Origin of the sequence: Rheinheimera pacifica (assembly GCF_024809855.1) — a bacterium.
Classification (GTDB): Bacteria; Pseudomonadota; Gammaproteobacteria; order Enterobacterales; family Alteromonadaceae; genus Alishewanella; species Alishewanella pacifica_A.
On sequence record NZ_JANUEM010000007.1, the window covers coordinates 1 to 57,671 of the forward strand.

A 57,671-nucleotide genomic window follows, 5' to 3' on the forward strand; every position below is an offset into this window, starting at 1 on the left:
GATGTTTGGCGATTGATCTGATCACCGAACGCCATGAATGTTCCTTATGAGTTCATCTTTTTGTTTTAGTTAATAATTTTGTGGGGATACCTCAGCCTCAGCTCCCAGAAAACTGTTGAAAAAAGTTTAGATACCTACCAACAAGGAGGTTTAAATCTCCATAAACTGTCCTCATTCGTTATCGTCTGTTCTGGTTGGGCATTGTGCTGTTTGAGTTTCTTGTGGGTAATGGAGCCATATGGTAGATATCCAAATAAATGGGAATATCAGCAGTTTTATGGAGTTATTATTGCCTTTCCCTCTATCGTAATATTTTTGTTTGGTCTTGATCTTCTGCAAGGTCAAAAACGTAACAAAAGCAGGCAGCCGGACGCGTAAATACGCCGCTGCTACTGACGTTAAGGTTCTCTATGGCTCAGTATTTCATACACAATGGATATTGCGGTTGGTCCTACGGCACGCCAAGCGACCCCCAACTGGTGAGCGCAGAGGATGCAGCTGAGTTAATGCGTAGAGCTGGTCTTAGTGCTGATCAAGTCTCAACGGTTATACCTCCTGCACAATATGCGAACGAGGATGAACCTCTGTATGGTCTCACTGGAAATAATCGCTTCATTTTTTTCGGCGAGGCTGCGGAATGTGCGGACGTAGATCATGGAAAAATCAGTAGCCCTTTTAGAATACAGTGGCCACAACCTTAACAAGGCCAGGCACGGCGACGTCTTTTCCGTTACGGCTTCGCCTTCACTACAAAGCCGCGCGTGCTGGCGGCGTTATATAACAAGAGGCAGATTCAAGTGAGTAAAGCCCTAATCATCATTGGTTGTTTAGTTCTTTTATATGCTATCGCGGCCTTCGCGGTTGATCTTTTGCCTGTTAATGGATTTCAATCATCGTCTGATGATACGTACTTAAAAGTCGTTCCTACTGCTGAAAACTCATTTGATTGGACGCAATTTAGGTTACCAGCATTAGTTTTTGGGGCAGTATTAGTTGTCATCGGCATGTTTGTCGGTGGTAAGAACTAGCATGTTATATAACAATCGCCATCAAAAACGCGCCCGTTGGGCGCTCGACTCGCAACAAGTTGCTCGCGTTTGTGGCGGGCATTAGGCCTATAGAAATATGATGGATCGTCGCTATAAAAAAAGAATTGATCGTTACTGGTCTAAAATGGAAAAACTTTGTGAAAGGGCATTGTCGGATATAGATACCGATTCATGGTTTGACCTGTGGCACACGCACCCTGATTGGAATGGTAAAGGGAATGCGAGGCCAGAAAACAGACGCAAAAGCATTGAGTTAACGTATAAATATTTAAAGAAAGCCGAAACGTTAACTGAATATCGCGGCAAAGAGCTTCAGTGCTTTGCTATTTTAACAATCGATACTATGGATCATTCTGTTTACATACACAGTCAAAATCCGAACGGATCTGAATTTCCGTTCAAGTATGATGGTGTTCATTGGGGGTATTTCGATGCTGAAATTAATAGCATTGTAAATTCTGATACCCATGAAATTGGGATTATCTATGGTGAGGTTGATGAAACAGTTTTTATCCGTAAAAAGGCCTAACAATCGCCATCAAAAACGCGCCCTGTGGGCGCTCGACTCGCAACAAGTTGCTCGCGTTTGTGGCGGGCGTTATGCACAAAATACAGCCATCAACATATCATAGGAAGATCAAATGATTACTATTTCAATCGCCAACGTAAAATCCGGATACTCAATTAATATAGATAGTGTCGTAATCTTGCAAGAAATATCAGGGCCTAGTATCGGAGCAAAGCCATTTGAAGCAGAAATTGATTTCAACTCTACTGGTATTGAGATACTCGTATTTGGAGAAAAAAATATCGAGATGACTTTAAAGAATATTATAGATATTTGTAAAGAGCATCATATAGACCATCAAATAACGACAATTCAGACTACGAAAATATCCAATAGAAATCACAACTACTTTTTGCATACGCCATTAAGTGAAATAGGTATGCAAAAGCTCTATGAGATCGTAGAGAAATGTTGCGCATAACAAGTTGCTCAAGGTCGTTCACTGCGTTCACTGGACGGCTGTGCCATTACATGTTTGTGGTTTTACTGCACAAAACTTTACCACAAACATGCAACGGCCCATCCGCCCCTTAGCAAAGCGTTATGTGCCAACCTAGCTACGGCGTAGCCAAGGAGTTTAGAAAGTGCTAACCGCGTTCCTGTCGTTTCTGGGCGTTGTCATCGGGGCATCGCTCCAATATATTTTTACTCGGCATATTGAGAGCCAAAGGCATCTCCGCGATCTACGCTCAAAAGCCTATATGGACTATTTGAAATGTGTTTGTGAGCAGGCTCAGTTCCGGCCAAAACTTGGGACTCAAGAGCAGAAGGAGCTGTTTTCCCGCACAGGTGATGCAAAAGCAAGAATTTGCCTGTATGGCTCTAAACAATCCGTCACTGCATTCTCGCGCTTTGAAGAGCTTGGTGCGTCAATGGGTTCCAAAGAGCAACGTGAGGCTTTTACAAACATGGTCTCAATAATGCGTACTGATTCTGGTAGTGAGGTCTGCGCGAACAATAGCGAGCTCCAAAATGTTTTGCTTGGTATTCGTGAGTAAGCACATAACAAACAAATTTTATCGCCAGCAAACAACGCTGGCTGCGACGTCAACCCGCTGCGCGGCTTTCCGCGCTAAATTTGGGCGTTATACAACTTAAAGGGTTTAGCGGTGGGTTACTTTCCTTTTTTATTACTTGTTACGGTAATGCCGCTTATATTAGTGCCAGTGGTTTTGCTGCCGGCACTGTTGTTACTAAGAGCCCGTATGGTTAAGTCACTACAAATTTATGTTGCAGTTGGAGCGTCTGTCGGCGGTTTGTTTGGGTGTGTTTTTAGCTATTCGTTTTATGCACTCAGTGATGAGTTTAATTATTACTATGTGTTTTTAACTTTGGCTTCGGTACTAATTGGCTCAGCAGTTTCGTTCTTTGCATGGCGTTCAGTTCAGGGGCGCAAAGTTGTATAACAAGCGCCTTAAACATCGCGGCCTGCGGCCGCTGGACTCGCAACAAGTTGCTCGCCGTTTAGGCGTGCGTTATAAACCATAGGAAAGATCGGTGAAGAAATCGATAATAGGTAAACTTGATGTACTCAGCGTTTTTATTGCGTGGGCGCTTCTGATCGTATTTTTTCTAGCATTGGGTTACGGAAAGTTTTTCTCTGCACCCGAAGATAGTGCTACTCATTTGCTGTATATCTTTGGTGCTTTTGCTGGTGCTGTAGTTATTCATATTGTTTTAGCGTTTTTTAACCGTTGTCCACACTGCAATAAATGTTTGACGGTTCAAGGTTTTAAAGCTCCACACCCCGCATCGAGTGGGGATTGGTCTAAAGTCGTTTGGCGCTGGTTTTCTGGCTCAATAGTGTGCATTCATTGCGGCAATAGGGTCAATATAAATGGCTTATAACAAGGTGCGGCATTCAGGGCCTACGGCCCCTGCTATGCTCACCAGTTTGCGCTCATGCGCACGGCTTTATGTTTCAAAGGAGTTTTAATGCAGTTTACAGAATGGAAATCATTTAGACTGATATTGTTTCCCTGGTTTATGTTGCACTTATATGTCTACGTTAAATATTCGTTTTTTGTCGATACACCTGACGCATTACAATTTGTTAGAAGTTCTATTACGACACTAATGCTTATTGGGTGTGTCTTTTACTCTGCAGGCCTTAAATGTTTGACTAGAACAGTTTGGCAAATTCTGTTTGCTATCGCGGTCTTTGATGAGCTTTTTGGGTTTTATGAAGACGGAATTGAAATTGTCAGTTTCATGATTCTTTCTACCTACTACTTGGTGCTTGGGCTTTACGCGTTTCAAAACAAGACAATTTGGAGGCAGAGTCGAACAGATGAAACATAACAAACGCCATCAAAAACGCGCCCGCTGGGCGCTCGACTGACAACACGTTGCTCGCGTTTGTGGCGGGCGTTAGGCATTTAAGGAAGAAATATGCGTTCTGCTAGTAATAAGTATCTTCTGGCTGCGGCATTATGTTGCTTTGCTGCACTTGCTCACCTAGGTTGTATTGTTTTCGGCGGCGATTGGTATCGCTTTTTTGGTGCGGGTGAGCAGATGGCTCGGATGGCAGAGCAAGGGCTTTGGTATCCGACAATTGTAACCTCTGTCATTGTCATGGTGCTTTTGGTTTGGGCGCTTTATGGCCTGTCGGGCGCGGGCGCAATTAAACGTTTACCTCTGACAAAACTAGCGCTAATCCTCATTACTGGTATATTTTTACTTCGTGGAGTTTCCTTCGTCGGGTTAATGCCAATGTTCCCAGAAAACAGTTTAACGTTTTGGTTAATTAGTTCTGGTATCTGTTTGTTTATTGGCGGCTTGTTTGCTTTAGGTTCTTGGCAGCAGTGGCCAGTTTTAGGTGGTAAAAATGCCTAACAAATTGCTAAATGTCGTCCCGTCTACAAACGGCGCGGTTTCCACGGGACTGCCTACGCTGCGCTGTGGCAGCCCAGTAGCAAAGCGTTGTACCTACCCAGACTCGCAATTGAGGTGATTTCAGGGCTATGAAGAAAGCGTTGATTATTTTTGCATGGATTTCAATTATTGGAAGTATTGGTGATGGAGCAATTGCGGTTTATGGCGGTTACTTAGTTTTATTCAACTCAGTTGTTGAATCAGGAATCAGCGTAGAAGAACTGATCAAAGATCATATAAGCTTCCTATATTGGGTTAAGCAAGTTGCATACTATGTCATGCCGGAAGGCGTGGTAGTTTGGTTATTTAACCTCCCTGCTCTTATTTACTTTCCAGTTAGGGTTATAACAAGCGTTTTTATTGGGTGGTGGGTTTTGGGTATTGCAGCCAAAATGCCGCCAAAAGTGTAATATCAGAGTATAACAAGGCCAATCAGCAACGCTCACGTCGTGGACTGCACCTCAAACCCGCTACGCGGCCTTCGGCCGCTGTGCCGTCAAATCTGGGCGTTAGATTACTCGGGAGGTAATTTGAATTCTATGAAAGTCACAAACCCAGTAAAAGTCGTCGCGATTGTCGAATGCATTAAAGGCCTGGTTGTCGTTATTACCGGGTTTGGATTGCTTGCCTTGATTCACCAAAACATGCAAGTGTTTGCTGAGTCGGTTGTAGCGCACCTGCATCTAAATCCAGCCAAAGAGATACCTCGAATATTTCTTGAATATAGCGCCCAAACCGATAGTTCTAGCCTTAAGTACATGGCGATTTTTGCTTTTTTATACGCCGCAGGGCGGTTGATTGAAGCCTATGGACTTTGGTTTGAACGGGCTTGGGCTGAATGGTTGGCGATCATAACAGCGGCAATTTATGTTCCCTTCGAGGTTTTAAGTATTGTCCGTGGCGAATTTGCTGCTGGCTTAATTGCTCTCGCGGTCAATGCTGTAATTTTGACTATTATGATCCGCGCATTAAGGCACAGGGGGACCATATAGTGGCATTTTCTGAGCATGAAAAACAGGCATTGCTTCAGGTAAAGGGTGTAGGCCCTACAGTAATTAAGCGTTTTGAAGACGTAGGCATAGATTCTTTTGAAAAAATGGCCGTTCATGATGCAAAGGAAATTGTTGGTATGGTTGCCTCAATGCTCAGAACAACGTGCTGGAAAAATAGCCCTCAGGCGTTATCAGCCGTAGAGGCTGCTATCACCAGAGCACGGCAAGATGTTGAATAGCCCATGGTTACACCGGCGGTAAAACGCAAAAAAGTAATGAAGTAAGTAAATAATGCCGCTCTGCAGCGCAGCTAATCTGAACTATGATATAGATTTCAGGAACGGAGGCGCTATGCTTAATAGCCACTTAGTTGTTAATACTGCACGCACATTTTTTCGTTATCTATGGTTGGCTGTTTGGACATTAATACCCTTTGCCGTTACTGCAGATACCAGCCAGAAGCCGCTTAACAAACAGCCGTCTGTAACGGTACAACAGGCACAGTGGCAAACACAAAATACTCAGGCAAAACCTGTTGCCCGCCATGAAAATGGTTTTGTTGCCGTGGCTGGGCGTTTGTATTTACTGGGCGGGCGGGGTGAGCGGCCATTAGATATTTTTAACCCCGCTACCGGACAATGGCAGCAGGGAGCCACACCACCTTTTGAGCTGCACCATATGCAGGCCGTTGCCTATGATGACAAGTTATATGTGTTAGGCGCATTAACCGGTGGTTTCCCGGAAGAAAAAGCTGTTGCCAATATACTGATTTATAACCCCGCTACTGATACCTGGCAAACCGGGCCGGAGATCCCGGCACACCGGCAGCGCGGCGGCAGTGGCGTGGTAGTGCATAACGGGCTTATTTATCTTATTGGTGGTAATAACCGTGGCCATATGAGCGGTTTTGTCGCCTGGCTGGATGTGTTTAACCCGCTAACCGGACAGTGGACAGAGCTGGCTGATGCACCACATGCCCGCGATCATTTTCATGCCGTTGTAATTGATGATCAGATTTATGCTGCTGCCGGGCGTATGTCGTCACATGATACCGGCGAGACGATGTCACTGACTGTGTCTGCGGTAGATGTTTATGATATTAAAACTGGGCGCTGGCATACGCTGGATACGCCGTTACCCACGCCAAGGGCGGGCACTGCGGCCGTGGCAGTGAATGGGCAACTGGTTGTTATCGGCGGCGAAAGCCTGCGCCAGCTAAGTGCGCACAATGAAGTGGAAGCCTATAACCCGGCGACGAAGCAATGGCAGACATGGCCGGCTTTGCCATCTGGCCGGCATGGCACTCAGGCAACCTTACACAATGGTGTGCTGTATATTGCTGCCGGTAGTGGCAACCGCGGTGGCGGGCCGGAATTAAATGATTTGCTGCTATTGCCTCTGGCTGCTTTTTAGCTTGTTAACATTGCAAAAAAGCGACTTTCTGTTTAGATTGAATAGCAATGAAAGTGGAATAACAGGAAGTCATAATGAAAAAATGGGTAAGCGCCGCTATTGTTGCGGTGGCAATGTCAACAACTGCTACCGCGAATGCACAAGATTATAAACTGATAACCGTGGCCGGTTATTTAAACTTTTATCTGCTGAATCTGAATGCTTGTCAGGATTTTCATCCGTCGGTGCGCCAGAGTGCTTATGATGCCGAAAAGACATTGTATCCTTATCTGGATAAACTGTACGGTAAAATGGGTGGCGCTGAAGGGGCTAACCAGAAAATGATTGCTGATATTGTTATGAAACGCCGGGCTATGCTAAACGGCCAGATTGCAGAAGGTGATTTTACGGTAGATCACTGCCAGGCCATTGTTAAAATTCTGACAGAAGATGGGTTGGACAAAACCCTGCTCAGCGCACTGGAATAATATTTACCACCGCCAGCCTGATGCTGGCGGTTTCATTTTGATTGCCCCTCTTTAAATCTGCTACACTGCGCCTGCTTTGGTGCGGGATAATTCCCGCTGAAAAGGGAAGCGGGTGTAAAACCCGCACTGTACCCGCAACTGTAATAAGCGCTGCAATCACATGCCACTGGTAATGTTCCGGGAAGGCGATTGTGGGTTACCGCTTTAAGTCAGGAGACCTGCCATAGCTTAACGTCTTTTTATCTGCGTGCGGGAATTCACAGCAGTGGCAACTTACTGTATTAAGCAAGTTGGCTGCTGCTATTGTCAGGAGTCAGTGTTGCTTGAACTTTCAGCCGTGTGTTTGCGTTTCGGTGCAAAACAGGTTCTGCATAACATCAGTTTCTCACTGCAAAAAGGTGAGTTTATTGGCATTATCGGCCCTAACGGTGCCGGTAAAAGCTCGTTACTGCGCCTGATCCAGGGGGCTCTTAGTGCCCAAAGCGGGCAAATTTTGCTAAAGCAGCGGGATATCTCCTGCTTTGGCACGGCAGAGCTCGCCAGAACTCTGGCCGTAGTCAGCCAGACTACTGCTCCGTTATTTGCGCTGACAGTAGAGCAGGTTGCCAGCATGGGTTTATTACCGCATAAAAGCTGGTTTGAACTAAACAGCAGTTACGACAGGGCGCAGGTTAAGCTGGCACTGCAAAAAACAGGCCTTAGCCATAAAAGCTCAGATGTGGTTGATACCCTATCCGGCGGTGAATTACAGCGGCTGTATATTGCCAGGGCGCTGGTGCAGCAACCTGCATTACTACTGCTGGACGAGCCGACAAATCACCTTGATATACAGTACCAACACCAGATCCTGCAACTGGTTAAAGCCCTTGGTATTCCGTTGCTGGCGTGCCTGCATGATTTAAACCTGGCGGCGATGTATTGCGACAAGCTGTTGTTATTACATCAGGGCAGGCAGGTGGCCTTTGGTTCAGTTGCCGAAGTATTGCAGCCCGAGCTTATGGCGCAGGTATTCGGCTTGCCGTGTGAAATAGCACTGCACCCGCGCTTAGATAAACTGCAAGTTACCTTTATGCCTGCTTGTGCGGAGCGCTTATGTTAAAGCGCCATTATTCGCTGGCAATGTCTGTTGCCCTGCTATTGCTGTTGTTGAGCATGCTGCTGAGTTTAACACTGGGCAGTGCCAGCTTAACACTGGCAGATATTGTCAGTGTATTGTCTGGCCAGCCGGGTGTTTCGCCACTGGCCGACACTATTATCTGGCAAATCCGCTTGCCGCGTTTAGTCTGTGCGGTGCTGGTAGGCGCCGGGCTTGCTGTGTGCGGTGCTGTGCTCCAAAATGCCAGCCGTAACCCGCTGGCAGATCCTTACTTATTTGGTTTAATGGCAGGCGCCGGTTTGGGCGCTACGCTGGTTAGCGTAGTGTTGCCGCCACAGCTGATCAGCCTGGCACTTGGGGCCTTTGCCGGTGCATTATTTGCGGTTGCCCTGGTATTTACCGTGTGTGCCGGGCAACGCTGGCATAAAGTCGAGATGACTCTGCTGGCAGGGGTGGCGGTGTCTTTTATGTTAAGTGCAATCAGCAGTTTCATTTTGTACTTTGCTGAGCCTTTTGCTGCTAACCGGGTAATATTCTGGCTAATGGGCAGTTTAAGCCGCACCGACTGGCATAGTGTAATGTTGCTGGCGCCGGTGGTGGTGGCAGTACTACTGCTGGCACTGGCACTGCGCCGCCAACTGGATGCGCTGCTGCTTAGTGATGAAAGTGCCCGTACGCTGGGGGTGAATACCACGCGGTTGCGGTTGATATTACTGCTGGCTACAGCATTACTGACAGCCTGTATTGTGGCGCAGTGTGGCGGTATTGCTTTTGTTGGTTTAATGATCCCGCATATAGTGCGGCATTTTTTTGGTGTAACCTCGGCCAGGTTATTACTGGGCTGCGCGGTAGTAGGGGCTTTGTTTATGATCTGGGTAGATAACCTGGCCCGTACCGTGCTGCCGCAACAGGAAATTCCGCTTGGGGTTATTACCTCTTTAGTGGGTAGCGTATTTTTCTTACTTATTATGCGCCGGCAACGGCTATAGCGATGTGTAATGACAACAGATGAATTAAAACAACAGCGCCACCGCGAGCGTCAGCAGCGGCTCAAATCCCAGGTTGACAGCGCAGTGGCAGCGGCAACTGAAGAAAAAGGCTTACTGCTGGTGATCACCGGCAACGGCAAAGGTAAATCTACCTCCGGCTTTGGTACTGTGGCCCGTGCTGTCGGGCATGGTTACACTGCTGCAGTGGTGCAATTTATAAAGGGCAGCTGGGACTGCGGTGAGCGTAACTTATTGCAGCAACATGGTGTGCAGTTTGCGGTAATGGCTACCGGCTTTACCTGGGACACTCAAGATAAAGCCTCAGATATTGCCGCTGCAGAGCAAGTGTGGCAGCAGGCCGAGCAGTTTCTGGCAGACCCTGCCATAGACGTGGTGCTGCTGGACGAGCTAACCTATATGTTAACTTATCATTATCTGCCGCTGCAGCGTATCGAGCAGGCTTTGCTACAACGCCCGGCCACGCAGCATGTGGTAATTACCGGCCGTGCCTGCCACCGGCGTTTAGTTGAACTTGCCGATACCGTTAGCGAAGTACAGAACGTAAAACATGCGTTTGACAATGGCATTAAGGCGCAGCGGGGGATTGACTGGTGAACACTGGGTTGCGGCCATTAGTTTTATTACTCACTGTGTTGCTGGTAGTGCTGCTTATTGTACCGGCACAGGCTAAACCACAGCGCATTATTGCACTGGCACCGCATATTACCGAGCTGCTGTTCGCCGTAGGTGCCGGTGAGCAGGTAGTGGCAGTGAGTGACTACAGTGATTACCCCTTAGCAGCACAGGCACTGCCACGTATTTCCAGTTACGCCAGTATTAATTTTGAAGCGGTACTGGCACTACAACCTGATTTAGTTATTGCCTGGCGCAGCGGAAACCCGGCGGCCGATATCGCCCGCTTGCAGCAGCTGGGTGTTACCGTGGCATTTTCTGATCCGTTAACACTGGATGATATTGGCGCAGAGCTGCGTTTAATCGGTCAGCTTAGCGGTTATCCACAGCAGGGCGAACAACAAGCACTGCAATTTGAGCAACAGCTGGAGCAACTGCGCCGGCAATATCAGCATAAAAAACCGGTAACCGCTTTTTTTGCTATGGGCACCGCACCGCTAAGCACTATAGCTAACCGGGCCTGGCCACAGCAAATACTGCAGTTATGCGCTGTTCATAATCCGTTTGCCAATAGCAAAGGCGATTATCCGCAGGTGGGTATTGAACAGGTGATCCAGGCTCAGCCTGAGGTGATTATTCAGCCGGTGGCAGAAAAAGTGCTTGCCGATTTCTCGTACTGGCGACCATTCAGCGCTCTGCCAGCAGTGAAGAAAAACCAGTATTTAACTGTTAATGCCGATTATATTTACCGCACCACGCCCCGCACTTTGCTGGGTATTACACAGTTGTGTCAGGGAATAGATGCCTATCGCTAGCTGTTAAGGCTGCTCATTAATTCATTTGCGCGGCGCATCAGCCGCTCAGCATTGCGTACCTGATTGGTTTTTAACAGCTCGCCGGACAACGCCAGATATTTATCGGCCAGCTTACGGCGCATCGTTTTATGTAATGAAAAATCTGCCGGAACTTCGGCATCATATTGCTGCAGTTTGGTATAAACCGCATCTATCTGCTCTGCCGCTTCGCTGGCAGCCAGTTCGTTTTCCAGCAGGGAAAAGCTATGCTGATAAAAAATTTCTGCTGCCTGATAAGGAAAAACAGCGGCTTCGCCACTGCTTTGTGCCAACCGGTATGCTGCCATTGCATCTACCGCTACCGCCAGTTGTTGTCCTTGTTCTATTAAACCTGCGGTATCACTGTGGTTTGAAAATAGTAACTCACCGACACTAATCAGGTGCTGCAGAGCTATGGCATCATTAGTGGCGACGGCTTGTTCAAATGCCGCTATATACACACCGGCTTCGGCGCTGTCGGGGGTGGCCTGATAACGGCTGTCGATGCGTTTTAGCTCAGCAACAATTTTATATGGGTCCTGCGCATCGCTTTGTTGCTGATATTGCTGGTTTAGCAATAGCTGGTTTAACTGGGAACGCAATACATCAATAGCGGTTTGCTTACTGCGTTGCATATTGTTGCTAAGGCCTGCCAGATAGTGAGAGTCCGGATACAGTTCGCGTGCCTGTGCCAGAATACGCTCGATCTCCGGATAATTCGGATAATTAAAGCTGCGATCACTGATAAGAGTATCAATTTGCTGTTCAAAATGCTGCAACACCTCATTTTGCTGTAATCTCAAAATACCTTCAGTTTCTAAAGTTGTGCCGTTACTGGCATTGAGCGCTGCCAGCAGCTCTGCTGCGGGTAACTGGTTCAGTTGTTGGTACTGCTGCTGTTTTTGCTGTAAAGCGCTGCTTTGATTACTAAGTTCAGCTATGGTTGCCTGCTGTTGCTGGTGATATTGCCAGCCGCCCCAGCTAATCAACAGTACTGCAGCAGCAGTTACTGCAGGCTTTAACACAGGCTGTTTAAACTGTTTAATAATACCGCGGATACTGACATTGCGTCTGGCACTGTCAAACTGCAGCGCCCGCTTTAACGTGTGCCATTGCAGCAGGTTTAAATGGGCTGGCTTTGTTGCCTGCTTATTCTGTTGCTGTGCTTTATCTGCCGGTAAGCGCTCAAAAGGGTGTTTGCTGGTCAGTAACTCATAGCTTAAACAGGCAAATGAAAATACGTCGTCTGCTACGCAGGGGGTATTACCCGCCAGCAGCTGTGGGCTGGCATAAGCCGGGGTATAACCGCTTAGGGGAGCTGTCTGGCTTTGCTGTTCTGCGGCATAGATATCGTGATTCAGCTGTAACTTTTGTGCTACGCCAAAATCCAGTACTTTAACGTCGCCGGAGCGGTTAACCATAATATTGGCAGGTTTTAAATCGGCATGCACAATGCCTGTTTTATGGGCAAAATCCAGCGCGTCAGCAATCTGGCACAACAGGTTCATAGCAGATTTAAGTGGCAACCCTTTCGGCTTATAGCGTTTAATAACCTGATCCAGGCTTTCGCCATCAAGGTGCTCCATAACAATAAAGTAATGGTGCTGATCTGAGTCAACATCAAATACCCGCACTATGTTTGGATGAGACAGCTGCTGGGTTTTATGCGCCTCCTGCAGCAGTAATTGTAAAGCATCGGGCTGATCAACAAATTGCTGCTGCAACACCTTTATAGCAACGGTACTGTTGCTTACTCCGGCTTGCTGCAAAAACAGATCAGTAGCCCGGTAGATGTCGCTCATGCCGCCAGAGCCAATTTTACTCTCCAGCAGATAACGCTCTTTTATCAGCATACCACTTTGCAAAGCAGTTGCCGGCGTAGCGTCTGACGGCGCACTTTTTTTTACCGCATAGCGTGTTTTATCTGCATCTGACGCTTGTTCGGTTGCAAAGTTATCGACACCTGTAGGGTTCTGATCCGTCATCGTTTACTCCTTGTTCAGCTGGCTACTGCGAAAAGCATCGCGCTATTTTGTTACGGGTATTTGTACTAAATAGCGCAATTATTCCACAAAAAACTGGTCAGGTCACCAGCATATTTTGACTAATTGTTAATTTTACAGGTGTTGACGCAACAATAAATTTAACTTAATCTATTTTGCCGATTTATGGTAAATAAATTGTGTTTTTATGGTGGCGCTGCAGGAGGTGGTATGGAACAAAAGGACAGGTTGCTTGAATTGTCAGTGTTAAGTTATCACCGGTTATCACCCAGGCAGGTAGCAGTAAAACGCTTTGATACCACAGGTGGCACACTGGGACGCTCAGAGCGTGCAGACTGGTATCTGCCTGATCCTGAACGGGTAGTGTCGGGGGTGCATGCCAGCATAAGCTGCAATAAGGGCTTATTCTGCATCACTGATCAGTCAACCAATGGTTTATTTGTTAACAGATCAGTTGAAGCACTGGGGCAGGGCAACATCTATCAGTTAAAGCATGGTGATGTACTGTGCATGGGTGACTATGAAATTCAGGTTGCGCTTATTGATGCCTTGCCTGGCAGCACTCTGTCAGCAGCAGGAGCAACACAAAAAACAGCGGCTACTTGTTCTGTGCCGGCTGCTAATCAATCCGGCGGTTACGAAACAAGCGAAAACGCCAGCGGCGGTTTTTCGGTTGCAGAGCTTGCCGGCCCGGCTTTCGGCTTAGCCGGCGCGCATACAGCTACTGGCGGCAGAGGTCATAGTCATGAAATGACAATGGATGAGCATTTTCTGGCCCCGTCTGCATTAATTCCCGATGACTGGGAAGCCCCCTGGCAGCAAAAAATACCGGAACAAGCAATACAGGAAACTACCGGCGCGGCAGTTAGCCCAGGCATCGCACCCGGCAGTGTAGTTAAAGATAAACGTAAAAGTGCTACACCTGCTATGGCCGGTGACAGTGCTGCTTATCTGCAGGCTTTTCTTAACGGCCTTGGTGTATCGCAGGCTAATATCCAGTCGGCTGACTCCAGCCAGTGGTGGGAGCAATTGGGGCAGGCGTTACAGCAGTCTCTTTTGGGCGTGATGGAGGTCATGCGTGCACGTTCTGAAGTTAAAAACAGTTTTCGTGTTAACCAAACTACCTTTCAACAGCGTGAGAACAATCCGCTTAAGTTTTCTGCCAGCATTGATGATGCATTTCACAATTTATTTAACCGCCCGGGTGCCAGTTTTATGCCCGCCAGACAAGCTATTGCAGAAGCTTTTGCAGATATAAGCCAGCATGAGGCCGCTATTATTGCCGGCGCCAGAGGTGCTATGGCTGGCATGTTAACGCAATTGGCGCCAGAAAAAATTGAAGCCGCAGATTTTGGTGGCAGCTTTGTTGACAAATTAAATCCGGCACAGCGCCAGGCTAGATCCTGGGCCCGTTATAAAGCACTGCATACAGAGTTGGCAGCTGAGCTTGGCAAGAAAAACCAACAGGGTGTAAATGACGACTTTATCAGTGCTTATGAAGCCTGTTTACGCCCGAAATAACAGAAAGTTACACACAAGCATATTATTAAGCAGGAGCTGTAGTAATGAAAACAATCAAGATATTGGTACTGGTTTGGTTAAGCCTGACGGTGCTGGCCGGATGCCAGGCTGTTTATGCCACTTTTCCACCTTCAACAAAATTGCATTTTCGTGTTGCTGCCGACATCAATCCTGATGCTGATGGCCGCCCGTCGCCGGTCATTATTAAAGTGTATGAGCTGGCATCAAAAACGGTATTTGAAAACCAGGACTTTTTCGCACTGTATGACAGCCCTGAAGTCGTTTTACGCACCGATTTACTGAAAAAAGATGAACTGGTGTTTGAGCCAGGCCAGCGTACGGAATATCGGATGGCGCTGTTACCTGCTACGAAAGCCGTAGCGGTGGTAGCGGCATATCGCGATATTGAAGGGGCAAGATGGCGTGCAGTGGTTGATGTAAAGCCTACCGGTTATGACAGCTTCTATGTGTATGTCGACAAACTGGCGGTGTATATCCGTGAGCATGATCTTGAACGTAAACGCTAAGTTTCGGTTTTAAGGAATTCAATATGAGCGATTACAGCCGGATTTCCTGGTCTGAAGGGTTGTTTTTACGGCCACAACATTTTCAGCAACAAGAGCGCTATTTTGACTACGCCCGCCAGCAACAACTGGCTATGCAGTTACCTTATGGCTGGGGTGTGCGTCGCTGTGACATTGATCAGCAAAGCCTGAAATTTGCTCAGTTTGGGCTGGCAGAGCTCGAAGCTGTGTTGCCTGATGGAACTGTATTGCAATTACCTGCAGTTGAAGCGCTGCCATCAGCTATTCAGATCCCGAAAAACTGCCGCGATCAGCAGGTATATCTGTGTTTAGCGATGGATAAAGCTAACGGGCAGAATATCAGCTCTGACGGCAGCTCTCATATCAGCCGCTACAGTTATGCCGAACACAGTGTGGTAGATAACAGCTTGTCTGAAGATGCTACCGAGGTATTACAACTTGCCAGGCTGAGGTTGTTACTGAAACTGGAATCAGAAGATCGCGGTGGCTTTATCTGTATACCACTGGCCCGTATCCGCGAGGTATCGGAGCAGGGCGAAGTAAAATTACTGAAAAAGTACATTCCGCCGCTGCTGGATATTCAGCAAGATCCTGAACTGGTGGCCTTTTTAACTGAAGCCTTGGGTATGCTGTGTCAGCGTGCTGATGCTTTAGCCGATCGATTGGGTAAAGGCCAGGGAACCGCCAATTCAATTGCCGATTTCTTAATGCTGCAGGTACTTAACCGCTATGAGCCACTATTACGGCATTTGAAAAGCGGAGTACTTGAGCACCCGCTAAGCCTTTACCGGTTAATGATAAGTATGCTGGGCGAACTGGCTACTTTTACGGCCCGGCAGAAAAGACCGCCACAGTTTCCGCAGTATCAGCACGACGATCTGACGGCAGTATTTGGTAACTTAAGTGTAATTATGAACCAGACGCTAAGTGTGGTACTGGAACAAACTGCACAGGCACTGCCGCTGGAGCAAGCCAAGTTTGGCATTCTGGTATCACCACTGACAGACAAAACCTTATTGGAATATGCCCAGTTTGTGCTTGCTGTCAGCGCAGATTTACCGGCAGAAGATATTCGTAAACATTTGCCGTCAAGGTTAAAAATTGGCCCGGTAGAGCATATCCGTGAATTGGTGAATAACCAACTGCCCGGCATCGCGGTAACCGGTTTACCTGTGGCTCCGCGCCAGGTGCCGTATCACGCTGGTTACCATTATTTTCAGTTAGATAAAGGCAGTATCTATTGGGAGCGGCTGGCAAACAGCGGTGGTTTGGCTTTGCATTTGTCTGGTAATTACCCCGGCTTGAAAATTGAACTTTGGGCGATTAAAGCCTGACGCCTGCAAAGGCTGTTATGACTAACATGGATGGAAAAAATGTCTGATAAAACCGTGATGAAACCCCGTCCGGGTGGCCGGGCTACTGCTAAAAGCAATGCTCCGGCACCGGTGCCGGAACATACCGGAGATCCGGATAAAACCCGTATGGCAGCTCATGTTAAAGCGCCGGACAATATGCAGCGTATGCAGGTGCTGTCTATCAGTGACAATATTCTGATTGATGAAGCCGGTGCGCTGTTTTCACTCATACCACCCATACGTAATACTGTTAGCCATGCTGATGTAGCCAGCCTTAAAACACAGTGTATTCAGTTAATTAATCAGTACGAACAACAGCTCAGACATAAAGCCGTTAGTAGCGGGCTGATTGAAAATGCGCGTTACTGCATGTGTTCTTTTATTGATGAAGCGGTATTGAACACCAGTTGGGGTGGTAACAGCGACTGGGCAACAGAGAGCCTGTTGTCAACATTTCATAATGAAACCTTCGGTGGAGAGTACTTTTTTACTTTGCTGGACAGTGCTATCGCCGCACCGCGCGAAAACCTGCTGTTGCTGGAGCTGCAATACCTTTGTCTGTCATTTGGCTTTGTCGGCAAAATGCGGGTTGAAGAGCGCGGTTATGAAAAGCTTGAAGGTTATCGCGAGCGTGCATACAAAGCTATCCGCTCACAACGTGGTGAGCCGGATCGGGAGTTGTCACCCGGCTGGCGTAGCCAGGTTGTTGCGGCAAGTAAGCTGGAAGCGGAGTTTCCATTATGGGTATTTTGCTCGGTAGTGGGGGCCGCGTTGCTTGGCAGCTATATGTACCTTAATTATCAGATAAACAGTTACTCTGATCAGGTGCACCGGCAGTTAAACAATCTGGTTAGCTGGCAGCAGGATGCACCGCAAGTGGTAACGGCAAAAGCCCGCCAGGACGCAATAAAACTGCAGCAGTTATTACAAACGGAGATCCGTCGTGAACTGCTGGAGGTCATCGAACTGCCGGACAGGGTTAGGATCCGCATCGGGCTTGATCAACTGTTCAGCCCCGGCGGTACCGGCATAAATGAAGGTTTTGCACCGATAGCGGTGAAAATTGCCCGTTCACTTGAAAGTACCGAAGGCCGTATCCTCGTTAGCGGCTATACCGATAGCTTACCCATTTTTACCAGTAAATATCCGTCTAACTGGCATTTATCGTTGGCCCGGGCGAATGCCATGTCTGATGCGCTGGCCTCCGGTGCCGATCTGCGAGGCCGGCTTTGGCCAGAAGGGCATGGCGATGCCAATCCTATAGCGCCAAACGACAGTGCAGCTAATCGCGCTTTAAACCGGCGGGTAGAAATAGACCTGTTACAGTAACGCCTTAAGCAAGGGAAGTGTTATGAAAGTTAAATCAGCACTGCAACCGGTTATGCGGTTGTTTAAATCCAGCGTCTTTATTACCGTGCTGGGTCTTACGGCCTTAGCACTGCTTATATGGTTTGGTGGCCCGTTACTGGCCATAGCCGGGTATGAACCGCTGGCAAGTGCAACGGCACGTTTGCTGACGTTATTGATTATTGCTCTGATATGGGGCGGCAGCCATTACATTAAAGGATTGCGCGAAAGCCGTTCACATAAGCAGGCGGTAGATACGCTGCTAAATGGTGAAGAGCATCAACAGCATGACGAGCTGGCCCAGCGTGATATTGAGGTGCTGCGTGAGCGGATGCAAAAAGCGTTGGATATATTAAAGCATGCCCGTTTTAGTAAAGCGCGGGATATATACCAGTTGCCCTGGTACATGCTGATTGGCCCGCCGGGTTCCGGCAAAACCACTGCGCTACACAATTCAGGGTTAGAGTTTCCGTTAAAAGAACATATGGGTATGGATGCAATTGAAGGCATCGGAGGCACCCGCCAGTGTGACTGGTGGTTTACCAATCAGGCGGTACTGATAGACACTGCAGGACGCTACACCACACAAGACAGCCACGCTGCACAGGATTCCACTGCCTGGCAGGGTTTTCTTGGTTTGTTACGTAAGCACCGGCCACGTCGTCCAATAAACGGCGTAATTGTATTTGTGAGTCTGGCCGATTTACTTAACCAAACCCGTACTGAACGTAATTTACATGCCCGGGCTATTAAACAACGGGTGCAGGAGCTGCAAAACCAACTGGGTATGACTTTTCCGGTTTATGTGATGTTTACCAAGGCCGATCTGATTGCCGGCTTTACGGAATTTTTTGATCACCTTACCCCGGAAGAACGTGAGCAGGTATGGGGCATGACTTTTGATGTTGCTCAGGCAGATAGTGAAAAAGGTGTTGTGGCACAGTTTAACAAAGAATTCCACGCCATTATTAACCGCTTGACCCAACGCCTGTTCAGCCGGTTACAGTACGAACATGATCAGGATAACCGCGCCGCTATTTACGAGTTTCCTCGCCAGCTAAGATTATTGCAAAGTGCTGCGGATGATTTTCTGAAAGAAATTTTCGCACCAAACCCATTTGAAAAAGCCACTATGCTGCGCGGTGTTTATATTGCCAGTGCCACGCAGGAAGGCGTGCCGATTGATCGCATAATGTCGCAGCTTGGTAGCAATTTTGGTTTAGCAGAACCGCCACTGCGCCGCCAGACCGGCGAGGGTAAAGGTTATTTTATCAAGCGTTTTTTTGAAGAAATTGTTATTCCTGAACGGGAGCTGGCGTCGGTTAATCTGCATCATAAAAATAAGCACCGCTGGATCCGTCGTGGCGTGCTGGCCGGTACAGCAGTAACCGCGTGTTGGTTACTGGTTGCCTGGACAGGCAGTTACAACTGGAACAGCCGTTTGGTTGATCAGGTTACCGCTTCGGTTAATGATTACCAGAAACTGGCGGATTCAGCCAGAACGCAGCAGGATGTAGTAGCGCTTAACGAACAACTTAACCTGTTGCGTGATTTACCTGCCGGTTACTCAGGTGTGATCCCGGTTGATGGCCCGAAAAACCTTGGCTTATATCAGGGTGACAAGCTTGGGCAGGCAGGTAGAACCGCCTATCAACATGGCTTATATCATAGTTTTGTGCCTTATTTTACCCAGGTATTAACTGAAGAAATGCAGCGCAATGCTGAGCACCGCGACTACCTGTATGAAACCTTAAAAACCTATCTGATGGTATTCCGGCCGGAGCATTTTAACGCAGAGCAGCTCAGCTCCTGGTTTGCCCTTTATACTGAACGCCAGTATCCCGGTGATGTTAGCCAGCCACTGCGGTTGTCGTTGCAAAACCACCTGCAGGCTTTATTAGAAAGTGGCATTAAAGGCGCTACCTATCAGCAGGATGTTGTTGTTGCCGCCCGCGAATTATTGCTGACAATACCGCTGGCTGAGAGGGCTTATCAGCGGGTGCGCACCGAACTGATGAAAAGCCATATTCCGGATTTCCGGCTGGTTGATGTATTGGGGACTGACGGCGTAAAAGTGGTTAAACGTAAAAGCGGCCAGCCATTGCAGCAGGGTATCTCCGGGCTTTATACCTATAAGGGGTTTCATGGCCTGTTTAACATTGAAAAGCGTCGTATCATCAGAAGCCTGATGCAGGACAGTTGGGTATATGGTGAAGCCGCAGAGGGTGATGAAGGTGCGGCTGATACTACGCTGTCTGATCAGGTTACTGAAAAGTACCTGCGTGATTATGTGTATGTATGGCAGGAGTTACTGGACGATATCAGTATCAGTGCAGTCAGTGACGTTGAACAAGGGGTGTTTGTTACCCGTGTGCTGGCAGGGCCAGAGCAGCCAATACAGAATATTATCCGCGCAGTGCAGCAAAATGTGCGGCTAACCAGTTTACCTGAATCAGCAGAAGCGAATATGGCAAAAGAAGTAGCCGGTAAGGTTGCTGATACTCAATTCTCCAGCCAGAAAGCCCGCTTAAACCGGCTGTTACCCGACAACATGTCGGCGTTGCAGCAACAGTTACCAGGCATTGAGGTTGAACGTGCCTTCAGTGAAGTACTGAGCATTCAGGATGCACAACTGGAGCAAATTGCTCAAACCAGCCGCATGTATCACGATTATCTGGAGCGGTTATATGTACCGGGCGGCATGGCCCGCCAGGCCTATGCTAACCAGTTAAGCGGCGAGGGCGGTAATGAGCTTAGCGTGGCACTGCGCCGATTGAAAACCGATATTCCATCACCTTTTTCTGACTGGCTTGGCAGTTTATCTACCGACACAACCAAGCTGTTTGCCAAAGGCAGCCGGCAGCATATCAACGAAGCATGGCAAGGTACTGTACTGGCGGAATACAGAAGGGCTATTGCTGACCGTTACCCGCTGAACCGGCGCTCAAAAGAAGATATTAAGCTTAGAGACTTCGAGCGCTTCTTTGGTTACGGCGGCACGCTGGATGCATTCTTCAAAGATTATTTACAACCGTTTGTTAATACCAGTAGCGCAGCCTGGACCTTTAAACGTGATATCGGCCTGGACCAGAGTGTTCTGAAAACTTTTCAGTCAGCCCAGCAGATCCGGGCCGCGTTTTTTGACGGTGGCAGTCAAAAGCTAAAAGTGGGCTTTAGTTTAAGGCCGGTGTATCTGGATCGGCATATCACCCATTTACTGCTTGAGCTTGACGGACAGGAGTTGTCATACCGGCATGGCCCAACCCGTTCCCGACAGTTTTTCTGGCCGGGTGATCGCAATAAGTTACAAACCCGTCTTGTGTTTACACCGGCAAACTCGGGTTTACCATCGAATATTAGTCAGGAAGGTGAATGGTCCTGGTTCCGTTTTCTGGATGAGTTAACCCAGGCCCGGCCGCAAACCCGGACTGATAAAGTCCTGCATCTGGCAGTGCAGGGGAATAACGCGAGGGTAGAGCTGGTGCCTGATACCGTTAACAATCCATTTTGGAGCAGTGCATTGGAGACCTTCAGTTGTCCGGCAAGTTTATAACCGAAATAGGCATATGCGGCAAAATTCCCAGTCGTGGTGATTTTATTACTCAGGGGCTGACAGCAGACTTTGTCGATGCCTGGAATGAGTGGCTACAGGCTGTTTTAGCTGTCAGCAGGGAGCAATTAGGAGCGGACTGGCTGGCAACTTATCTGACCAGCCCAATCTGGCATTTTGCTATATCGCCTGGTGTATGTGGTACCGAAGGGAAAATGGGCTGCCTGATGCCAAGTGTTGATCAGGTCGGGCGGCATTACCCCTTTACTATTAGCCGGGCTCTGCCGTGCACACCAGTGCAAGCCAGAATGCAATCTGGCTGGGCTGAAGTGTTAGAGCAGCAGGTACTGCATACACTGGACGATGATTTTTCATTGGAATCCTGGCTTGCAGCATTAAAGACGGCAGAGTTTAACTGGCCACAAGCATCACAGATCAGCTGCCCTGTGATGTCTGCCAGCCAGGGGCGGCCAGCTTGGGTGCTGCGCTCAGCAGAAGAACCTGATGCAGCCAGCTTATTGCATCATAGCTACCGGCAACAGTTTGGCCGCTATTGCTTGTGGTGGACAGAAGGCTCAGAGCAGGTAGAGCCCTGTACATTGGTAACCAGCGGTTTACCTCAGGTCGGGCAGTTTGCGGCCATGTTAAATGGCGACTGGCAGCGTTGGCAGTGGCAGCTGGCTGACATCAATTCAAACGGATCTTAATTATGAAACAGGTTGTTTCTCATGCCCAGACACATAAAGGATTAGTCAGAAAGCTCAATGAAGATGCCTGTCTGGATCTTGCCGATTGCGGTGTATGGGTGGTTGCTGACGGTATGGGAGGGCATGCTGCCGGCGATATCGCCAGCCAGTTAGTGGTAGACACCATACGGTTAGCTATGCAGCGGGGCGAAACGGCCAGCGTAAACCTGATAACTCAGGCCTTGCATCAGGCAAATGCGGAGCTTTGCCGGTACAGCCTGCAACACTTAGATGGCCATACAGCAGGCTCTACCGTTGTAGTGCTGTTATTGGACAAAGTGCATTACCACTTTCTCTGGGCAGGTGACAGCCGTGGCTATTTACTGCGCCATCAGCAGCTGCGGCAACTAACCCGCGATCATAGCCAGGTCAATGACATGGTAGAGCAAGGCTTACTTAGCAGCAGTGAGGCTGAGCAGCATGAGCTGGCAAATGTGATCACCCGTGCTGTTGGGGTAGACCCGCATGTCAGCATTGATATTGTCAGTGGTGTCTGGCAACCCGGAGATCTGTTTTTACTATGTAGTGATGGCCTGAACAAAGAGCTGACAGATGGCGAGATATGCCAGTATCTGGCGCACAATAACATTGCGGAAGCAAACCGGGCGTTGCTGCATTCATCTCTGGTTGCCGGTGCAAGGGACAATGTTACCTGTATCCTGGTAAAGGTAAACGGAGATATGCAAAATGTTAACGATAAGGATGTAACAATTCCTTTATTTATAAATAATTAGAAATTATTGATTAACTGTTGTCATCATTAAAACAATAAAGTAACATATTTGCCTAAATAACGTCTCGTTTGGGTTGTTGTGATGGATTACAGTGAATTAATTGACTTTAAAATATTAATTGAGGGCGTCGATATTGCTGCGCCTGCAGGCATAGATCCGCGTACTGATATTTCACCAACTTCACAGTACTACCAGTTAAAAGATACGCGCGGCCATGCCCGGGCTAATGAACGTGCCTTGCTGGCTGAGGATGAAGATTTTCAGGCCTTAGCTTCAGACTGGCGGCCGCTGGCAGAAAAAATTCCGGTTATTTTATGTAGCCAGGTTAAAGATCTTGAATATGCAGCCTGGCTGATTGAGGCGTTGTGCCGTACAGATGGTTTTGCAGGCCTGAGTGCCGGTTTTAAAACGACCCGCTTGTTAATAGAGCATTTCTGGCCAAGCCTGTACCCGCAATCTGATGAAGAAGGTATGGAGGTTCGCATTGCACCTCTTATTGGCCTCAATGGTTACGAGGGCGATGGCGCCCTTATCACGCCTATTCTGAGTATTCCGCTAACTGATATGACGGCACATGGCCAGTTTGCCTGCTGGCAGTATGAGCGCGCTTCTGATATTTCCCGTAAAGACGAAAAGCGCCAGAAGCAAAAAGCGGATGCCGGTATCGCCACGCTGGAACAAATTAAAGACGCTGTAGCAGAAACACCCGCTGCTTTTTACCAGCAACTAAAACTACAAATTGAAACGGCAATAACCGAGTTTGCACTGCTGTCGCAGGCAATGGATGCCGCCATGAACGGCGAGCCGCAACCAACCAGTGCTATTAGCAAAGCCCTGCACAAATGCCTTGATGCCGTTAATTATCTGGCGGCTGACAAGCTGGCGCAGTTCGCCACGAGCGCTGAGCAAACAATAACAACTGATGCAGACGGGCAGATGAGCAGCCATGCAGATCCGCTACAGCAGCAGGTGCAAACTCGCGAACAGGTATTGTTAAGCCTGAAACAGTCAGCCGAATTTTTTCGTAAAACCGAGCCACACTCGCCCATTTCATATGCATTGGAGCAGGTTGTGCACTGGAGCACTCTGAGTTTACCGGAGCTGTTGCAGGAGCTTATTGATGATAACAACAGCCGTAACCATTACTTCCGGCTGGCGGGAATACCGCAACAAAAGTAATGCTCTTTGTGTGGGCATGAACTGAAATTAACAACAGCTGAGTAACAGGAGAAAGTCAATGGAAAGTATTCACAGCAAATTATCCCGGGTGCGTAAGCCCCGTGTGCATATTACTTATGACGTTGAAACAGAAGGAGCTGCGGTTAAAAAAGAACTGCCTTTTGTGGTTGGTGTAATGGGCGATTTTGCCGGCCATAACACTGAAGCGTTAAAACCTTTAAAAGATCGCCGTTTTGTACAGATTGACCGGGATAACTTTGACGAAGTGTTAAAGCGGATGAATCCGAAACTGAATTTCAAAGTAGATAACAAACTGGCCGGAGATGACAGTCAGTTTAGTGTTGAGCTGGAATTTAAATCGATGCAGGACTTTGAACCGGCCGCTATCGTCAAGCAGGTTGAACCACTGGATAAACTTATGGCAACGCGTAACAAACTGCGTGATCTGATGACAAAAATCGATCGCTCAGAAGAGTTAGAAAATATTCTGGAGCGTGTGCTTAACAACAACGAAGATCTGCAAAAGCTGGCGCAGGATCTCAGCATAGAGGATAAATAACATGAGTACGGAAGCTTTACTGGAACAGCATGATAATGCTCAGGGCGCAACCAGTTCTTTGTTAGAGCAGGCAATTGGTGCCACCAAACAAACCGACGCATCCCGTGCTGAAGAATTGTTACGCACGCTGACCGAAGAAGCTCTTAGCGGCACGGTCAGTTGGAATAAAAACTTAACGGTAACCTTTAACGAGGCAATTAACCGTTTAGACGAACTTATTTCAAGTCAGCTTGCCGCCATTATGCATACCCCGTCTTTTCAGAAACTGGAAGGTAGCTGGCGCGGCCTGAACCATCTGGTAATGAATTCTGAAACCAGTGCTTCACTTAAAATCCGTATGATCAGCATGAGTAAAAAAGAGCTGTACAAGGATTTAAGCAAAGCTGTTGAATTTGACCAGAGCCAAACCTTTAAAAAGGTATATGAGTCAGAATTCGGCACTCCGGGTGGTGAGCCTTATGGTGCCATTATCGGTGACTACGAATTTACTAATCATCCGGAAGACATTGAAACATTAACCTATATGTCAAATGTGGCGGCAGCGGGCTTTTGTCCGTTTTTATCTGCAGCATCACCGGCGTTATTTGGCTTTGATGAGTGGACTGAACTGTCAAAACCACGCGATCTGGAGAAAATTTTCGAATCTCTGGAATACACCAAATGGCGTTCTTTCCGTGACAGCGATGACTCGCGCTTTGTGACATTAACCATGCCCCGTGTATTGGCCCGTTTACCTTATGGTAGCGCGACAGCACCAATTGAAGAATTTGGTTTTGAAGAGTTTGAACTGGACGCACAAAAGGGCGTGGCGAAAACAACCAATCATTCAGAATATTGCTGGATGAACGCAGCCTATGTTATGGGTTCAAAACTGACTAACGCTTTTGCCCAATATGGTTTCTGCACGGCTATTCGTGGTGCTGAAGGCGGCGGTAAAGTTGAAGGTTTACCCAGCCATATCTTTATGAGTGATGATGGTGATCCGGATCTGAAATGCCCAACAGAAATTGGTATTACTGACCGGCGTGAGGCTGAGCTTGGCAAAATGGGTTTTCTGCCGTTGTGTCATTACAAAAATACCGATTATGCCGTGTTCTTCGGTGCCCAAACGGCACAAAAGCCGAAAAAATACGATACGCCAGAAGCTACTGCTAATGCGGCTATTTCTGCCCGCCTGCCGTACCTGATGGCCACGTCGCGTTTTGCACATTACCTAAAAGTACTAGCGCGCGACAAGATCGGCAGCTTTATGGAAGCAGAAGATGTTGAAGTCTGGCTAAACCGCTGGATTTTAACTTACGTCAACGCTTCAGAAGGCAGTGGTCAGGAAGTTCGTGCCCGCTATCCGTTGGCAGATGCCAAGGTTCAAGTGCGTGAAATTCCCGGCCGCCCTGGCTCTTACAATGCAGTTGCCTGGTTACGGCCATGGCTGCAACTGGAAGAGTTGTCTACGTCGCTACGTCTGGTAGCGAAAATCCCTGAGATGGGTGGTTAGCGCTGTTAACAACACCAGTTGCCACTGGCTAAGCTTAGCGGTTTAGCCAGTGATCTGTTGGTGTTAGCCAAAGCAGGTAAGCAGATGAGGATGTCATGGCCGACGCGGTAAAGTTTGTGTCTGAGGATGTATTTACAGCATCCTTTGCCGATGCGCAGCAGGCAGAATTTAATCAGCCTGCCTATACCCGGCTGGAGCGTAGTGGTGTGCTGACGCGCTTTCTGCGTGAACCCGAACCTTTAGCTGCTATTTTGTACTGGCTGCAACATGTCGCCTGTACTCAGGTGCAGAGTACTAATCTGGTTAGCGCTATGTTATGCCGTGCTATTGCTGATATCGACCGCCTAATAAACCTGCAACTGAATGACATTATTCACCACAGCCAGCTACAGCAACTGGAAGCCAGCTGGCGGGGTTTGCTGTACCTGACTGAACAAACTGAGCGCCATGATCGGGAGCAAAAAGTTAAAGTAAAACTATTGTCGCTGTCGTGGCCTGAACTTAGCAAAGATATTAATCGTGCCATCGATTTCGACCAGAGTGACTTTTTCAAACTTATATACGATAACGAATTTGATATGCCTGGCGGTGAACCTTTTGGTGTGCTGGTTGGCGACTATCAGATTAGCCATAAAATACGACCCGGCCAGTTAACTAACGATCTGGATACATTAAAGGAAGTTGCCCGTACTGCCGCCGCCGCTTTTGCGCCTTTTATTTGCGCAGCACACCCATCGCTGTTTGGTGTTGATCATTTCTCTGAGCTTGGCTTGGTATCGGATATCGGTAGCCAGTTTAAGCAACCGGAGTATGTAAAGTGGCGGGCACTGCGTGCTATGGAAGATGCACGCTTTTTAGGCGTGGTATTGCCACAGGTATTGATGCGCAGCCCATACAAAGATGATGGCTCCCGTACAGAAAGCTTTGTGTTTCGAGAAGCTTTGGCACATCCGGAGCGCGACTATTTGTGGGGCAACGCCGCTTTTGCTTTTGCCTCGGTGCTGGTAAGGGCCTATAGCGAGTCGGGTTGGTTTGCACAAATTCGGGGTATGAAGGCCGGGCAGCATAATTTTGGTCTGGTTAGCAATTTGCCGGTTAGCCGCTATGAAACTGAGAAGTACCAGCAGAGCAACAAACCGTCGGTTAATTTGCTGGTAGGGCACAGGTTTGAAGCTGAGTTATCAGATAACGGTTTTGTGCCGTTATCTGTGGTGCCTTACAGCGATTATTTTGCATTTTATAACAATGCCTCAGTGCAGCTGGCTAAGAGTTACGACGACAAACTGTCTACTGTTAACGCCCGGCTGTCGGCCATGCTGCAATACATTTTGTGTGTAGCCCGTTTTGCGCATTATATAAAGGTGATTGGCCGCGATAAGGTTGGTGGTTATCACTCTGCCGAGCAATGCGAGCAAGAGTTGCAGCGCTGGCTGCACAACTACACTACTGCATCAACAGATGCGTCTAACGATGTCCGGGCCCGGCATCCTTTGCGTGAAGCACGTATTCAGGTTAAAGAAAAACGCGGTGAACCAGGGCGTTACTATTCAATTATTCAGCTGCAACCACATTTTCAGTTAGATCAAATGATTACAACAGTAAAGTTGGTTGCTGAGCTATCACCTAAACAAGCCGTTACGGCGTGAGGTTAACAGTGAAACAATTACAGACATTAATAAAACAGGGTGAATTAATTGCTGCCACCGAGCGTGCAATGCAGCTGTTACGGGACGATCCGGCTAACGCCGATGTGCGCGCTGTTTATATTGAGCTGTTATGTATTCAGGGGGCGCTGGAAAAAGCCGATCAGCAGTTGGATATGATGGTGCGCCAGCATCCTGACTTTCTGGTGGGGGCTGTTAATTTACGCCAGTTGATCCGTGCAGCTTCGGCAAGGCATGACTTTTATAACGGCGGTATGACAGCAACGCTGTTTGGCGAACCTGATGCGATGTTTGAAGCATTGTTATCGTTGCGTCTGGCGCTAAAAGAGCAGGATATTGATGCTGCAGTTAAGGCTGCAAACGCACTGGAAAATCTGCGTGGTGCAGTTGCACTGGATATCAATGGTGAAACAGCGACAGATGTGCGCGATCTGGACGACAGCCTGGCTGGTTATCTGGAGCTGTTTGGCACAGATGGCCAATACTATCTGGCTAAATTCAGTGAAATCGACAGCTTGCAGCTGAAAAAGCCGGAGTCCTTGCTGGATACTGTTTGGCGTCGTGCAGAAATTGCGATTAAAGACGGCCCGCAAGGTGAGGTTTTTGTGCCGGTAACTTATGTTGACAGCCTAAAGGTATCAGAGCGGCTGGGTAAGGATACGAACTGGCAGCAGCATCATGAGCAACTGGTTACCGGCACAGGCCAGAAGATGTTGCTGGTTGGTGACGAAGCATTGATGCTAACTGAGATCCGTCAGTTGTCACTGTTTGACTCTGCAGTTACGGCCTGAGCGGGTTCGGAGCTAATCTGGTGAAAGTGCACCACAAGCAACCGTTGCAGCAATCACTACTCGATCGTTTGATTGACGACACGCCGGGGCAGAAAGACAGTGGCCGCAGTAGGCGCGGTTTTGATTTAAAAGCCTTGCGCCAGAGTGTACGGCGCGATCTTGAGAATTTGCTCAACAGCAGAGTGCAGTGGCATACCTGGCCTGACAGTTATACCGAGCTGCCGCAAAGCTTGCTGAATTATGGCCTGCCGGATTTTTCTGTAATGGTTGTTGATTCAGATGAAGGCCGTTTGCAGTTGTGCCGTGCGGTAGAGCAAACCATTCGCCGGTTTGAGCCACGCTTTGTTGACGTTGAAGTCTCAGTGCCAGAACAGGAACACGGCATGGAGCGCGTACTTAAACTGCGTATTCAGGCGCTGTTATATGCAGATCCTGAGCCGGAACACATTATGTTTGATTCAGAAGTAGAACCGGTACATCTGGGGCTGACAATCAGGGATTATCAGGCATGAATGATGAATTATTAAAGTATTACAATCGTGAACTGACTTTTATCCGCCGCATGGGCGCTGAGTTTGCTGAGCAATACCCCAAAATTGCCGGCCGTTTACGTATCAGCGAAGAGAATGTTGAAGACCCGCACGTATCCCGCCTGATAGAAGGTTTTGCGCTGTTAACAGCACAAATCCGCCAGAAGCTGGATGACAGTTTTCCGGAGCTGACGGATGCGTTGCTCGGCCAGTTATATCCGGATTATCAGGCACCGATACCTTCAACCTCAGTATTAAAACTCACCAGCCAAAACCTGTCGAACTCGGGTATTACCGTAAAGCGGGGGACTGAATTTGAAACCCGTACCGATGGTTTAAAACCCTGTACTTTTCAGGCTTGCTACGACACCGATGTCTGGCCGTTAAATGTGGTTGCTGCCGAATTTAAAAATACGCCATTTCATGCACCTAAGCCGCCGGTACAGCAAAGCGCTAAAGCTTTATTGAAGCTGCAACTGGCATGTGAATTTGAAAATACCGCTATGCACGAGCTGGAAGTGCCGGTATTACGCTTTTATTTAAACGGTCAGCGCCATCATGTTTACCGCTTATACGAACTGCTGTTAAGCAAACTACTCTCTGTTGGTATTGCGCCGGCCGGTAAACCAGAGGCCATAAAATTTTTATCTGCCGCTCAGTTACAGGCAGTGGGCTTTGCCGATGAGCACCAGGTTGTGCCTTACAGCCAGCGGAGTTTTGCCGGTTATCGTTTACTGATAGAGCAGTTTTTATGCCCGGAGAAGTTTTTATTTGTTGAGTTGCAGCAGCTTGATCCAGCCTGGCCAGATATTGACGATAAATTTGAGTTGTATTTTTATCTCTCCGAAGGCGCAGAAGAGCTGGAGCGGCACATTACTGCTGACAGCATGCTGCTTAGCTGTACACCGGTAATAAACTTATTCAGCCAGAAGCTGGAACCGGTAAACCTGGATGCTTCGCAGTACGAATATCGTTTGGTGCCCCGTTATCTTGATGCCGATGTATGCGAAGTGATCCGCATTGAGCAGGTGCAGGCGTTTGACCCTTTTGGCAACGAAGTAACACTTAACCCTTATTACAGCCAGGGTCATCCGGATTACCTGCAACAGCAGGATATGTTCTGGCACAGCAGACGGGAATTTGCCGATTGGGCCGGAGGCTATTCCGAAACCGGTACAGAAATGTATTTGTCGGTGGTAGACCGTAAATTTAACGGTGTAAATGCTACCGACACACCCAAAGACTGGGTAGTACAGGTGCAGGCGTTGTGCAGCAACCGTAATTTACCGGCCTATTTACCTTTTGGTGGCGGCGAACCACGTTTTTTGATCCGTAAACATGCTGACGTGATTAAAGAAGTACGGTGTTTACATGCACCTACTCCCAGTGTGCGCCCGGCACTTCAGGAAGCCAGCCGCTGGCAACTGGTGAACCATTTAACCCTGAACCATTTTACCGGTGATGACGCGTTAACCCGGTTGAAAGAAACTCTGCAGTTATATGATTTTCGCTGCACGCCGGAATCCAAAGCACTTATCGATGGTATTTGTGGCCTGCAGATCAGTACCGGTACTGCCAGAGTAAGCCATAACGGCCGGGTTGCGGTATGCAGCGGCAGTGAAATTTTGCTGGAGTTTACCCAGCCATCTTATGCCGGCAGTGGTATTTACTTTTTTGCCAATATTCTGGACGTGTTTTTTGCACAGTACACCACTGTCAACAGCTACACCAGATTAAGCGTAAAGCTGAAAGAACATGAACAGCTATATCATCGCTGGCCAGCGCGTTCTGGTTCTAAGGTGCTACTGTGAAGCTGGAGCAGCTAACCAGTAATCCGTCAGAGTTTGATTTCTATCAGGCGGTATATTCCTTGGAGCGTCAGTTTGGCAGTGAGCAAAAGCGCTGGCAGGGGATTGGCCGCGATGGTTTTCCCAAACAGGAGTTAATACGTTTTAAAAGCGTGCAGCATTTAGGGTTTCCCGGCCAGCCAATTATAAAGGTTGAACAGCGCACCGCGGAAAAATTGCACAGCGGTGTTCAGGCTGTTGCTATGCAAGTTAGTTTTCTTGGCTTAACCGGCCCCAGTGGAGTATTACCCCAACACTATACGGAAATGGTACTGCAGCGTTTGAAGCAGCGCGATAAAACCATGCGCGACTTTTTTGATCTGTTTAATCACCGGCTTATTTCGTTGTACTACAGAGCCTGGGAAAAATACCGTTTTGCCTGTCAGTATGAAATTGCGCCGCCAGAGCAAGACAGTTTCAGTCTGGTACTAAAAACTTTGTCTGGCGCGCTTAAAACCCTTAGTTTGTATTATGCCGGGGCTTTTAGCCAGCACAATCGCAGTGCGCAGCAGTTAACACAAATTCTGACCGAGTTGTTAAAAACTAAAGTAGAGCTGGAACCGTTAAAGGGCCGCTGGCTTAGCTTAGGTAAAGATGAGCAAAGCCGGCTGGCGATGAAATTTCTGCCACAAGGCCAGCATGCCAGCCTTGGTCAGTCGGCAATGCTTGGCAGCCGGGCGTGGGATGTCAGTTCCGCTATTGAACTTATTATCACGGCACCGCCAGGGCGTGGTGATCAGCTGTTACCCGGCAGTTATCAGCATCAGCTTATCAGCAGCGTACTAGCCGATTTTCTGCCGGCGGCGCTTAAAGTAAGGGTTACGCTGGTAGGCAGGCATCAGGATTTTCCTACCGCGCAATTAGGCAAACGTCAGCTTTGCCTGGGCCAAAGTGGCAGTCTGGCGGTCAGAACTTCAATACAACATCAGATGACCCGGCTTAGCTATCAGCTGGCCCGGGCCTAGTTAATGCACAGGAAGCAATTATGTCTACTACCACGTTAAAAAGTCTGGTTGAAAAACTTAACTCTGCCAGCCGCCAATCACTGGAGGCGGCAACAGCACGCTGTCAGTCCCGCTCGCATTATAGTGTTGAAATAGAGCACTGGCTGGATGCGATGCTGGAGCAAGGTGATGGTGATCTGCCATTGTTATTGCGCAGTTTTGGTATTAATACCGATACGGTAAAACAGCAATTGCAACAGGCGCTGGAGCAGATGAAAACCGGTAATAACGGTTTACCCAGTATTTCAGTACAGCTGATTAACCTGTTACGTACCAGTTGGCTTAGCACCACTATTGAATTTGCCGATCAGCAAATCCGCTCGGCTTATATCATTTATACCCTGCTTAAAGACGACAGCATGGCGGCACTGTTAAGCCGTCGTGTTCCGGTGCTGGATAAACTGGATGCCGCTGAGCTGCTACGGCTATGGCCGGAGCTGGCTAAACAGAGCGGCGAGCAGCAAAATTCTGTTGCGGCCTCTGCCAGAACAACTGGCGGTAAAACGCCGTCATTGGATCAGTTCACTACCGATCTTACTGCCCAGGCCCGGGCCGGTAAAATTGACCCTATTGTCGGGCGTGATTATGAAATTCGCCAGATGATCGATATTTTAACCCGGCGTCGGCAAAATAACCCGATCCTGACCGGTGAAGCCGGTGTAGGTAAAACTGCTGTGGTTGAGGGCTTAGCGCTTAAAATTGCTGCCGGTGAAGTGCCGGATAAACTTAAAAATATCAGCTTACGGGTGTTGGATCTGGCATTACTGCAGGCCGGTGCCGGTATGAAAGGTGAATTTGAAAACCGGCTGAAAAACGTGATTAAAGAAGTAAACAGTTCTGCTACGCCGGTTATTCTGTTTATTGATGAAGCTCATACGATGATAGGCAGTGGCGGACAGGCAGGGCAAAATGATGCTGCCAATCTGTTAAAACCGGCACTAGCCCGTGGTGAGCTGCGTACTATTGCTGCCACGACCTGGGCTGAATATAAAAAGTACTTTGAAAAAGATGCAGCCCTGGCAAGACGTTTTCAGGTGGTTAAAGTAGAAGAACCAACACCGGCACTGGCTGCCATTATGATGCGCGGTTTGCTGCCGGTAATGGAGCAGCATCATGGCGTATCAATAACTGAGCAAGCTTTACAGGCTGCCGTTAACTTATCGCATCGTTATATCAATGGTCGTCAGTTACCGGACAAAGCCGTAGGTTTGCTTGATACCGCCTGTGCCCGCGTTGCCATGAGCCAGGACGCAATACCTGGCCCGGTAGAAGATCAGCAGCGTAAAGCAGCACAACTGCAGCAGGAAATCACGGTATTAAAACGCGAGCAATGCCTCGGAGTTGATCATGCTGAAGCACTACAGGCGCTTGAAGAAAAATCGCAACTGGCACAACAGCAACTGGAACAATTACAGCAAAACTGGCAACAACAAAAAACGCTGGTAGCTGAAGCAAGAGACTTAGCGCAGCAACTGACTGCTGAGCCGCAAGCTGAGCACTCGCCGCTATTACAGCGTTTACTGCAAATAAAAGCCGATTTTGCGGCTATTACTAATCCCATGGTCCACTGGCAGGTAACAGAAGAGTTAATTGCTGAAGTGGTATCAGACTGGACGGGTATTCCACTGGGTAAAATGCAGGCTGATGAGATTAATACTGTATTAGCGCTTAATACCTTTTTACAGCAAAGGGTAGTAGGGCAAGACCATGCGCTTGAGCTTATCGCCCGCACCGTGCAGACATCCCGGGCACAGTTGGCCGATGAAAACAAACCCAACGGTATTTTTCTGCTTACCGGCCCAAGCGGGGTAGGTAAAACAGAAACCGCGCTGGCGCTGGCTGAGCAGGTTTACGGCAGTGAAGAGCAGCTTACTGTAATTAACATGTCAGAGTTTAAAGAAGAGCATAAGGTGTCGTTATTGCTTGGATCTCCACCAGGCTATGTCGGTTACGGCGAAGGTGGTGTGTTAACTGAAGCGGTGCGGCGCAAACCGTACAGTGTGATCCTGCTGGATGAAATGGAGAAAGCCCACCCGGGGGTGCAGGACATCTTTTATCAGGTGTTTGATAAAGGCACGATTAAAGATGGCGAAGGCCGGGATATCGATTTTAAAAATACCATTATCATTATGACGTCGAATGTCGGTACTGATACAACTATGCGTTTGTTTGAAGATCCCGATACCGCGCCCTCGACAGAGGGGTTAACCAAAGCACTTAAAGATGATTTGTTAAAAGTATTTAAACCCGCCTTTCTTGGCCGGTTAAACCTGATCCCCTATCTACCGCTTGATAAAGACAAGTTAGCTTTGATTACCGGCTTACAGCTAAAACGGATTGAAAAGCGTCTGCAACAACATTACCGCGCTCAGTTTAGTTATAGCCCGCAAGTTATTGAGCTTATTGTCAACCAGTGCCAGGACGCAGGTTCAGGGGCCCGTACTATCCATAATATTCTGCAGAATCAGTTGTTGCCTGAGCTGTCAGTACGCATTTTACAGCGTGTAGCACAGCAACAGCCGGTTACTGTAATTGAGCTGAATGTAGCAGATGACGTGTTCAGTTACACCGTAAATTAATATTTTGCTACCTGTTGTGGGTATCTAAGTTATTGGCAACAAAGAAAAGTTAAAAATTACGGCGATAAATAGTTAATTTGTTGTTGTCAATATTTCATTTGGCGATATAATTTGTAAAGTTTAAAAACTTACTGGCGATTTTTTTGTGCTTTTGTAATAACACTAAATACATATTGAGTGTTTGTTATATAAGATTTGTGGTGGTTTTTAACTTTTGTCCGGGGCGATTCGTCACCCAGGCTAACCTTGATGTCCAATGTTGGACACCTGTTTAAATATGCAAAAGGAGCATAGCATGCAAGCAAATACCTACCTGAAATACGGCGCGATCAAAGGCGAAACAACCGCTGAAGAGTTTAAGGACATGATCACTGTGTTATCTATGGACTGGGGCACACAGCGTGAACTGAGTTCATTTACTGGTACTGCAATGGATCGTGAAGCCAGCGCTACCCGTTTAAATGATATCGTTATTACTAAGCTACAGGACAAATCCTCTCCGGATCTGTTCAAAGAAGCAACTATTGGTAAAGGTCAGAAAGCGGTATTCCACATCACCAAGCAAGGCGATAAAGTGGAAGAAATCATGAAGATTGAACTGACTGACGCAATGATCAGCAGCTACCAGATGTCAGTATCTGGTGATCGTCCAACTGAAACTATCGTTATCAGCTACACCGAGCTGATGATGACTGTTACTCCGACAGATGACAAAAACAACGTTACTGCACCGTTGGTATACGGCTACAGCGGCGTTAAAGGTTCTAAGCTGTAAGCTAACCTGGCTGGTGTGGTTTAGCACACCAGCTTTTCTACCTGCTTTTTTACCGATCATCTTTATTAGTAACCAGTTGAGGCGAATGGATGCAACAGGCAACCCAGGACGAGAGCAGCATCAAAATTGATACGCCGCTTGGCAAAGATGCACTGATTTTAACCCGGTTTGTATACCATGAAGCATTGTCGCAATTGTTCGATGTTAATGCTGAAGTGTATGGCAATGGCCGCGAGATTAAGCCAGATGAGCTGATCGGTAAAGAAGTTACTATTACATTGGAGTTAGGCGGTAACAAACAGCGTTATATTCATGGCGTGGTTGCCGATGTGGCTGCTCTTGGCAACCGGGTTAGCAAAGATGCCGCTGAGGCTGAATACCGCGATTACAGCCTGCATTTGGTTGCCAGTGCCTGGTATATGCAACATCGCGTCAATAGCCGTATTTTCAGAGCTAAAAACGTGCTGAAAATTGTCGGGCAAATCGCGGGTGAGCACAGCATTAAAGTGGATGTTGCTGCAAAAATTCAGGGCAGTTACCCCGATTACGACTTTAAAGTGCAGTATGAAGAAAGTGACTGGGATTTTATTCAGCGTTTACTGCAGCAAGAAGGTATTTTTTATTATTTTGAGCACACCCAAAGCAGCCACAAACTAATCTTAGCGGATAAGGCTACGGCTTATGAACCTTGTGCTGAGGCTCAGGTTAAATTTCACAGTGGCAGCTTATCTGAGCCGCATATCCATCAATGGCAAAAAGCGTTGATAATGGCGCCTGGCAAATATGTACAGCGTGGTTATGATCTGAAAAAACCAGCTGCACTTCCCACCGGTGAAGCTAATAAAGGGCAACTGGTATCAGGCCATGCTAATTATGAAGTGTTTAGTTATGAGGCTGAATCAGATTTTCATCTGCGGGTGAAGAGCATCGCTGACATTCGTCTTGAAGCATTACAGCGTGATATCGAGCGGCGTAAAGGCAGCAGTAACTGCCGCACATTCAGTATTGGCAAAACCTTTACGTTATCTGAGCATGAAGATAAAGCTGAAGCTGGTAAACAGTATGTGCTGACAGAAGTGATTCTGACTGCTGAAATTGCCAGCCAGACCGGTTCCAGTAAGTCGGCCAAACAGCAAATAAGTAATAGCTTTCATTGCGTACCAAAAGACGTAGCTTACCGGCCAAGGCTGACAGCAAACAAGCCGGTGATCACCGGTGTACAAAGTGCTACCGTTACCTGTAAGGGTGCAGAGGAGATTTCAGTCGACGAGCTTGGCCGTATCACGGTGAAATTTCACTGGGATCGCAGCGACATTAAAGACAATGAAAGCTCATGCCCCATTCGTGTCAGCCAGAATTGGGCGGGTAAAAACTGGGGCGCTTTTTTCTTCCCGCGCCGTGATCAGGAAGTATTAGTTGAATTTCTAAACGGTGATCCGGATCAGCCTATCGTTATTGGTGCTGTATACAACTCAGATCATATGCCGCCTTATGCCTTACCGGACGATAAAACCCAAAGCGGTATTAAAACCCGTTCCAGCAAAGGGGGCGGGGCGGCAAACTTTAACGAATTGCGCTTTGAAGATAAAAAAGGCGAAGAGCTGTTATACCTGCATGCAGAAAAGGATTTTGAGCTACAGGTAGAGAATAATCAAACCGATATGGTCGGCAATGATCGTTTGACCACGGTAAAAGGCAATGATACTGAAACAGTAAATAAAGACCGTAAAAATACTGTTGACGGTAGCGATAGCCTTAAAGTGGGTAAAAAACTGCTGATTGATGCCGGTGATGCTATCACCATTAAAACCGGCGCGGCGTCTATTTCAATGAAAAGCGACGGTTCTATTGATATCAAAGGCGTTAATATCACCATTAAAGGCAGTAAAGTCAGTATTAACTAAGCGGCGTTATTGCTCTGCTTCGCCAGACAGGATAAAACAAAATGGCCAAACCCGCAGCGGTAATAGGTTGCATGCATGTTTGCCCTAAGGTAGATCCGGGGCCTAAACCGCATATTGGCGGGCCGGTCATACAAGGCTCACCTAATGTGTCTATTGGTGGTATTCCGGCAGCACGTAAAGGCGATAAACTGGTCTGTATCGGCCCGCCGGATACTATTAGTGGTGGATCTGCCACGGTTTTTATCAATGGTAAAAACGCAGCCAGACTGGGCGACGATACCGAACACGGCGGCAAAATTGTCGTAGGCGTGCCTACAGTATTTATTGGCGGTTAGCGGCTATGCTACAGGCTGAAAACCTGCTGGAGCAGGCACATTTACTGATTAATCAGCGTTTAGAACTGGTGCAAAGCCGCTACACCGGTGTAGCGCAGTTGCGGGCACATGACTATCAGCTGCTTGACTGTCTGAAACTGCTATCTGCAACCTCTGCTGTTGCTGCTAACGCACTGCCGCAATGGCTGCAGTGGCTGCAAGCTCCGGTATCGGCTATTGCTCTTAATACTAATGATACCGCCTGTTTTATGCAGCCACAGCAAGCTTTGCTATTGCTAAGCCAGATAAAATGGCATCAGCACTTTGTACCACCCTTTGCACCACCCGGCGATAGAGCGCTGTTACAGCAGCAAGCTTTGTCTGGCAGTGATATTGGCTGGCAACTGGCATCTTATGCCGGGTTAACATTAAATCCGTTCAGAACAGATACCGCTCTGACCTGTGCTGCGCTCTGGTATCTGGCGTGTAGCGCGCAAAACAACTTATTAGCTGAGCTGGTTGCAATGCGTACTGCTCTGGCTACAGATGATCCTTTAGTTGTGCATTGTATGCTGGCTGAGTATGTATTAGGGCAGCGCACACAGGAAGATGCTCTGGTAAGCCAACTGAGTGCGCAGCAAGAATTAACTGCACCAGCCTTAATGTTATTAATTGCTGGCGCTTCTGATGCGGTGCAGGCAAAAATTATTAATCAGCTGGCCGGTAATCACGCCACACTTAAGCATGCTATTGCTGCTATGGGTTATAGCGGCCAGTTAAAATTTGTGCCGCTATTGGCCGAGCTGGCACAACAGCATGAGCTAAACAACGTTGCAACAGATGCACTGTCGATGCTGCTGGGTGTGATAGAAAGCGATAGCTTGCTGGCTGATCAGGCTGCAGTGGCTCAGTTTCAGTTGCAACCGCACAGTGCCCGTCAGCTTGCTGGTGCCAGTATCAATGATTTACAGCTTAGTGCGGTCTGGCGCACTGGTAATGTGCAGCAACGGCAGTTAGCAGCCTGCTATCGCAGCCTTGCTACCCCTGCGACGAAACTACCTGCCACTGATATGTTACTGGGGGCGGGTTTGTAATGGCAGCTACAGCTTTTTGTATGAAACAGTACGCCATGGTGCTGGGCTATGCCACCGATACGCTGGCCGCCGCCGCATTGCAGGTGTTGCCGCCTGAACCGGCTTATCTGAACTGGCATGGTGAAACATTACCTGCGGCCTTTGTGTTTGCGCCTGTACCAGAACAGCCGTTTAGCGAGCGTTTACTGGATTTACTGGCAAGCTTACAACAACAGCTTGATGGCACGTTAAATAATCAAACCGTGTATCTGATTTTGCCGGAATACACCGAACCGGATAGCAGCACACTTAACACTTTGCTACAACAACTCATGCGCCGCTTTCCGGGGTTGTTACAATCAGATTCTTGCCGGGTATTTTCGCATGGTAGCGCCGGGGTATTAATGGCACTTAATGCCGCACAGCAGCATATTTCAATACAAGGCAACGGGCCGGTATGGCTGGTAGCCGCAGATTCAATGGCCCAGACGTCGGTGCTTGATGCATACGCCAAAGGTGAGCGCCGTGGGGTGCCGTCAGAAGGTGCTATTGCATTGTGTTTAGCCGGTTGCCAAAGCGGAGTAACGCTGCAATTCAGTGCCACCGACGCCCAGCCTGCAACAACAGCGAAAAGTGCAATGGCAGCGTTGTTTTTGCAACTGGCTGCAAAGCTGAAAACGCCACTTAAGCAGTTGTATTTTCCTGACAGCGGCGACTTGCAGGTAACAGAACAATGGCTGGAGCAGTATCAGCACTTGCATGGTGTGGTTGATAGCGAAACCTGGCTGATGTTTCCCTCTTATGCTACTGGTGAGTTAGGCGCTTGTGGCGGTTTATACCGGTTGTGGCATGTGGTGCAAGCCTATGAACAGGGCCGTATTACCGGCCAGGCAGCACAATGTGAGTTGTCGGCACAATTATTCAGGGCTGTTGCGGTATTTGCCTTTGCAGAAGCGGGATTGGATGACAAGGATGTGTAACTAACATGGCTATACAATCAACCGAACTTAAAAGCCGCTACGGTACAATGTGGCTGTTTAGCACGGCTAAAACGTCAGCAAAGGGCGCAAAACAGAGTTTTGCCAGCGTTGCAGATGCAGCCACCTTTTTGCAAAAGGAATTTCCTGATTCTGCCACCTCTGGTAGCGGTATTACGCAGGTGTATCAGTGGATTACCGGCGCGGCCGCGAATTTACGGATACTTAGTAACAAAGATAATTTGTATCGGGCGCTGGCCGAAGCAATACAAAACGGGAAGTTATTCATTTTTGCTCTGCCAGAGACAAAACCTGATATTGCCGGAACCTCTGCTGCACCGGCGCCACGTAAAGAAGCAAAGGCTGCTAACCCTGGCGGTGCCAGCAATAAAGTGGCCTCAGATACGAAAAGTGCAGTAAATAACCAAAGTGGCAGTAATGCCAGTGGCATAAATATGCCGAACATGGCAAATGTGGCGCTTTGTGGCGATCCGGTATCAATGTGTACCGGAGAGGAAATTCTTGAACTGCAGGATTTTGAGCTGCCGGGCCCATTACCACTGGTATTTAAACGTACTTACCGCTCCAGCCAGAGCCATGAGAATATCAGTTTGGGTTTTGGCTGGCGCAGTAACTTTCATCTGCAAATAGTCAGCACCGAAAATGAGCAGGGTGAGGTGCAACTGGTACTGCATGATGATGAAGGCCGCCGCTTACCTTTTACCCCGGTTGCTGCAGGGCAAACCAGTTATCAGCTAAGCGAAGGGCTGTCGCTACGCCACGAAGAAAATGGCAGCCAGGTGTTGCTGCGGCCGGATAATACCCATTGGGTGTTTTTACCTGTACGCTTGGATAACAACAAAACTGCACGCTGGGCGCTGCATCAGGTATTTGACAGCCTGGGCAATTATTTACAGCTGTATTATGACCGGTTTAACCGCTTAAGCCGGATTGATTACACCCGCAAGCGCGGTATTGAACTTTACTACAATGCTGCCGGCCAGTTAAGCCATATTGAGGCCGTAGAGCAGACAAACGAAGGGCTTAAACCGCTTGGTGTTGTAATGGCCCGTTATCATTATGACGAGCAGCGTGATTTAATCAGCGCAACGGAGCAGGCCGGCCAAACCGAACATTATGCCTACAAAAACCATTTGCTGGCTGTGCGCCAGCGTGCCAGTGGTTTTAAACATTATTTCAGCTGGCAGGGTGAAGGCCCGTCAGCACGTTGCAGTCGCAACTGGGGTGATGACGGTTATTACGATTACCGCTTTGAGTACGATGACAGCCAGCGGCTGACTACCAGTACAGACAGCCGTGGCCAGCGCTGGCAGTATTTTCATAACGAGCGTAACCAGTTGATTAAAAAAGTGGCACCGGATGGCGTCACCTGGTTGTACAGCTGGAACAGCTTAGGTAAAAAAGATGCAGAAACCGCGCCTGATGGTGGCGTTACCCGCTACGGCTTTAATGAACAGGGGCAACTGATCACCGTTGAACAGCCTGACGGTGCTATCAGCCACTTTCAATATAATGAACTGGGTCATCGCTGCGGGTATACCGATGCTGAGGGGCGTAGCTGGTTACGTGATTACACCGCAGGTGGTTTGCTAAGGGCCGAAACCCGCCCGGATGGCAGCATCAGCCGGTATCAGTACAATCAGGATGGCCAACTGGTGCAGTTACAACATGCTGACGGTCGGCTTGAACAATTTTTATGGAATGATGAAGGCCAGTTGCTGGCGCTTAAACAAGGTGATGCACTAAGCCGCTTCAGTTACGACAAGCTTGGCCGGTTAAATGGCATGGTAGATGCCGCGGCTTTAGTTACCGAGTATCAGCGTAATGACGCAGGCAAAATAATCAGTAAGTGCCAGTACCCGGAGCAACAGCCCGAGCTGGCCGTTACTGAGCAGTTCAGCTATGACGCTGCAGGGCGGTTAATAAGCAAGCACAATGCAGCTAATCAGCAAACACAGTGGCTGTACGAAGGTTTAAGCCAGCCTGCGAAGCAAGTATTGCCTGACGGCAGTGCTTTATTGTACGAATATGATAAAGAGCGCAACTTAACGGCAATAATGCGCAGCGACGGCGCACGTTATCAACTGGATTACGACAGCCAGGAACGGCCGGTAAAACTGCAGGGTTTTGATGGCCGGGTGCAACAATATCAGTACGATATTTGCGGCAAGGTTAGCGCACTGCAAGATGGCAATAAACGCCAGCTAAGAGTAAAACGTGACAACCGTGGCCGTATTATTGAGCAAACCGCGCTGCATGGTCAGCAGTTAAGCAGTAATCATTTTCATTATGACAAACTGGGCAGGCCACTGCGCGCCAGTAATGCGCAGCGTAAACTGCGCTTTGCCTATCATGCCAACGGCCAGTTAAGTGAACATTGGCAAGACGACTGGCGTACAGTGCACCAGTATAACAATGCAGGCCTGCGCCAGAGCACATTATTACCCGATGGCACGGTACTGGATTATCGCTATAACGAACATGGCCAGTTAGCACAATTGGCGCTTAACCAGCAACCAATGTTATGGCGCAGTTTCGATACTGCCGGGCGGGAAACTGCACGCGAATATAGCAGTGGTTTGCAGCTTAGCCAGCAATTTGATGCGTTTAACCGTTTAACCTCACAGCAGTGGCAAAGTACACGGGGGAGCGAGGCAGTGCAGCGCCAGTATAGCTACAGTGCTTTGCACCAGTTGGTAAAAGTAACCGATAACCAGCGAGGCGATACCGAATATCAGTATAACAACCTGGACCAACTGGTAAGCAAAACGCACAGTAGTGATGCAAATCAAAACGAGCAACACCAGTGGGACAGCTTTGGTAACCCAAGTGGCGAAAGCGTTGAGGTTAAACACGACCGTTTATTACGTTATCACGATAAGCAATATCAGTATGATGACAGTGGTAATCAGCTAACCGCTACCGGGTTAGGGTGCCGCCAGCAGCGCGAATTTAACGGCTTTAACCAGTTAACGGCGCTTAATAGCACTAACTCGGTAACACGTTACGAGTATGATGCCTTTGGCCGGCGCAGTGCTAAGATAACCAGTGATGGTCGTACCGATTATCTCTGGGAAGGCAACACTCTGATTGGTGAATACTGCCAGGGTGAATTTAGCTGGTATATTTTTGAGCCAAACAGCAATAAACCTCTGGCGTTAGTAAAACAGGGCCGGGTGTATTTTTACCAGTTGGATCAACTAGGCACACCGCTTAGCCTGACTGACAGCGAAAACAATATCGTCTGGCAGGCGCATTACAGTGTGTTTGGTAAAGCCACGGTAACAGTTAACAACATCGACAACCCGCTCCGTTTTCAGGGCCAGTATTTTGATAGCGAAAGTGGGCTACACTATAATCACTTTAGATACTACGACCCAGAAACCGGCCGCTTTATCAGCCAGGATCCAATAGGGTTGCTCGGTGGTATTAACCACTACCAGTACGCGCCAAACCATATCAACTGGATTGATCCGTTGGGGTTGAGTTGCAAAGAGAATGCTGTAAATGTCTTCAGTACCCAAGACCAAGCTGCTAATGCTGCTTTGAAGTTAGCTAATCCGTTGTCAATTACTGATAATCTTGAATACGGAGGGTTAATATACAGAGATGAAAGCGGTAATTACGGTTTTTCCGGCCCCGTAAAAGGGTCTGATCAAGGAGTCAACCCGCATGACGCAGTTATACCTGAGGGCGCAACACTGGTTGGTGACTACCATACGCATGGTGATTATTCATTGGTAGACAGAGTTAGCGGAGCTGCAATCAGAACAGGTGATCCTTTACGTGATGAGTTTAACAGTGATAACTTTTCAGCGAGCGATTACTCGGGGATCCGTGCGGATGCTCGCGGTATATCAGGCTACCGGGGTTACTTAGGAACACCCAGTGGGTTATTTAAGGTATTCAATCCGGAAGATGGAACTGTTTCGGTGTTAAAATAATGAAAATTTTATCGTCTATTGCACTACTTATGCTTATGGAGAATTCCACATTGTCAGAGATTAAAGCGCCAACTGAAGTATTGTCTATCAAAGCCCCCATGGGCGAAGTATTGGAAGTAGCCAACGCTCATTTTAAATTGCAAGGTTTTGAAGTAACTGGCTATAACATCATACTAATGACTAGCGAACACACTTGGGTTGTTTATTACCAACCGTTTGACCATCCACGCGGCCAAAGGGGAAGCGCCGATAAAAAAGGTTATACGGTGGAAGTTGATAAAATAACTAACAAGGTGGTTAACGCTTATTACTCCCGATAGCAGAACTGTTAACCCCGATTTTGCCCTTACTTATACCAATACCGCCCGTCCTGCGATGCTAAACGCTAATATCATACCGAGGACCCATACTGTTGATCTTAGCGTGGCATAGTCAAGCCAGTAGCACACTAAATAGCCTAGGCGGCTTGCAACAAATAACCAGCCCAGCGTTACGGTGGTGTTATCGGCGGTGCCGGTGGCAACTACTATAATAATGGCTGCGGCATAAATGAGCAGGGCCTCAAAGCTATTGTAATGCGCGGCGTTGGCGCGCTGGCCAAAACCTTTTAATGCTGCTTGCTGTGCTCTTGGGTTGTGATTGTCGTAACCACCGGATTTTTGCATAGCAAAAGCCAGCGGAGCTTTAGCCAGATAGGGTAGTAACATGGTAATAAACAAGCTAAGCAATAATGAGTCGAGCATAACTAACCCCTTGGTTGACGCAGTGCAGACAGAAAATAGATTAATAAAAGGCAGCCGGTTTGGCTGCCTTACTTATTTTAGTTAGCGCAGTATTCTGGCTTCAGGCCGTTGCAGCAGTTGCAATATTGGGTTTTGTGCCAGTACTTTTTCTTTTAGCACAACACCCACAACTATACCTGCCGCCAGGCCGCCTAAATGTGCCCAGTATGCCACACTTAAATCTTCGGATAACAACCCCAAAATATTTAGAGCAGCCCAGATAGTAAAGTACCAGACCGGATTAAGCTTTTTCTGCCAGACAATAAACATAAATGTTAGGCTGGCGTGGCGGAACCACAGTAAGTACATACCGAAAAGACCGGCAACGGCACCACTGGCACCTACCATTAATAAGTCGCGATCTGCCAGATAGCACATCAGCATTTCTACTAGTGCGGCAACGACACCACAAAGTAAATAAACGCCAAGAAACTTCCACGGTCCCAATACATCTTCCAGGTTATCGCCGATAATCCACAGAAAATACATATTACCAGCCAGATGTATTAAGCCGCCATGTAAAAATTGGTAGCTGAGCAGGGTCCACCATTGCTGGCCTTCCAGTATCGGGATCGAATCCAGAGCGAAATGCACAAATACCCATTCTGTGCTGGTATCGTTAAAACCATACATCACAAAAATGAGAATATTCAGTGCCAGCAGCGCCCATGTCATCACGGGTGTGCGGTGCGGTTTTATATTGTACTCTTTTGGCATTTGGGTAAAAAACTGAAACAACCAGCTTTTGGTACACACCTTTTGATTTAGCTGAGCCAATGCTGCCTGTAATTTAGGTGCTGCCAGTACTTGCTCGGCTTCATCTCCGTCAACCCAAATGCCTTTGCAGTTGCCACATTTATCTACCGTAACCTGATAGTTTTTTAGCAGGTGAAATTGTTGCATACTCTGGTTGCAACGATGACAATGGTACTGATGTTGCTCTAGTTTTTCACCAAAGCTTTGTTTTATACAGTATGGATCAGTCAATTCACTGCTGTGTGCTATAGCATCGCTTAATTCTTTATCGTCAAACCAAAGGCCGTTACAACGCTGGCAACGGTCAACCTGTTGGCCATGCAGCTCTATGGTTTGCAGGCTTTGCTCCCGACAGCACGGGCAGTATAGTTGCGTTTTTAGCATATTAATCTACCTCAACATCCTGCTGTGCCAATGCTTGTTTTAGTTGGTTAGTGTCAGCTTCAAACATCGGCAACACTATGGCCCTCATATGCTCAACCTGCTCCAGCAATAGCTTGGTGCCATAATGAGCGCTGTAAAAGCTGGTTTGAATTTTGCCGTGGATGTCATTAACTTCGCGGTGAAATTTGCGGCTTTCACTTAAAAGCGCTGAAGGGGTTTCCAACGTGGCCGGGGAGAACTTCATGCTTTCCCAGACGAAGGTATCCAACACTAAGTCGTAACGCTTTACCGCATGCACACTAATGTTTTTAATCTGTTCGGTGTATTTTTCTATCAGCAACAGGTTGTCGCTCAGCTCATGCTGTAGCGACTGACGTAAATAATAGTTACTTTTATCACTCTGAATTTGTTCAAATACTACAGCTTGCTGCAAACCTTGTTGGGCTGCCAGATAAACACCCAGCACAGTAGCGATAATCATCGAAATCTGGCTTATCCAGAAACTCAGATTTGATATTTCACCTTGCTGCAGCGGTATAGCTTTTTTGGGCTTCTGATGCTGTGTGGTTTCATTGATATGTACGGTATTGGTTAGTGGATCGCGGGCGGGCATAACATGTCCTTGTTGTGGTGAATAAAAGGTGACATAAGTGTAACCTGAAAGCGTGGTGCTATTACAACTGGTTGGTTATCAGGTACGTTTAACTGCTTATTTTTTGTTCGGATACGAAATCTAAAGTGGTTCAAGGCTAAAGTCATGCTGCTTTAAGGCATTAGCCAGCTCATGCGAACGCTCAATAACCTGCTGCCAGTAAGGGATCCTGATGTCGTCGGGCAGTTTAAAGTCTTTACGATCAGGTATTTTGCCAAAGGGCAATGATTTTACCCAGCTATCAGACGGGCAAAGCAATACCACATTATGTAAATAAGCCGGGTTAGCTTTACGCCATTTTAGCGCTTTATCAAACCAACCCGGGGTAAGGCTTGGGTAAAAGTGTGGATATAACACCAGGCCATTATCGGTAAAGGGCAGGTCAAAATGGTAGTCGGTGACGCCGCCGTCGTAATAACGGCCAACGCCAGCACCGGCAATATCCTCCACCGGGTTTAATACCAACGGAATAGAGCCACTTGCCAGTACGGCCTGGCGCAAGTTAGCGGTACTGAGTTCAGTATGTTGGGTGGGTAACAGGCCCGCATAATGAAACGGTGAGGGCTCGCCTGGCGCATGAAATAGAACACGCTGGAAGAAATATTGCAAATGTTTGCGGTTAAGCAGGTTGGCACCAGCGGCCAATGTTAAACCGCCGGCTTGCAACAGTTTACTACGTGCTGCTGATAACCGGCGGGCTTTAGCCACAACCAGGTTAAGCTTAATCAGGGGGTTATCTATAACCTGCTGCAAATGCTGCTCAGTTGGAAAAACATCATCAATAATACGCGCCGAAATGTCGGTTATCAGCCGGGTATCAGCCTTTTTGGGGTAAGTAATATGGCAATATGCGTGGCAAAAACGCTGTGAGGCTGCCACCGGATCTGCCTGAGCAAAGCAGGCAAAGCGCCATGCGCCGGCTGAGCTGCCTAAAATATGCAGGGGAGTGCTGCGCCCGGCGAAAAATTCACCAAACAGGTACTGATCCAAACCGAACAGGCTAAACCACTTGGGGCCGCCGCTGGCTCCTACCATCACGCTAAAATCAGCCTGTTGCAGGCCATGCTGCTGAATATGGTTAAATGCTGTTGGCCCGGCCAGTATGCGTAGTGCTTTTTTATTCAAAACGGGTGCTACCTGTTACTGAGTGGCTAAACGGTAGCATATAACCGGCGGTACATATGCTCGGCGTAGTCATCAGTCATACCGGAGATATAATCGCATATCACCCGGATTTTCAGCTCGCCGGGGGCATCGGTCCAGCGTTGCTGGGTATTGGCTGGCAATAACCGTGACGGATCAGAGCTAAACGCATCAAACAGGGCCATCAGCATATTCTGACAGCGAAAACGGGATTGCTGAATCTCTGGTTTTGAGATTACGCAGCGGTATACCACCTGTTTTAAACAATGCAAAATCGCCTGTGGGGCAGTGTCCAGCGCTGCGTTGTAGCGGATAAGTGGTTCTTGCGCCTGTGGTAAGGCTTCATATAACGTTACAGAGCTTATCAGCAAATTTACCAATGAGCCTATCGCATCTTTGCGCAGGTGATGCTGATGACTAAACAGCGCAGCACTGATCTGTTGCATCAGTTGCTGTAAGTCGCCGGGTAACGCATCCCAGTGCGTCTGAGTATGTTGCTGCCATTGGGTTTGGCTGATATTACCCAGCACTATGGCATCTTCTAAGTCATGTACGCCATAGGCGATATCGTCAGCCAGCTCCATAATAGACGCATCCAACGATTTATAGCGTGATTTCAGGTAGGGTGATTTATCCAGCGTGTCGGTGCTTTGAAACAAACTGCGGTCAGCTTCGCTTAACGGTGCCAGGATCCAGGCCAGAATATCGGCATCAGCAGCAAAAATAGCTTTAGCCGGTTTCCAAGGTGTTAAGTTAAGCGGGTTAGTGGCAGCGATAATTTCATCACGTAAATCGGGTTGTAATACCGGGTACTTTAATAGCCCCAGCAGGGTGCGGCGCGATAAATCCATTCCGTGGTGCAACGTATAAGGTTCCAGCTTGGCTACTATCCGTAAAGTCTGGCCGTTGCCTTCAAAGCCACCGGCATGCAGCATTTTATAATTCAGGGCGGTTTCGCCGCCATGGCCAAAAGGCGGGTGGCCAATATCATGTGCCAGACACAAGGCTTCCATCAGGCTGTCGTCAGGTAAAAAAGCTAATTGCGCCGCATCCACTTTACTGCGCAGCTGGCTGACCAGGCCGGTACCAATTTGCGCTGCTTCCAATGAATGCGTCAGACGGGTGCGGTAGAAATCGTTTTGGCCAATACCCAGTATTTGGGTTTTTGACTGCAGGCGGCGAAATGCTGCTGAGTGCAGAATACGGGCCCGGTCACGTTGCCAGGGGGTACGCTGATCGCCTGGCCTGCTGTTGCTAATGCCGGAGCGACGCTCAGACCAAAGAGGGTGAGGCATAGTATTCCTTGTTAATTCAAACAGCTAAACTATAAAGCACCATGGTGTACTGCGCTATAGTACGCCAACTGTGAGTAAACTTCGAGCCTGGCTACCTTAACATTGGCGGATTTATCTGCAAAAAGCATTCGACAACTAAAAATTTATACTGTATAAAATAACAGTTATTTAATTGGGGAGAAATGCTATGGCTGTAATTATTAAGTATGTAGTAGAACGTAACGGAGCAGAAAAAATGACTTTTACGTCTAAAGCAGAAGCTGACGCCTATGACAAAATGCTGGATACTGCTGACGAGCTGGCCCGCTTTTTAGCTGGTAGCAGCTTAGTTACTGATGAACAGCAGGCCGAAGCGCTGGCACTGTATATGGCACAACAGAAAGACGACTTACTGGTTGCACTTGGCGCAAAAAAGCCTGCGCCTAAAGCTGATAAAAACGAAAAAACCACCAAAGCTAAAATTGCTGCAGTAGAGCAGGCCGCTTAACGGGCCTGCAGTTGCTTTTGCCAATAAGCTTTAAGATCGGCCTTTACTTCGGGTAGCAGCAAGTACAGTGCCAGTATATTGGGTACGGCCATTAAAAAAATCATAGAATCTATAAAATTAAACACCGCCATCATATCCGGTACAGCACCTATAGATACAATCAGGCAAAACAGTACTTTATAAAGTTGTGTCAGGTGTTTATTCTGGCCAACCAGATAACGCCAGCCGGTCATGCCATAGTAAGACCAACTGATAACGGTCGAAAAACCAAACAGCAACAATGCAACCATTAATACCCAGGGAAACCAGTTAAATACCGAGGCAAAGGCTCCAGAGGTAATTTGCACACCATCCAGCCCCGGTGTTTGATAAGCACCGGTAAGAATAATCACCAGTGCTGTAATGGTGCAAATAACCACTGTATCAATAAAGGGTTCCAGTAAACCAACAAACCCCTGGCTTACCGGCTCTTTTGTTTGAGCTGCAGCATGGGCGATAGGGGAAGAGCCAATACCGGCTTCATTCGAGTAAGCCGCACGGCGAAAACCCTGGATCAGCACACCAATAAAGCCGCCGTAACCGGCTTCAGGTGTAAAGGCCCCTTGTACTATCAGCCATAAGGCTGATGGAATAGTGCTGGCATGGGTAAGCATAACCAACAGTGATGCCAGCAGATAAATGCTGCACATCAGGGGCACCAGTTTGCTGGTAACACGGGCAATACTTTTTAACCCGCCAATAATTACGGCGCCAACTAAAAAGGCATAAATGGCGCCGAACAGCCAGGCATTATCGAAGCCGGTTACGGTTTTTACCTGCACAAACCCCTGATTTACGTGTACAAAACCAGCTGAGCCAAAGATCACAAATATTGAAAATGCTACTGCCAGTATGCTACCCAGTAACGGTAGGTTAAATTTATCCAGCGCGGCTTTAATGTAATACATTGGCCCGCCTGATACGCTGCCGTCAGCATTGAGTTGCCGGTACTTTACTGCCAGCGTACATTCAACAAACTTGGTCGACATACCAAGCAAGCCTGCGACTATCATCCAAAACGTTGCGCCCGGGCCACCAAGGCTGATAGCGACAGCCACGCCAGCAATATTGCCGGTACCAACAGTGCCGGAAAGCGCAGTGCTGAGCGCCTGGAAGGGGGTAATCTCACCATTGGCATCAGTGCGTTTATTATTTTTCAGTAAACTCAACGCATGGCCAAAACCGCGCACGTTAATAAAGCCAAGGTAACAGGTAAATACCAAAGCGCCGCTTATCAGCCAGATCAACACCATAGGAATACTGACACCATTGATATCAAAGGCATAAAATACGATGGCAGCTATCTGGGTCGTCAGGGCTTCAAATGCCTGTTGGAAGGAAAAATCGCTATTCATTTATTAACTTCAGCGGTATGGACGGCTAATTATTGTTGCAAGATTACTGTGTTATCGCTGCATAAACAAGCGTTTATCTAAAACTCGCAGCACTTACTGACAATGCATGCAGAGTTTACCAATGGGCCGAACAGTTGCACTATAAGCAATGTATTGCCCAATTGCTGACGCCGTATAGCCCGAACCATACTACCGTTGAGTTTGACTCAGCGCAGAAACCTAGAATGGTTAAGGAGTAAAGCCGTTAAGTGAAACTTCAGCATTACAGGCTACACTCAGTCTGAACTTCTGACAGGAGCAAGCTATGTGGAAATATCTTACAGCAGCAGTATTAAGCTCAGTACTTATGTTACAAGGCTGCGCCGGTGGCGTAAATGCCAGCGCAACTGAGCAGAAAAATGCCATAACCCAGATGCGCAGTGACGTGCTTAGCGAACTGTACCGGCAAAAAGCCAGTGCCAGAGCTGAATTACAAAGTGCACCGGGTTATGCCACATTCAGTAATGCCAATGTTAATGTGATTCTGGCCAGCTTTGGCGGCGGTTATGGTGTAGTGCGGGATAATCGCAGTGGTGCCGACACTTACATGAAAATGGGTGAAGTTGGGCTGGGTTTAGGTGCCGGCGTTAAAGATTTTCGTCTGGTAATGGTGTTTCATACCGCCGAGGCGATGCAACGCTTTATCGATCAGGGCTGGGCTTTTGGTGCCCAGGCTGATGCAGCAGCAAAAGCCGGTGATAAAGGTGGTGCGGTAGGCGCTGAAGCAAGTGTCGATGATGTGACTATTTATCAGTTTACCGAAGCAGGTTTGGCCTTGCAGGCAACATTAAAAGGCACTAAGTTCTGGGTTGATAAAGACTTAAACTAACCAGCAGTAGGAATGCAGCAAACAAAGGCAGCGTGCGCTGCCTTTGTTTATGTTACTGGCTGTAGCCCGGTAAAAACTGCGCCAGTTTGTTAATGGCGGTTTCAAGTTGTTCTTTATGCGGTAAAAACACAATGCGGAAATGGTCCGGTTCCGGCCAGTTAAAGGCTCTGCCATGCACCAGCAACACTTTATGCTGACGTAAAAAATCTAGCACAAATAGCTCATCATCTTTAATACGAAACTTTTTGCGATCAATTTTCGGAAACAAATACATTGCGCCTTTGGGCCGTACGCAGCTGATACCGTCAATTTGTGTTACCAGCTTATGCGCCAGATCCATCTGTTCATACAAGCGGCCACCTGGCACCACCAGCCCGTTAATACTCTGATGGCCGCCCAGGGCAGTTTGCACCGCATGCTGGCAGGGCACATTGGCACATAGCCGCATTGAAGCCAGAATGTTTAAACCCTCAATATAATAGCGGGCTAAATGTTTGGCACCTGAGATAAATAACCAGCCCACACGAAAACCGGCAATACGGTAATTTTTAGATAAGCCGCCAAACGTCAGCATAATTAAGTCGTCGGCCAGCGATGCTGTGCTGACATGCTCAGTGCCATCGTACAGCACTTTATCGTATATTTCGTCGCTAAGTACCACCAGCCGGTGCTCACGGGCTATTTTCAGCAGCTCCAGTAAAAAGGCTTTATCGTACACTGCACCAGTTGGGTTGTTCGGGTTGATTAGCACAATGGCTTTGGTTTTTTTGCTGATCTTTTCTTTAATATCGGCCAGATCTGGGTACCAGTCCTGCTGCTCGTCACAGCGATAATGCAGTGCTTTGCCTCCGGCCAGGTTAACTGCGGCTGTCCACAGTGGATAATCGGGCGAAGGCACCAGCACCTCATCACCGTTATTTAGTAAGGCCTGCAGCGACATTAAAATCAGCTCAGATACACCATTGCCGATATAAACATCATCGGCGTCAGCCCCGAGAATGCCGCGCTGCTGATAATACTGCGCTACTGCAACCCGGGCAGGGTAGATCCCCTGCGAGTCTGAATAGCCCTGTGCGGTGGGCAGGTTATGAATAACATGCTTGAGAATTTCGTCAGGTGCTTCAAAACCAAAAGGCGCGGGGTTACCTATGTTAAGTTTGAGGATGCGGTGGCCTTCCTCTTCCATGCGTTTGGCTTCCTGTGCGATGGGGCCGCGGATGTCGTAACAGACTCCGTCTAACTTTGATGAGCGCTCAATGGGTTTCATAACAACGACCTTAATGTCTCCGTTTTATCCGTCCAGACAGCTAAATTGCTGTGGCACACTGTTTTCACATAACTATCGTTACTTTGCAATGGTTACAGCGGGCTTTGCAGAAAAAAACTAAGCCAATTAAGTTTTTCGTCGTATAAAGTTGGTTGTACAGGTAAAATGTCGCCGTCTTGTCGTAGCAAACCGGTTACTGACATAGCAAAGGTGCTATGCAGGCAGAGTAACTTACAGGTGATAGATGTTATTGAAAAAAATCATTATTTCAGCTTTCTGGCTGCTGGTTTTTATTGCCGTTATGAGCCCGTTTACTGAGCTTGAGCCGGTAAAGCAACTGGATTCACTGGAAGAGTGGCAAAAGCCCAGCCGTATTACGGCGTTAAACCGGGCTGATCAGGACAAAGTTCTGGAGCGTCTGGCGTACACCCAACCGTTACCTGCCTTTAAAGCTTTGCCGGATTTTAACCAAATTACTGATATTTCCGAGAAAAAACGCAGTTTCTTTAACTATTTACGCCCCTATGTTAAGCGTGAAAACGCCCGTTTGCGTTCGTTGCGTCAGCAATTGCTGGAAATTCAGGATAAAAAGCAAAAACACCTGCGCATGTCTGTAGAAGAGTATGCTTTTTTGTACAGCCTGTATGACGAGTTTCGCATGGAGGTTACAGAAACAGACGAAAATATGCTTGAGGAATTACTACGGCGGGTAGATGTGATCCCCGAGAGCCTGGTATTAATGCAGGCTGCAAATGAATCGGCGTGGGGTACCAGCCGTTTTGCTGTCGAGGGGTACAACTTTTTTGGCCAGTGGTGTTTCCGCGAAGGTTGTGGCCTTATCCCACAATCGCGGTTAGAAGGGCAAACCCATGAAGTGGCCAGATTTGACAGCCCGGCAGCGAGTATTAACAGCTATTTTTACAATTTAAATGCTTTTCATACCTATGAGCCATTGCGCTCTATTCGTGCCCGCTTGCGTAAGGAAAGCAAGCCGGTACGCGGTGAAACTCTGGCTGCCGGCCTTGGCGCATATTCTGAACGTGGAGACGAATATATCGCCGAAATCAGCGGCATGATCCGGTTTAACCGCAACCTATTGGAAGAATAATATGCGTAACCTGATGCTACTGTTGCTGGTGCTAAGTACACCGGCATCTGCCGATTTGTTGCTAAACTACAACGGCTTTTACAACCGGATGAAAAAGCTGCAGCAACCGCAGTATAGCGATATCACCCTGGCATTTGCCCTGACGGGCACACGCAGTGGCCAGGCTTGTAAGTACTATAGTTTGGGACTGAAAAGCGACCGGCATGATATCGCTCTGGATCTTGCCGGTAATGGCGAAATCAACCTACCGTACGATGAAGCACTAAAAGACAGCAATGCCATACTTGAAGTGTTGCAGGCTGATAATGCTGAGCCTTGCCAGGTGCAGTTCCGGTTACGTTCACGCATGCGCCTGGCAAATGACTTAAGTTTGGCGCAGTTACAGCACTACCGCAGCCAGTTTGATGCATTGCTGGATGATATGGCTGGCTTAAGTAAATACTGGTTACCTGACGTTACCGGCGTAATAGTTGAGTTTGCTGAAGACGTTACAATGCCGCAGCTTGATGCCGCAACACTGGCTGCCACTCAGTGTCAGGCAAAGCGTTGTCTTATTCACCTTAACAGCAAATTGCCGGAAGACAGCCACTGGTTGTTTAACCAGCGGCCCAGTTACCTGTTGCCACTGATTAACAGCAATATTAAGTAATCTAAGGGCTGTGGTTTAACTTAATGCGATAACCTGAACACTGTTATCGCTTTGTTGATCGTCATCTTCATCATTAACCAGCCCGACAGGAATGGCCGGTACACTTTGTTTATCAAAAGCAGTATCACGTTCCGCTAACTCGGTATCCTTGCTCAGGCCGGCAAAATCGAACAGATTTTTGTCAACCATATGTGAGGGTACTATGTTTTGCATGGCCTGAAACATGGTTTCTATCCGGCCAGGAAAGCGTTTGTCCCAGTCTTGCAGCATTTCTTTTACTACCTGACGCTGCAGGCCATCCTGTGAGCCACAAAGGTTGCACGGAATAATCGGAAACTGGCGTGCGACAGAGTATTTTTCAATGTCTTTCTCTTTGCAATAAGCCAGCGGGCGGATCACAATATGCTCACCGTTATCACTCACCAGCTTAGCTGGCATAGACTTCATTTTGCCGCCATAAAACATATTTAAAAATAAGGTTTCAAGCATATCATCGCGATGATGACCCAGGGCTATTTTGGTTGCACCAAGCTCTTTGGCTGTGCGGTATAAAATACCACGGCGCAGGCGTGAGCACAGCGAACAAGTAGTTTTTCCCTCAGGGATTTTGTCTTTAACGATAGAGTAGGTATCTTCAGTGACTATTTTATAGTCAACACCTATACCGCTGAGATAAGTTGGTAACACATCAGCCGGAAAGCCAGGTTGTTTCTGATCCAGATTAACGGCAACCACAGTAAAGTTGATTGGCGCAGATTGTTGCAGGTTTAGCAGAATGTCCAGCAGGGTGTAGGAGTCCTTACCACCGGATAAACACACCATAATTTTATCGCCTTCTTCAATCATGTTGAAGTCGGCTATAGCCTGACCAACACCCCGACGCAGACGTTTATGCAGTTTATTCAGATTATATTGAGCTTTAGCTTGCGCTGCGTGAGTCATAACACTACTACCAGAAACAAAAATGGCGCACATTATAGCCAAAGGTGCGCCAATACCAAAGCTGTGCGGCAGGATAAAACTCAGTCTTTCTGCAACGGGCAGACAAAATTTGCCGGTTTTATCGCCAGCACATCACAGTCAAGCCGATCGATAACGTGTTCGGCGGTATTGCCAATAATGGCTGCCGACAGGCCGGTGCGGCCTATAGTACCAATAACCACCATTTCAGCATCCAGTTTAGTGGCTATTTGCGGTAGCACATCTTCAGGCATTCCTTCCATAACATGGCAGTGCTGGCTGTTAATATCAAACTGTTTTGCCAGAGCTGTTACCGCATCTGCGTGATGGTGTTTCATGGTGCTGTTGTATTCCTGCGGATTAAACTCGGGAATTTCTATGGCAATATTTACCGGAGTGCCAGGAAAAGCATTTACCAGATGGGTTTGCGCGCTTAACATGGTAGCCATCTGCAGAGCTTTGGCGATAACACGCTGATTCAGCGACAAATGGTGTTCCTGTTCGCTGCCAGCATTAACAGCAGCAATAATATTGCCAGCTTTCGGCCAGTCATGATCTTTAACCAGTAATACCGGGCAGGGGCATTTACGCAATACATGCCAGTCGGTAGGCGTGAAAATCATCGATTTGAGTACGTCATGATCATGGGTGCCTTTAATCACCAGATCGTAGTTATCTTCCAGTACCGCATGTACTATGGCTTCAAACGGGCGGCTGTGCCAAACCACTTTAATAACGATATTTAATCCGATGGCACGATGGCGCTCGGTTAGTTCGCTGATCCACATTTCGCGATCTTTAATAACCGCCTGGCGCATAGATTCACGCTCTTCGCCAGACAGCATAGTGGTCATTTCGTAGGAAAAATCATACACCGATAGAAAAGCGGTGAGCTTGCCGCCTTGTAAACGAATTAACTCTATGGCCCGGTTAAGCGCTTTTTGTTGTTCTACATTGGGGTCCAGTACAACTAACACATTGTTGTAAGCTGACATAAACTACTCCACTTTGCGACTGTGTCTTTAAGTGTAGCCAAATTAGCACTGTTTGCCCGCGTTTAACTTGCGCTGGCGCAAGCTAAGCGCTGTACATGTCAACAATGGGCTGTCAAAGCGGCCAGTTTGGACAATGCGGTTTGGTCTTTAATGCTTATCAGTTTACCGTCTACCTGAATGAGTTGCTCTTTATCCAGTTTACTCAGTAAGCGGCTGATCGTTTCCACTGTCAGGCCCAGATAATTGCCAATGTCGCTACGGGTCATCGTTAAACGAAAATCATGGGCCGAAAAACCACGGCTGGCGTAACGCTGGCCCAACTGAGATAAAAAGGTTGCCAGCTTTTGTTCAGCGGTTTTGCGGTTTAGCAGTAGCATCATTTGCTGATCAGCCTGAATATCTTCGCTCATCAGCCGCATAATCTGCTGGCGTAACCGCGGCAGCTGGTCGAGCAACGTTTCCAGATTTGGCAGCGGAATTTCGCATACCATAGCGGTTTCCAGTGTTTCGGCATAACTTGGGTGTAATTGTTTGCTTAATGCGTCAAAACCAACAATATCGCCCGGCAGATGAAAGCCGGTAATTTGCTGTTCGCCCTGATCGGTAAGGGTAAAGGTTTTAAAAGAGCCGGTACGAATAGCATACAGGCATTTCTGTGCCTGCCCGGCTTCAAATAGCATGTCACCTTTATGCATAGGCTTTTTGCGCTGAATAATGTCGTCCAGCCGGGTTAGCTCGTTTTCGTTTAAACTAAAGGGTAAACATAGCTGGCTGAACCCACAGTCCTGACAGTTAATGGCGGAACGTTGCATAACGGTATCCTTGCCTTTTATAGATAATAGTAACAGCTTAAAAAACCATACGTTTTATAGCAAGCCATATTGTATAACTACCATACATAGCCAGCATGGCAGCGGCACCATATCGTACAGCCGTGTGGCGTTTAATCTTATTCATCAGCTGTGCGGCACCGCCAGTTAATAAGATGGCCGGTAAAGTGCCCAGGCCAAATGCCAGCATTAATACTGCGCCGGCAGAAGCACTGCCACTGGCCAGGCTCCAGCCTAAAGCGCTATATACCAAGCCACAGGGCAGGGCCCCCCAGCATACCCCATAGGCGTATGCTTTGCTTATGGAGTTTAGCGGCAACAAACGTCGTGACACAGGCTGTACGTATTGCCACAGTTTTTGACCTGTTTTTTCCAGCAGCAATAAACCAAACCATAACCGGCTGATATATAGCGCCATCATAATAAGTAAAATGCCTGCCACCAAACGCAGCCACAGCATTGAAGCACCGACCAGCTGCATGGCACTGACACCGGCATAGCCGACTACAGCGCCGAATACGGCATAGGTGCTAAGGCGGCCGGCGCTTAATGCCAGTTGCAGTAAAAATTTTTTCGCCGTACTTTGCGCCGGCATGGCAAGTTGCAGTGCTCCGGCAATACCGCCGCACATTACCAGGCAATGACCGCTGCCGAGAAAACCTATCAGTAATGCTGCAAGCAGGTCATTGCTCATGGGGCAGGTGGGTCTTGTTTATCTTTATTGGCTACG

57 protein-coding genes and 1 riboswitch (1 of these 58 running past the window's edge) are annotated in these 57,671 nt (G+C 47.9%); of the genes, 44 read left to right on the forward strand and 13 right to left on the reverse strand.

Going from position 1 to position 57,671, the window contains the following annotated elements:
- Positions 1-797: 797 nt before the first annotated feature.
- The 17 genes from M2404_RS10720 to M2404_RS10800 all read left to right on the forward strand — a co-directional run bounded on the left by M2404_RS10720 (position 798) and on the right by M2404_RS10800 (position 10,896).
- Complete coding sequence (locus M2404_RS10720) at positions 798-1,028, forward strand: hypothetical protein (protein WP_259239723.1); 231 nt, start codon at positions 798-800, stop codon at positions 1,026-1,028.
- Positions 1,029-1,125: 97 nt separating this feature from the next.
- The gene (locus M2404_RS10725; RefSeq protein ID WP_259239724.1) at positions 1,126-1,578 is read left to right on the forward strand and encodes a hypothetical protein; all 453 of its coding nucleotides are present in this window, start codon (positions 1,126-1,128) and stop codon (positions 1,576-1,578) included.
- Positions 1,579-1,690: 112 nt separating this feature from the next.
- On the forward strand, positions 1,691-2,038 hold the full coding sequence (locus M2404_RS10730; RefSeq protein WP_259239725.1) for a hypothetical protein: 348 nt from the start codon (positions 1,691-1,693) through the stop codon (positions 2,036-2,038).
- A 163-nt stretch (positions 2,039-2,201) separates the two neighbouring features.
- Complete coding sequence (locus tag M2404_RS10735; RefSeq protein WP_259239727.1) at positions 2,202-2,615, forward strand: hypothetical protein; 414 nt, start codon at positions 2,202-2,204, stop codon at positions 2,613-2,615.
- Between the two features lie 207 nt (positions 2,616-2,822).
- The gene (locus tag M2404_RS10740) at positions 2,823-3,023 is read left to right on the forward strand and encodes a hypothetical protein (RefSeq protein ID WP_259239728.1); all 201 of its coding nucleotides are present in this window, start codon (positions 2,823-2,825) and stop codon (positions 3,021-3,023) included.
- Between the two features lie 91 nt (positions 3,024-3,114).
- Positions 3,115-3,465 carry a hypothetical protein gene (locus M2404_RS10745; protein ID WP_259239729.1) on the forward strand — a complete coding sequence of 117 codons (351 nt, stop codon included), beginning with the start codon at positions 3,115-3,117 and terminating at the stop codon, positions 3,463-3,465.
- Between the two features lie 87 nt (positions 3,466-3,552).
- Positions 3,553-3,918 carry a hypothetical protein gene (locus tag M2404_RS10750; RefSeq protein ID WP_259239730.1) on the forward strand — a complete coding sequence of 122 codons (366 nt, stop codon included), beginning with the start codon at positions 3,553-3,555 and terminating at the stop codon, positions 3,916-3,918.
- A 90-nt stretch (positions 3,919-4,008) separates the two neighbouring features.
- Complete coding sequence (locus M2404_RS10755; RefSeq protein ID WP_259239731.1) at positions 4,009-4,452, forward strand: hypothetical protein; 444 nt, start codon at positions 4,009-4,011, stop codon at positions 4,450-4,452.
- A 128-nt stretch (positions 4,453-4,580) separates the two neighbouring features.
- A complete protein-coding gene (locus tag M2404_RS10760) occupies positions 4,581-4,901 on the forward strand; it encodes a hypothetical protein (protein ID WP_259239732.1) in 321 nt (106 codons plus the stop codon).
- Positions 4,902-5,030: 129 nt separating this feature from the next.
- Positions 5,031-5,483, forward strand: coding sequence for a DUF2127 domain-containing protein (locus M2404_RS10765; RefSeq protein ID WP_259239893.1), 453 nt, complete (start codon positions 5,031-5,033; stop codon positions 5,481-5,483).
- The gene (locus M2404_RS10770; protein ID WP_259239733.1) at positions 5,483-5,722 is read left to right on the forward strand and encodes a helix-hairpin-helix domain-containing protein; all 240 of its coding nucleotides are present in this window, start codon (positions 5,483-5,485) and stop codon (positions 5,720-5,722) included. The genes M2404_RS10765 and M2404_RS10770 overlap by 1 nt, the downstream gene beginning before the upstream one ends.
- A gap of 112 nt (positions 5,723-5,834) precedes the next feature.
- Positions 5,835-6,896, forward strand: a complete 1,062-nt coding sequence (locus M2404_RS10775) for a Kelch repeat-containing protein (RefSeq protein WP_259239734.1) — start codon at positions 5,835-5,837, stop codon at positions 6,894-6,896.
- Between the two features lie 74 nt (positions 6,897-6,970).
- Complete coding sequence (locus tag M2404_RS10780; protein ID WP_259239735.1) at positions 6,971-7,363, forward strand: hypothetical protein; 393 nt, start codon at positions 6,971-6,973, stop codon at positions 7,361-7,363.
- A 60-nt stretch (positions 7,364-7,423) separates the two neighbouring features.
- Positions 7,424-7,603: riboswitch (cobalamin riboswitch) on the forward strand.
- A 79-nt stretch (positions 7,604-7,682) separates the two neighbouring features.
- Positions 7,683-8,462, forward strand: coding sequence for an ABC transporter ATP-binding protein (locus tag M2404_RS10785; RefSeq protein ID WP_259239736.1), 780 nt, complete (start codon positions 7,683-7,685; stop codon positions 8,460-8,462).
- Positions 8,456-9,448 carry a FecCD family ABC transporter permease gene (locus M2404_RS10790; RefSeq protein WP_259239737.1) on the forward strand — a complete coding sequence of 331 codons (993 nt, stop codon included), beginning with the start codon at positions 8,456-8,458 and terminating at the stop codon, positions 9,446-9,448. The genes M2404_RS10785 and M2404_RS10790 overlap by 7 nt, the downstream gene beginning before the upstream one ends.
- 9 nt (positions 9,449-9,457) lie before the next feature.
- Complete coding sequence (gene cobO / locus M2404_RS10795) at positions 9,458-10,063, forward strand: cob(I)yrinic acid a,c-diamide adenosyltransferase (protein ID WP_259239738.1); 606 nt, start codon at positions 9,458-9,460, stop codon at positions 10,061-10,063.
- The gene (locus tag M2404_RS10800) at positions 10,060-10,896 is read left to right on the forward strand and encodes a cobalamin-binding protein (protein ID WP_259239739.1); all 837 of its coding nucleotides are present in this window, start codon (positions 10,060-10,062) and stop codon (positions 10,894-10,896) included. The genes cobO and M2404_RS10800 overlap by 4 nt, the downstream gene beginning before the upstream one ends.
- On the opposite strand, the gene M2404_RS10805 is transcribed toward M2404_RS10800, so the two are convergent.
- Positions 10,893-12,899, reverse strand: a complete 2,007-nt coding sequence (locus tag M2404_RS10805) for a serine/threonine-protein kinase (protein WP_259239740.1) — start codon at positions 12,897-12,899, stop codon at positions 10,893-10,895. The genes M2404_RS10800 and M2404_RS10805 overlap by 4 nt on opposite strands.
- A 228-nt stretch (positions 12,900-13,127) precedes the next feature.
- On the opposite strand from M2404_RS10805, the gene tagH reads away from it, so the two are divergent.
- From tagH to M2404_RS10920, 23 genes are all read left to right on the forward strand, one after another.
- Positions 13,128-14,438, forward strand: coding sequence for a type VI secretion system-associated FHA domain protein TagH (gene tagH, locus M2404_RS10810; protein WP_259239741.1), 1,311 nt, complete (start codon positions 13,128-13,130; stop codon positions 14,436-14,438).
- Positions 14,439-14,482: 44 nt separating this feature from the next.
- Entirely contained in the window at positions 14,483-14,965 is a 483-nt protein-coding gene (gene tssJ / locus M2404_RS10815) for a type VI secretion system lipoprotein TssJ (protein ID WP_259239742.1), read from the forward strand.
- Between the two features lie 23 nt (positions 14,966-14,988).
- Positions 14,989-16,317, forward strand: a complete 1,329-nt coding sequence (gene tssK, locus M2404_RS10820) for a type VI secretion system baseplate subunit TssK (RefSeq protein WP_259239743.1) — start codon at positions 14,989-14,991, stop codon at positions 16,315-16,317.
- Positions 16,318-16,356: 39 nt separating this feature from the next.
- Positions 16,357-17,667, forward strand: coding sequence for a type VI secretion system protein TssL, long form (gene tssL / locus M2404_RS10825; RefSeq protein WP_259239744.1), 1,311 nt, complete (start codon positions 16,357-16,359; stop codon positions 17,665-17,667).
- 22 nt (positions 17,668-17,689) lie between these two features.
- Entirely contained in the window at positions 17,690-21,238 is a 3,549-nt protein-coding gene (gene tssM / locus M2404_RS10830) for a type VI secretion system membrane subunit TssM (protein WP_259239745.1), read from the forward strand.
- Positions 21,220-21,942, forward strand: a complete 723-nt coding sequence (tagF, locus tag M2404_RS10835; RefSeq protein WP_259239746.1) for a type VI secretion system-associated protein TagF — start codon at positions 21,220-21,222, stop codon at positions 21,940-21,942. Before tssM ends, tagF begins: the two co-directional genes overlap by 19 nt.
- A gap of 2 nt (positions 21,943-21,944) precedes the next feature.
- Positions 21,945-22,715, forward strand: a complete 771-nt coding sequence (locus M2404_RS10840; RefSeq protein ID WP_259239747.1) for a PP2C family protein-serine/threonine phosphatase — start codon at positions 21,945-21,947, stop codon at positions 22,713-22,715.
- Positions 22,716-22,796: 81 nt separating this feature from the next.
- Entirely contained in the window at positions 22,797-23,894 is a 1,098-nt protein-coding gene (tssA, locus tag M2404_RS10845; protein WP_259239748.1) for a type VI secretion system protein TssA, read from the forward strand.
- A 58-nt stretch (positions 23,895-23,952) separates the two neighbouring features.
- Positions 23,953-24,453 carry a type VI secretion system contractile sheath small subunit gene (gene tssB, locus M2404_RS10850; protein WP_068231692.1) on the forward strand — a complete coding sequence of 167 codons (501 nt, stop codon included), beginning with the start codon at positions 23,953-23,955 and terminating at the stop codon, positions 24,451-24,453.
- A 1-nt stretch (position 24,454) separates the two neighbouring features.
- Complete coding sequence (gene tssC, locus M2404_RS10855) at positions 24,455-25,948, forward strand: type VI secretion system contractile sheath large subunit (RefSeq protein ID WP_259239749.1); 1,494 nt, start codon at positions 24,455-24,457, stop codon at positions 25,946-25,948.
- Positions 25,949-26,043: 95 nt separating this feature from the next.
- On the forward strand, positions 26,044-27,594 hold the full coding sequence (tssC, locus tag M2404_RS10860; RefSeq protein ID WP_259239750.1) for a type VI secretion system contractile sheath large subunit: 1,551 nt from the start codon (positions 26,044-26,046) through the stop codon (positions 27,592-27,594).
- An 8-nt stretch (positions 27,595-27,602) separates the two neighbouring features.
- Complete coding sequence (locus M2404_RS10865) at positions 27,603-28,403, forward strand: type VI secretion system accessory protein TagJ (RefSeq protein ID WP_259239751.1); 801 nt, start codon at positions 27,603-27,605, stop codon at positions 28,401-28,403.
- A 20-nt stretch (positions 28,404-28,423) separates the two neighbouring features.
- Complete coding sequence (gene tssE, locus M2404_RS10870) at positions 28,424-28,915, forward strand: type VI secretion system baseplate subunit TssE (RefSeq protein ID WP_215397489.1); 492 nt, start codon at positions 28,424-28,426, stop codon at positions 28,913-28,915.
- Positions 28,912-30,744, forward strand: coding sequence for a type VI secretion system baseplate subunit TssF (gene tssF / locus M2404_RS10875; RefSeq protein WP_259239752.1), 1,833 nt, complete (start codon positions 28,912-28,914; stop codon positions 30,742-30,744). Before tssE ends, tssF begins: the two co-directional genes overlap by 4 nt.
- Positions 30,741-31,745, forward strand: coding sequence for a type VI secretion system baseplate subunit TssG (tssG, locus tag M2404_RS10880; protein ID WP_259239753.1), 1,005 nt, complete (start codon positions 30,741-30,743; stop codon positions 31,743-31,745). The genes tssF and tssG overlap by 4 nt, the downstream gene beginning before the upstream one ends.
- A gap of 20 nt (positions 31,746-31,765) precedes the next feature.
- Entirely contained in the window at positions 31,766-34,363 is a 2,598-nt protein-coding gene (gene tssH, locus M2404_RS10885; protein ID WP_259239754.1) for a type VI secretion system ATPase TssH, read from the forward strand.
- A gap of 295 nt (positions 34,364-34,658) precedes the next feature.
- Positions 34,659-35,138 carry an Hcp family type VI secretion system effector gene (locus M2404_RS10890; protein WP_068232097.1) on the forward strand — a complete coding sequence of 160 codons (480 nt, stop codon included), beginning with the start codon at positions 34,659-34,661 and terminating at the stop codon, positions 35,136-35,138.
- Positions 35,139-35,227: 89 nt separating this feature from the next.
- Positions 35,228-37,042 (forward strand): type VI secretion system tip protein TssI/VgrG, encoded by a 1,815-nt coding sequence (gene tssI, locus M2404_RS10895; RefSeq protein WP_259239755.1) that lies wholly within the window; start codon positions 35,228-35,230, stop codon positions 37,040-37,042.
- Between the two features lie 41 nt (positions 37,043-37,083).
- The gene (locus M2404_RS10900; protein WP_259239756.1) at positions 37,084-37,377 is read left to right on the forward strand and encodes a PAAR domain-containing protein; all 294 of its coding nucleotides are present in this window, start codon (positions 37,084-37,086) and stop codon (positions 37,375-37,377) included.
- Between the two features lie 5 nt (positions 37,378-37,382).
- Entirely contained in the window at positions 37,383-38,450 is a 1,068-nt protein-coding gene (locus tag M2404_RS10905) for a hypothetical protein (protein ID WP_259239757.1), read from the forward strand.
- Between the two features lie 20 nt (positions 38,451-38,470).
- Positions 38,471-39,409 carry a hypothetical protein gene (locus M2404_RS10910; RefSeq protein WP_259239758.1) on the forward strand — a complete coding sequence of 313 codons (939 nt, stop codon included), beginning with the start codon at positions 38,471-38,473 and terminating at the stop codon, positions 39,407-39,409.
- A gap of 5 nt (positions 39,410-39,414) precedes the next feature.
- Entirely contained in the window at positions 39,415-43,371 is a 3,957-nt protein-coding gene (locus M2404_RS10915) for an RHS repeat-associated core domain-containing protein (protein ID WP_259239759.1), read from the forward strand.
- Entirely contained in the window at positions 43,371-43,691 is a 321-nt protein-coding gene (locus M2404_RS10920) for a hypothetical protein (protein WP_259239760.1), read from the forward strand. The genes M2404_RS10915 and M2404_RS10920 overlap by 1 nt, the downstream gene beginning before the upstream one ends.
- Before the next feature lie 30 nt (positions 43,692-43,721).
- Here the strand turns inward: M2404_RS10920 and M2404_RS10925 are convergent, their stop codons facing one another.
- From M2404_RS10925 to M2404_RS10945, 5 genes are all read right to left on the reverse strand, one after another.
- Entirely contained in the window at positions 43,722-44,114 is a 393-nt protein-coding gene (locus M2404_RS10925) for an MAPEG family protein (protein WP_259239761.1), read from the reverse strand.
- An 81-nt stretch (positions 44,115-44,195) separates the two neighbouring features.
- On the reverse strand, positions 44,196-45,293 hold the full coding sequence (locus M2404_RS10930) for a rhomboid family intramembrane serine protease (protein WP_259239762.1): 1,098 nt from the start codon (positions 45,291-45,293) through the stop codon (positions 44,196-44,198).
- Position 45,294: 1 nt separating this feature from the next.
- On the reverse strand, positions 45,295-45,906 hold the full coding sequence (locus M2404_RS10935; protein WP_259239763.1) for a hypothetical protein: 612 nt from the start codon (positions 45,904-45,906) through the stop codon (positions 45,295-45,297).
- A gap of 120 nt (positions 45,907-46,026) precedes the next feature.
- Positions 46,027-47,070: a patatin-like phospholipase family protein gene (locus M2404_RS10940; protein ID WP_259239764.1), complete on the reverse strand. Its 1,044-nt coding sequence runs from the start codon at positions 47,068-47,070 to the stop codon at positions 46,027-46,029.
- Positions 47,071-47,096: 26 nt separating this feature from the next.
- Positions 47,097-48,383 (reverse strand): anti-phage deoxyguanosine triphosphatase, encoded by a 1,287-nt coding sequence (locus M2404_RS10945; RefSeq protein WP_259239765.1) that lies wholly within the window; start codon positions 48,381-48,383, stop codon positions 47,097-47,099.
- A gap of 187 nt (positions 48,384-48,570) precedes the next feature.
- Here M2404_RS10945 and M2404_RS10950 point away from each other — a divergent pair, with 187 nt between their 5' ends.
- Positions 48,571-48,870 carry a YebG family protein gene (locus tag M2404_RS10950; protein ID WP_310503085.1) on the forward strand — a complete coding sequence of 100 codons (300 nt, stop codon included), beginning with the start codon at positions 48,571-48,573 and terminating at the stop codon, positions 48,868-48,870.
- On the opposite strand, the gene M2404_RS10955 is transcribed toward M2404_RS10950, so the two are convergent.
- Positions 48,867-50,264 (reverse strand): alanine/glycine:cation symporter family protein, encoded by a 1,398-nt coding sequence (locus M2404_RS10955; protein WP_259239766.1) that lies wholly within the window; start codon positions 50,262-50,264, stop codon positions 48,867-48,869. The two genes, M2404_RS10950 and M2404_RS10955, sit on opposite strands and share 4 nt — an antisense overlap.
- A 304-nt stretch (positions 50,265-50,568) precedes the next feature.
- Between M2404_RS10955 and M2404_RS10960 the strand changes: the two genes are divergently transcribed.
- Positions 50,569-51,132, forward strand: a complete 564-nt coding sequence (locus M2404_RS10960) for a lipid-binding SYLF domain-containing protein (protein WP_259239767.1) — start codon at positions 50,569-50,571, stop codon at positions 51,130-51,132.
- A gap of 52 nt (positions 51,133-51,184) precedes the next feature.
- On the opposite strand, the gene M2404_RS10965 is transcribed toward M2404_RS10960, so the two are convergent.
- Entirely contained in the window at positions 51,185-52,399 is a 1,215-nt protein-coding gene (locus tag M2404_RS10965; protein WP_259239768.1) for a pyridoxal phosphate-dependent aminotransferase, read from the reverse strand.
- A 244-nt stretch (positions 52,400-52,643) separates the two neighbouring features.
- Here M2404_RS10965 and M2404_RS10970 point away from each other — a divergent pair, with 244 nt between their 5' ends.
- Together M2404_RS10970 and M2404_RS10975 are read left to right on the forward strand one after the other, a co-directional pair.
- Entirely contained in the window at positions 52,644-53,507 is an 864-nt protein-coding gene (locus tag M2404_RS10970) for a glucosaminidase domain-containing protein (protein WP_259239769.1), read from the forward strand.
- Between the two features lies 1 nt (position 53,508).
- On the forward strand, positions 53,509-54,156 hold the full coding sequence (locus M2404_RS10975; RefSeq protein WP_259239770.1) for a DUF2987 domain-containing protein: 648 nt from the start codon (positions 53,509-53,511) through the stop codon (positions 54,154-54,156).
- 15 nt (positions 54,157-54,171) lie between these two features.
- Here the strand turns inward: M2404_RS10975 and ttcA are convergent, their stop codons facing one another.
- The 5 genes from ttcA to ccoS all read right to left on the reverse strand — a co-directional run.
- On the reverse strand, positions 54,172-55,098 hold the full coding sequence (gene ttcA / locus M2404_RS10980) for a tRNA 2-thiocytidine(32) synthetase TtcA (protein ID WP_259239771.1): 927 nt from the start codon (positions 55,096-55,098) through the stop codon (positions 54,172-54,174).
- A gap of 80 nt (positions 55,099-55,178) precedes the next feature.
- Entirely contained in the window at positions 55,179-56,111 is a 933-nt protein-coding gene (gene uspE / locus M2404_RS10985) for a universal stress protein UspE (RefSeq protein ID WP_259239772.1), read from the reverse strand.
- 98 nt (positions 56,112-56,209) lie between these two features.
- Positions 56,210-56,923, reverse strand: coding sequence for a fumarate/nitrate reduction transcriptional regulator Fnr (fnr, locus tag M2404_RS10990; protein ID WP_259239773.1), 714 nt, complete (start codon positions 56,921-56,923; stop codon positions 56,210-56,212).
- 37 nt (positions 56,924-56,960) lie between these two features.
- The gene (locus M2404_RS10995) at positions 56,961-57,635 is read right to left on the reverse strand and encodes a sulfite exporter TauE/SafE family protein (protein ID WP_259239774.1); all 675 of its coding nucleotides are present in this window, start codon (positions 57,633-57,635) and stop codon (positions 56,961-56,963) included.
- Positions 57,632-57,671, reverse strand: the 3' portion of a protein-coding gene (gene ccoS / locus M2404_RS11000; RefSeq protein WP_259239775.1) for a cbb3-type cytochrome oxidase assembly protein CcoS. It continues 140 nt past the right edge of the window; the window shows 40 of its 180 coding nt (coding positions 141-180); its start codon lies beyond the right edge, outside the window — the gene reads right to left on this strand; its stop codon occupies positions 57,632-57,634. The genes M2404_RS10995 and ccoS overlap by 4 nt, the downstream gene beginning before the upstream one ends.

Excerpts from the sequence above, each read along its gene's own strand:
- M2404_RS10725 (WP_259239724.1), top strand. The coding sequence starts at position 1,126 with ATGATGGATCGTCGCTATAAAAAAAGAATTGATCGTTACTGGTCTAAA.
- M2404_RS10730 (WP_259239725.1), top strand. The coding sequence starts at position 1,691 with ATGATTACTATTTCAATCGCCAACGTAAAATCCGGATACTCAATTAAT.
- M2404_RS10740 (WP_259239728.1), top strand. The coding sequence starts at position 2,823 with ATGGTTAAGTCACTACAAATTTATGTTGCAGTTGGAGCGTCTGTCGGC.
- M2404_RS10750 (WP_259239730.1), top strand. The coding sequence starts at position 3,553 with ATGCAGTTTACAGAATGGAAATCATTTAGACTGATATTGTTTCCCTGG.
- M2404_RS10755 (WP_259239731.1), top strand. The coding sequence starts at position 4,009 with ATGCGTTCTGCTAGTAATAAGTATCTTCTGGCTGCGGCATTATGTTGC.
- M2404_RS10760 (WP_259239732.1), top strand. The coding sequence starts at position 4,581 with ATGAAGAAAGCGTTGATTATTTTTGCATGGATTTCAATTATTGGAAGT.
- M2404_RS10765 (WP_259239893.1), top strand. The coding sequence starts at position 5,031 with ATGAAAGTCACAAACCCAGTAAAAGTCGTCGCGATTGTCGAATGCATT.
- M2404_RS10775 (WP_259239734.1), top strand. The coding sequence starts at position 5,835 with ATGCTTAATAGCCACTTAGTTGTTAATACTGCACGCACATTTTTTCGT.
- M2404_RS10780 (WP_259239735.1), top strand. The coding sequence starts at position 6,971 with ATGAAAAAATGGGTAAGCGCCGCTATTGTTGCGGTGGCAATGTCAACA.
- M2404_RS10790 (WP_259239737.1), top strand. The coding sequence starts at position 8,456 with ATGTTAAAGCGCCATTATTCGCTGGCAATGTCTGTTGCCCTGCTATTG.
- cobO (WP_259239738.1), top strand. The coding sequence starts at position 9,458 with ATGACAACAGATGAATTAAAACAACAGCGCCACCGCGAGCGTCAGCAG.
- M2404_RS10805 (WP_259239740.1), bottom strand. The coding sequence starts at position 12,899 with ATGACGGATCAGAACCCTACAGGTGTCGATAACTTTGCAACCGAACAA.
- tagH (WP_259239741.1), top strand. The coding sequence starts at position 13,128 with ATGGAACAAAAGGACAGGTTGCTTGAATTGTCAGTGTTAAGTTATCAC.
- tssJ (WP_259239742.1), top strand. The coding sequence starts at position 14,483 with ATGAAAACAATCAAGATATTGGTACTGGTTTGGTTAAGCCTGACGGTG.
- tssK (WP_259239743.1), top strand. The coding sequence starts at position 14,989 with ATGAGCGATTACAGCCGGATTTCCTGGTCTGAAGGGTTGTTTTTACGG.
- tssL (WP_259239744.1), top strand. The coding sequence starts at position 16,357 with ATGTCTGATAAAACCGTGATGAAACCCCGTCCGGGTGGCCGGGCTACT.
- tssM (WP_259239745.1), top strand. The coding sequence starts at position 17,690 with ATGAAAGTTAAATCAGCACTGCAACCGGTTATGCGGTTGTTTAAATCC.
- M2404_RS10840 (WP_259239747.1), top strand. The coding sequence starts at position 21,945 with ATGAAACAGGTTGTTTCTCATGCCCAGACACATAAAGGATTAGTCAGA.
- tssA (WP_259239748.1), top strand. The coding sequence starts at position 22,797 with ATGGATTACAGTGAATTAATTGACTTTAAAATATTAATTGAGGGCGTC.
- tssB (WP_068231692.1), top strand. The coding sequence starts at position 23,953 with ATGGAAAGTATTCACAGCAAATTATCCCGGGTGCGTAAGCCCCGTGTG.
- tssC (WP_259239749.1), top strand. The coding sequence starts at position 24,455 with ATGAGTACGGAAGCTTTACTGGAACAGCATGATAATGCTCAGGGCGCA.
- tssC (WP_259239750.1), top strand. The coding sequence starts at position 26,044 with ATGGCCGACGCGGTAAAGTTTGTGTCTGAGGATGTATTTACAGCATCC.
- tssF (WP_259239752.1), top strand. The coding sequence starts at position 28,912 with ATGAATGATGAATTATTAAAGTATTACAATCGTGAACTGACTTTTATC.
- tssH (WP_259239754.1), top strand. The coding sequence starts at position 31,766 with ATGTCTACTACCACGTTAAAAAGTCTGGTTGAAAAACTTAACTCTGCC.
- M2404_RS10890 (WP_068232097.1), top strand. The coding sequence starts at position 34,659 with ATGCAAGCAAATACCTACCTGAAATACGGCGCGATCAAAGGCGAAACA.
- tssI (WP_259239755.1), top strand. The coding sequence starts at position 35,228 with ATGCAACAGGCAACCCAGGACGAGAGCAGCATCAAAATTGATACGCCG.
- M2404_RS10900 (WP_259239756.1), top strand. The coding sequence starts at position 37,084 with ATGGCCAAACCCGCAGCGGTAATAGGTTGCATGCATGTTTGCCCTAAG.
- M2404_RS10905 (WP_259239757.1), top strand. The coding sequence starts at position 37,383 with ATGCTACAGGCTGAAAACCTGCTGGAGCAGGCACATTTACTGATTAAT.
- M2404_RS10910 (WP_259239758.1), top strand. The coding sequence starts at position 38,471 with ATGAAACAGTACGCCATGGTGCTGGGCTATGCCACCGATACGCTGGCC.
- M2404_RS10915 (WP_259239759.1), top strand. The coding sequence starts at position 39,415 with ATGGCTATACAATCAACCGAACTTAAAAGCCGCTACGGTACAATGTGG.
- M2404_RS10920 (WP_259239760.1), top strand. The coding sequence starts at position 43,371 with ATGAAAATTTTATCGTCTATTGCACTACTTATGCTTATGGAGAATTCC.
- M2404_RS10925 (WP_259239761.1), bottom strand. The coding sequence starts at position 44,114 with ATGCTCGACTCATTATTGCTTAGCTTGTTTATTACCATGTTACTACCC.
- M2404_RS10930 (WP_259239762.1), bottom strand. The coding sequence starts at position 45,293 with ATGCTAAAAACGCAACTATACTGCCCGTGCTGTCGGGAGCAAAGCCTG.
- M2404_RS10935 (WP_259239763.1), bottom strand. The coding sequence starts at position 45,906 with ATGCCCGCCCGCGATCCACTAACCAATACCGTACATATCAATGAAACC.
- M2404_RS10945 (WP_259239765.1), bottom strand. The coding sequence starts at position 48,383 with ATGCCTCACCCTCTTTGGTCTGAGCGTCGCTCCGGCATTAGCAACAGC.
- M2404_RS10950 (WP_310503085.1), top strand. The coding sequence starts at position 48,571 with ATGGCTGTAATTATTAAGTATGTAGTAGAACGTAACGGAGCAGAAAAA.
- M2404_RS10955 (WP_259239766.1), bottom strand. The coding sequence starts at position 50,264 with ATGAATAGCGATTTTTCCTTCCAACAGGCATTTGAAGCCCTGACGACC.
- M2404_RS10960 (WP_259239767.1), top strand. The coding sequence starts at position 50,569 with ATGTGGAAATATCTTACAGCAGCAGTATTAAGCTCAGTACTTATGTTA.
- M2404_RS10965 (WP_259239768.1), bottom strand. The coding sequence starts at position 52,399 with ATGAAACCCATTGAGCGCTCATCAAAGTTAGACGGAGTCTGTTACGAC.
- M2404_RS10970 (WP_259239769.1), top strand. The coding sequence starts at position 52,644 with ATGTTATTGAAAAAAATCATTATTTCAGCTTTCTGGCTGCTGGTTTTT.
- M2404_RS10975 (WP_259239770.1), top strand. The coding sequence starts at position 53,509 with ATGCGTAACCTGATGCTACTGTTGCTGGTGCTAAGTACACCGGCATCT.
- ttcA (WP_259239771.1), bottom strand. The coding sequence starts at position 55,098 with ATGACTCACGCAGCGCAAGCTAAAGCTCAATATAATCTGAATAAACTG.
- uspE (WP_259239772.1), bottom strand. The coding sequence starts at position 56,111 with ATGTCAGCTTACAACAATGTGTTAGTTGTACTGGACCCCAATGTAGAA.
- fnr (WP_259239773.1), bottom strand. The coding sequence starts at position 56,923 with ATGCAACGTTCCGCCATTAACTGTCAGGACTGTGGGTTCAGCCAGCTA.
- M2404_RS10995 (WP_259239774.1), bottom strand. The coding sequence starts at position 57,635 with ATGAGCAATGACCTGCTTGCAGCATTACTGATAGGTTTTCTCGGCAGC.